General features: G+C 57.0%; 50 protein-coding genes and 2 tRNA genes (1 of these 52 running past the window's edge). 31 read left to right on the top strand and 21 right to left on the bottom strand.

All coding sequences use genetic code 11. From position 1 onward, the window contains the following. Nucleotides 1-2,028, top strand: partial view of a carbamoyl-phosphate synthase large subunit gene (carB, locus tag CKW31_RS18685; RefSeq protein WP_095098318.1) — the 3' portion only. Its footprint begins 1,194 nt before the window's first position; the window shows 2,028 of its 3,222 coding nt (coding positions 1,195-3,222); the start codon falls outside the window, past its left edge; the stop codon is at nt 2,026-2,028. Beyond that, nucleotides 2,025-2,501, top strand: coding sequence for a transcription elongation factor GreA (greA, locus tag CKW31_RS18680; protein WP_027900315.1), 477 nt, complete (start codon nt 2,025-2,027; stop codon nt 2,499-2,501). Before carB ends, greA begins: the two co-directional genes overlap by 4 nt. A 144-nt stretch (nt 2,502-2,645) precedes the next feature. On the opposite strand, the gene CKW31_RS18670 is transcribed toward greA, so the two are convergent. Then, the gene (locus tag CKW31_RS18670) at nt 2,646-2,954 is read right to left on the bottom strand and encodes a YhbY family RNA-binding protein (RefSeq protein ID WP_027900317.1); all 309 of its coding nucleotides are present in this window, start codon (nt 2,952-2,954) and stop codon (nt 2,646-2,648) included. A 104-nt stretch (nt 2,955-3,058) separates the two neighbouring features. Between CKW31_RS18670 and rlmE the strand changes: the two genes are divergently transcribed. From rlmE to CKW31_RS18590, 16 genes are all read left to right on the top strand, one after another. Further along, the gene (gene rlmE, locus CKW31_RS18665) at nt 3,059-3,709 is read left to right on the top strand and encodes a 23S rRNA (uridine(2552)-2'-O)-methyltransferase RlmE (RefSeq protein WP_027900318.1); all 651 of its coding nucleotides are present in this window, start codon (nt 3,059-3,061) and stop codon (nt 3,707-3,709) included. A gap of 191 nt (nt 3,710-3,900) precedes the next feature. Further along, nucleotides 3,901-5,811 carry an ATP-dependent zinc metalloprotease FtsH gene (gene ftsH / locus CKW31_RS18660; protein WP_027900319.1) on the top strand — a complete coding sequence of 637 codons (1,911 nt, stop codon included), beginning with the start codon at nt 3,901-3,903 and terminating at the stop codon, nt 5,809-5,811. A gap of 8 nt (nt 5,812-5,819) precedes the next feature. Continuing rightward, nucleotides 5,820-6,671 (top strand): dihydropteroate synthase, encoded by an 852-nt coding sequence (gene folP, locus CKW31_RS18655; protein ID WP_095098315.1) that lies wholly within the window; start codon nt 5,820-5,822, stop codon nt 6,669-6,671. Between the two features lie 18 nt (nt 6,672-6,689). Further along, nucleotides 6,690-8,027 carry a phosphoglucosamine mutase gene (gene glmM / locus CKW31_RS18650; protein WP_176469921.1) on the top strand — a complete coding sequence of 446 codons (1,338 nt, stop codon included), beginning with the start codon at nt 6,690-6,692 and terminating at the stop codon, nt 8,025-8,027. 66 nt (nt 8,028-8,093) lie between these two features. Continuing rightward, on the top strand, nt 8,094-8,849 hold the full coding sequence (gene tpiA, locus CKW31_RS18645) for a triose-phosphate isomerase (RefSeq protein WP_095098309.1): 756 nt from the start codon (nt 8,094-8,096) through the stop codon (nt 8,847-8,849). Between the two features lie 4 nt (nt 8,850-8,853). Continuing rightward, nucleotides 8,854-9,234: a preprotein translocase subunit SecG gene (gene secG, locus CKW31_RS18640; RefSeq protein WP_027900323.1), complete on the top strand. Its 381-nt coding sequence runs from the start codon at nt 8,854-8,856 to the stop codon at nt 9,232-9,234. A 43-nt stretch (nt 9,235-9,277) separates the two neighbouring features. Next, nucleotides 9,278-9,363, top strand: a tRNA-Leu gene (locus tag CKW31_RS18635). Between the two features lie 96 nt (nt 9,364-9,459). Continuing rightward, a tRNA-Met gene (locus CKW31_RS18630) sits at nt 9,460-9,536 on the top strand. Nucleotides 9,537-9,674: 138 nt separating this feature from the next. Then, nucleotides 9,675-10,133, top strand: a complete 459-nt coding sequence (rimP, locus tag CKW31_RS18625; protein WP_027900324.1) for a ribosome maturation factor RimP — start codon at nt 9,675-9,677, stop codon at nt 10,131-10,133. Between the two features lie 59 nt (nt 10,134-10,192). Further along, nucleotides 10,193-11,674 (top strand): transcription termination factor NusA, encoded by a 1,482-nt coding sequence (gene nusA, locus CKW31_RS18620; protein WP_027900325.1) that lies wholly within the window; start codon nt 10,193-10,195, stop codon nt 11,672-11,674. Nucleotides 11,675-11,701: 27 nt separating this feature from the next. Beyond that, entirely contained in the window at nt 11,702-14,218 is a 2,517-nt protein-coding gene (infB, locus tag CKW31_RS18615; protein WP_095098306.1) for a translation initiation factor IF-2, read from the top strand. Between the two features lie 160 nt (nt 14,219-14,378). Then, on the top strand, nt 14,379-14,792 hold the full coding sequence (gene rbfA, locus CKW31_RS18610) for a 30S ribosome-binding factor RbfA (RefSeq protein ID WP_095098303.1): 414 nt from the start codon (nt 14,379-14,381) through the stop codon (nt 14,790-14,792). Nucleotides 14,793-14,795: 3 nt separating this feature from the next. After that, the gene (gene truB, locus CKW31_RS18605; RefSeq protein ID WP_095098300.1) at nt 14,796-15,713 is read left to right on the top strand and encodes a tRNA pseudouridine(55) synthase TruB; all 918 of its coding nucleotides are present in this window, start codon (nt 14,796-14,798) and stop codon (nt 15,711-15,713) included. A gap of 142 nt (nt 15,714-15,855) precedes the next feature. Next, the gene (gene rpsO, locus CKW31_RS18600; protein WP_002555121.1) at nt 15,856-16,125 is read left to right on the top strand and encodes a 30S ribosomal protein S15; all 270 of its coding nucleotides are present in this window, start codon (nt 15,856-15,858) and stop codon (nt 16,123-16,125) included. 172 nt (nt 16,126-16,297) lie between these two features. Beyond that, nucleotides 16,298-18,403, top strand: coding sequence for a polyribonucleotide nucleotidyltransferase (gene pnp, locus CKW31_RS18595; RefSeq protein WP_027900330.1), 2,106 nt, complete (start codon nt 16,298-16,300; stop codon nt 18,401-18,403). 289 nt (nt 18,404-18,692) lie between these two features. Beyond that, nucleotides 18,693-19,043, top strand: a complete 351-nt coding sequence (locus tag CKW31_RS18590) for a BON domain-containing protein (protein ID WP_095098297.1) — start codon at nt 18,693-18,695, stop codon at nt 19,041-19,043. Nucleotides 19,044-19,310: 267 nt separating this feature from the next. On the opposite strand, the gene CKW31_RS18585 is transcribed toward CKW31_RS18590, so the two are convergent. The 5 genes from CKW31_RS18585 to CKW31_RS18565 form a co-directional block, all read right to left on the bottom strand. Continuing rightward, nucleotides 19,311-19,616 carry a DUF2845 domain-containing protein gene (locus tag CKW31_RS18585; RefSeq protein ID WP_095098294.1) on the bottom strand — a complete coding sequence of 102 codons (306 nt, stop codon included), beginning with the start codon at nt 19,614-19,616 and terminating at the stop codon, nt 19,311-19,313. 2 nt (nt 19,617-19,618) lie between these two features. After that, nucleotides 19,619-22,597, bottom strand: a complete 2,979-nt coding sequence (locus CKW31_RS18580; protein WP_095098657.1) for a DUF748 domain-containing protein — start codon at nt 22,595-22,597, stop codon at nt 19,619-19,621. A gap of 122 nt (nt 22,598-22,719) precedes the next feature. Continuing rightward, nucleotides 22,720-23,736, bottom strand: a complete 1,017-nt coding sequence (locus CKW31_RS18575) for a class I SAM-dependent rRNA methyltransferase (protein WP_095098291.1) — start codon at nt 23,734-23,736, stop codon at nt 22,720-22,722. 245 nt (nt 23,737-23,981) lie between these two features. After that, entirely contained in the window at nt 23,982-25,160 is a 1,179-nt protein-coding gene (locus CKW31_RS18570) for an acetyl-CoA C-acetyltransferase (RefSeq protein ID WP_095098288.1), read from the bottom strand. A 149-nt stretch (nt 25,161-25,309) separates the two neighbouring features. Further along, entirely contained in the window at nt 25,310-26,176 is an 867-nt protein-coding gene (locus tag CKW31_RS18565; protein WP_095098285.1) for an oxygenase MpaB family protein, read from the bottom strand. 532 nt (nt 26,177-26,708) lie between these two features. Here CKW31_RS18565 and CKW31_RS18560 point away from each other — a divergent pair. Further along, nucleotides 26,709-26,921 carry a DUF6124 family protein gene (locus CKW31_RS18560; RefSeq protein WP_095098282.1) on the top strand — a complete coding sequence of 71 codons (213 nt, stop codon included), beginning with the start codon at nt 26,709-26,711 and terminating at the stop codon, nt 26,919-26,921. 200 nt (nt 26,922-27,121) lie between these two features. On the opposite strand, the gene pgi is transcribed toward CKW31_RS18560, so the two are convergent. The 10 genes from pgi to dksA form a co-directional block, all read right to left on the bottom strand. Beyond that, complete coding sequence (gene pgi / locus CKW31_RS18555; RefSeq protein WP_095098279.1) at nt 27,122-28,786, bottom strand: glucose-6-phosphate isomerase; 1,665 nt, start codon at nt 28,784-28,786, stop codon at nt 27,122-27,124. Nucleotides 28,787-29,180: 394 nt separating this feature from the next. After that, a complete protein-coding gene (gene panC / locus CKW31_RS18550) occupies nt 29,181-30,038 on the bottom strand; it encodes a pantoate--beta-alanine ligase (RefSeq protein ID WP_095098277.1) in 858 nt (285 codons plus the stop codon). Continuing rightward, the gene (gene panB, locus CKW31_RS18545; protein ID WP_095098274.1) at nt 30,035-30,835 is read right to left on the bottom strand and encodes a 3-methyl-2-oxobutanoate hydroxymethyltransferase; all 801 of its coding nucleotides are present in this window, start codon (nt 30,833-30,835) and stop codon (nt 30,035-30,037) included. The genes panC and panB overlap by 4 nt, the downstream gene beginning before the upstream one ends. A 232-nt stretch (nt 30,836-31,067) precedes the next feature. Further along, nucleotides 31,068-31,532, bottom strand: coding sequence for a 2-amino-4-hydroxy-6-hydroxymethyldihydropteridine diphosphokinase (gene folK / locus CKW31_RS18540; RefSeq protein WP_080238132.1), 465 nt, complete (start codon nt 31,530-31,532; stop codon nt 31,068-31,070). A 24-nt stretch (nt 31,533-31,556) separates the two neighbouring features. Further along, complete coding sequence (locus CKW31_RS18535) at nt 31,557-32,957, bottom strand: polynucleotide adenylyltransferase PcnB (RefSeq protein WP_095098271.1); 1,401 nt, start codon at nt 32,955-32,957, stop codon at nt 31,557-31,559. A gap of 768 nt (nt 32,958-33,725) precedes the next feature. After that, nucleotides 33,726-35,150, bottom strand: a complete 1,425-nt coding sequence (locus tag CKW31_RS18530) for a sigma-54 dependent transcriptional regulator (RefSeq protein WP_095098267.1) — start codon at nt 35,148-35,150, stop codon at nt 33,726-33,728. A gap of 22 nt (nt 35,151-35,172) precedes the next feature. Beyond that, nucleotides 35,173-38,127 carry a sensor histidine kinase gene (locus CKW31_RS18525; protein ID WP_095098264.1) on the bottom strand — a complete coding sequence of 985 codons (2,955 nt, stop codon included), beginning with the start codon at nt 38,125-38,127 and terminating at the stop codon, nt 35,173-35,175. Further along, nucleotides 38,111-38,287: a hypothetical protein gene (locus tag CKW31_RS18520; RefSeq protein WP_003176118.1), complete on the bottom strand. Its 177-nt coding sequence runs from the start codon at nt 38,285-38,287 to the stop codon at nt 38,111-38,113. Before CKW31_RS18520 ends, CKW31_RS18525 begins: the two co-directional genes overlap by 17 nt. Before the next feature lie 282 nt (nt 38,288-38,569). After that, the gene (gene gluQRS, locus CKW31_RS18515) at nt 38,570-39,457 is read right to left on the bottom strand and encodes a tRNA glutamyl-Q(34) synthetase GluQRS (RefSeq protein ID WP_095098261.1); all 888 of its coding nucleotides are present in this window, start codon (nt 39,455-39,457) and stop codon (nt 38,570-38,572) included. 254 nt (nt 39,458-39,711) lie between these two features. Next, entirely contained in the window at nt 39,712-40,155 is a 444-nt protein-coding gene (gene dksA, locus CKW31_RS18510; protein ID WP_027900346.1) for an RNA polymerase-binding protein DksA, read from the bottom strand. Between the two features lie 357 nt (nt 40,156-40,512). On the opposite strand from dksA, the gene CKW31_RS18505 reads away from it, so the two are divergent. Both CKW31_RS18505 and sfsA read left to right on the top strand, forming a co-directional pair. Beyond that, nucleotides 40,513-41,685, top strand: a complete 1,173-nt coding sequence (locus CKW31_RS18505) for a pyridoxal phosphate-dependent aminotransferase (RefSeq protein ID WP_095098258.1) — start codon at nt 40,513-40,515, stop codon at nt 41,683-41,685. Beyond that, nucleotides 41,685-42,440, top strand: coding sequence for a DNA/RNA nuclease SfsA (gene sfsA / locus CKW31_RS18500; RefSeq protein WP_095098255.1), 756 nt, complete (start codon nt 41,685-41,687; stop codon nt 42,438-42,440). The genes CKW31_RS18505 and sfsA overlap by 1 nt, the downstream gene beginning before the upstream one ends. Here the strand turns inward: sfsA and CKW31_RS18495 are convergent. Further along, complete coding sequence (locus CKW31_RS18495) at nt 42,404-42,733, bottom strand: Rieske (2Fe-2S) protein (protein ID WP_095098252.1); 330 nt, start codon at nt 42,731-42,733, stop codon at nt 42,404-42,406. The two genes, sfsA and CKW31_RS18495, sit on opposite strands and share 37 nt — an antisense overlap. Nucleotides 42,734-43,374: 641 nt before the next feature. Between CKW31_RS18495 and deoC the strand changes: the two genes are divergently transcribed. Continuing rightward, nucleotides 43,375-44,163, top strand: a complete 789-nt coding sequence (gene deoC / locus CKW31_RS18490) for a deoxyribose-phosphate aldolase (protein WP_095098245.1) — start codon at nt 43,375-43,377, stop codon at nt 44,161-44,163. Nucleotides 44,164-44,333: 170 nt separating this feature from the next. On the opposite strand, the gene CKW31_RS18485 is transcribed toward deoC, so the two are convergent. The 3 genes from CKW31_RS18485 to CKW31_RS18475 all read right to left on the bottom strand — a co-directional run bounded on the left by CKW31_RS18485 (nt 44,334) and on the right by CKW31_RS18475 (nt 46,843). Further along, nucleotides 44,334-44,657: a TfoX/Sxy family protein gene (locus CKW31_RS18485; protein WP_095098242.1), complete on the bottom strand. Its 324-nt coding sequence runs from the start codon at nt 44,655-44,657 to the stop codon at nt 44,334-44,336. A gap of 201 nt (nt 44,658-44,858) precedes the next feature. Beyond that, a complete protein-coding gene (locus CKW31_RS18480) occupies nt 44,859-45,203 on the bottom strand; it encodes a pentapeptide repeat-containing protein (protein WP_095098239.1) in 345 nt (114 codons plus the stop codon). Nucleotides 45,204-45,304: 101 nt separating this feature from the next. Beyond that, a complete protein-coding gene (locus tag CKW31_RS18475) occupies nt 45,305-46,843 on the bottom strand; it encodes a bifunctional aminoglycoside phosphotransferase/ATP-binding protein (RefSeq protein WP_095098236.1) in 1,539 nt (512 codons plus the stop codon). 129 nt (nt 46,844-46,972) lie between these two features. Here CKW31_RS18475 and mrcB point away from each other — a divergent pair, with 129 nt between their 5' ends. From mrcB to CKW31_RS18460, 3 genes are read left to right on the top strand one after another with little or no spacing between them, the layout of a single operon-like run. Beyond that, nucleotides 46,973-49,294 carry a penicillin-binding protein 1B gene (gene mrcB / locus CKW31_RS18470; RefSeq protein WP_095098233.1) on the top strand — a complete coding sequence of 774 codons (2,322 nt, stop codon included), beginning with the start codon at nt 46,973-46,975 and terminating at the stop codon, nt 49,292-49,294. 30 nt (nt 49,295-49,324) lie between these two features. Then, a complete protein-coding gene (locus tag CKW31_RS18465; RefSeq protein WP_095098230.1) occupies nt 49,325-50,059 on the top strand; it encodes a M48 family metallopeptidase in 735 nt (244 codons plus the stop codon). Next, complete coding sequence (locus tag CKW31_RS18460) at nt 50,059-50,388, top strand: YqcC family protein (protein WP_095098228.1); 330 nt, start codon at nt 50,059-50,061, stop codon at nt 50,386-50,388. Before CKW31_RS18465 ends, CKW31_RS18460 begins: the two co-directional genes overlap by 1 nt. 126 nt (nt 50,389-50,514) lie before the next feature. Here CKW31_RS18460 and CKW31_RS18455 read toward each other — a convergent pair whose 3' ends face one another. Further along, a complete protein-coding gene (locus tag CKW31_RS18455; protein WP_095098225.1) occupies nt 50,515-50,943 on the bottom strand; it encodes a DUF4124 domain-containing protein in 429 nt (142 codons plus the stop codon). A 402-nt stretch (nt 50,944-51,345) separates the two neighbouring features. Here CKW31_RS18455 and CKW31_RS18450 point away from each other — a divergent pair, with 402 nt between their 5' ends. The 6 genes from CKW31_RS18450 (at nt 51,346) to msrQ (ending at nt 57,340) form a co-directional block, all read left to right on the top strand. Beyond that, complete coding sequence (locus CKW31_RS18450) at nt 51,346-53,070, top strand: acetolactate synthase 3 large subunit (RefSeq protein ID WP_095098655.1); 1,725 nt, start codon at nt 51,346-51,348, stop codon at nt 53,068-53,070. Nucleotides 53,071-53,072: 2 nt separating this feature from the next. Beyond that, nucleotides 53,073-53,564, top strand: coding sequence for an acetolactate synthase small subunit (ilvN, locus tag CKW31_RS18445; RefSeq protein ID WP_020293234.1), 492 nt, complete (start codon nt 53,073-53,075; stop codon nt 53,562-53,564). A gap of 47 nt (nt 53,565-53,611) precedes the next feature. Beyond that, nucleotides 53,612-54,628, top strand: coding sequence for a ketol-acid reductoisomerase (gene ilvC / locus CKW31_RS18440; RefSeq protein WP_027900358.1), 1,017 nt, complete (start codon nt 53,612-53,614; stop codon nt 54,626-54,628). Nucleotides 54,629-54,785: 157 nt separating this feature from the next. Next, nucleotides 54,786-55,643: a CDP-diacylglycerol--serine O-phosphatidyltransferase gene (pssA, locus tag CKW31_RS18435; RefSeq protein WP_095098222.1), complete on the top strand. Its 858-nt coding sequence runs from the start codon at nt 54,786-54,788 to the stop codon at nt 55,641-55,643. Between the two features lie 63 nt (nt 55,644-55,706). Then, entirely contained in the window at nt 55,707-56,720 is a 1,014-nt protein-coding gene (gene msrP / locus CKW31_RS18430) for a protein-methionine-sulfoxide reductase catalytic subunit MsrP (RefSeq protein ID WP_095098219.1), read from the top strand. Continuing rightward, nucleotides 56,720-57,340, top strand: a complete 621-nt coding sequence (msrQ, locus tag CKW31_RS18425; protein WP_095098216.1) for a protein-methionine-sulfoxide reductase heme-binding subunit MsrQ — start codon at nt 56,720-56,722, stop codon at nt 57,338-57,340. Before msrP ends, msrQ begins: the two co-directional genes overlap by 1 nt. Nucleotides 57,341-57,671 lie beyond the last annotated feature (331 nt).

Genomic DNA, 57,671 nt, shown 5'->3' with positions numbered 1-57,671 from the left:
TTGCGCGGTCTGGAAGTGGGTGTGTGCGGTCTTGATCCAAAGCTGGACCTGAGCAACCCGGAAAGCATGAGCACTCTGAAGCGTGAGCTGACCGTGCCAGGCGCCGAGCGTATCTGGTACGTGGCTGATGCATTCCGCGCGGGCATGACGGTCGAAGAAATCTTCGCCATGAACATGATCGATCCGTGGTTCCTGGTGCAGATCGAAGATCTGATCAAGGAAGAAGAGAAGGTCAAGACTCTGGGGCTGTCGGCTATCGACCGCAACCTGATGTTCCGCCTCAAGCGCAAGGGTTTCTCTGACGCACGTCTGGCCAAGCTGCTGGGTGTGACCGAGAAAAACCTGCGCACGCATCGTCAGAAACTGGAAGTGTTCCCGGTCTACAAGCGTGTGGACACCTGCGCTGCCGAGTTTGCCACTGATACTGCTTACCTGTACTCGACGTATGAAGAAGAGTGCGAAGCCAACCCCACCAATCGTGACAAGATCATGATCCTGGGTGGCGGCCCTAACCGTATCGGCCAGGGCATCGAGTTCGATTATTGCTGTGTGCATGCGGCCCTCGCACTGCGCGAAGACGGGTACGAGACCATCATGGTCAACTGCAACCCGGAAACCGTGTCCACCGACTACGACACCTCTGATCGCCTGTACTTCGAGCCAGTAACCCTGGAAGACGTGCTGGAAATCGTCCGTGTCGAGAAGCCTAAAGGCGTTATCGTTCAGTACGGCGGCCAAACCCCTCTGAAACTGGCTCGCGCCCTTGAAGCGGCTGGCGTGCCAATCATCGGCACCAGCCCTGACGCTATCGACCGTGCAGAAGACCGTGAGCGCTTCCAGCAAATGGTTGAGCGTCTGAACCTGCGTCAGCCGCCTAACGCCACTGTGCGTAGCGAAGACGAAGCGATTCGCGCTGCTGCCAAGATCGGTTATCCGCTGGTTGTTCGCCCGTCCTACGTGTTGGGCGGCCGCGCGATGGAAATCGTTTATCAGGAAGACGAACTCAAGCGCTACCTGCGTGAAGCGGTTCAAGTGTCCAACGACAGCCCGGTGCTGCTGGATCACTTCCTGAATTGCGCCATTGAAATGGACGTCGATGCAGTATGCGACGGTACCGACGTGGTGATCGGCGCGATCATGCAGCACATTGAACAGGCGGGTGTTCACTCCGGTGACTCGGCTTGCTCGCTGCCTCCGTACTCGCTCCCGGCGCATATCCAGGACGAAATGCGCGAGCAGGTGAAGAAGATGGCCCTGGAACTGGGTGTTGTCGGCCTGATGAACGTGCAGTTGGCGTTGCAGGGTGAAGACATCTACGTGATCGAAGTGAACCCGCGTGCTTCGCGTACCGTGCCGTTCGTTTCCAAGTGCATCGGTGTTTCCCTGGCAATGATCGCGGCTCGCGTCATGGCTGGCAAAACCCTGAAGGAACTGAACTTCACCAAAGAAATCATCCCGAACTTCTACAGCGTGAAAGAGGCGGTGTTCCCATTCGCCAAATTCCCTGGCGTTGACCCGATCCTCGGCCCGGAGATGAAGTCGACCGGTGAAGTGATGGGCGTAGGTGATACATTCGGTGAAGCATTCGCCAAAGCCCAGATGGGTGCCAGCGAAGTATTGCCGACTGGCGGTACTGCGTTCATCAGCGTGCGTGACGACGATAAGCCTTTGGTGGCTGGCGTTGCGCGTGATCTGATCAGCCTCGGTTTCGAAATCGTCGCTACTGCCGGTACTGCCAAGCTCATTGAAGCGGCGGGCCTGAAGGTTCGTCGCGTCAACAAAGTGACCGAAGGCCGTCCGCACGTTGTCGACATGATCAAGAATGATGAAGTGACGCTGATCATCAACACGACCGAAGGTCGTCAGTCGATCGCTGATTCCTACTCCATTCGTCGCAATGCCCTGCAGCACAAGATCTACTGCACCACTACGATTGCTGCGGGCGAAGCCATCTGCGAAGCGCTGAAATTCGGTCCGGAAAAGACCGTGCGTCGCTTGCAGGATCTACATGCAGGATTGAAGGCATGATCAAATACCCCATGACTGTCCAGGGCGCGAAAGCCCTGGAAGAAGAACACGCTCACCTGACCAAGGTGGTTCGCCCCAAGCTCAGCCAGGACATTGGTACTGCGCGTGAGCTGGGTGACTTGAAGGAAAACGCTGAGTACCACGCTGCTCGTGAGCAGCAGGGTATGGTCGAAGCGCGGATTCGCGACATTGAAGGCCGGATTCAGAATCAGGTCATTATTGATGTCACAACCATCCCGCACACCGGCAAAGTGATTTTCGGCACCACCGTGGAAATCGCCAACGTCGAGACCGATGAGCGCGTTACTTACCACATCGTGGGTGAGGATGAGGCTGACTTCAAACTCGGCAAGATTTCGGTAGGTTCACCATTGGCCCGCGCCTTGATTGCCAAGGAAGAGGGTGACGTGGTGGCCGTGAAAACACCGGGTGGCATTATTGAGTACGAGATTGTTGAAGTCCGCCACATTTGAGGCAAGTCGCCCGTTTTCAGCGGGCGCATTGATCTGGCAGTTGATGAGTTATCTGGCGTTGGGAGTGTCCGGTTTGTTGCTGGTTTTGCAACCGGCGCCGGGAAGCAGCACCAGGGCGCGCTGACGCGGCCCTGGTGGTTTGCATCAAACTGCGCGGTGGACGTTTGAGAGCTGCTTGTTTACCTTTGGGTTCTTGCGGTAGATCAGCGCCATCTTGCCGATGACCTGTACAAGATCCGCAGATCCGGCCTTGCACAGTTCGGCAATGGCTTGAAGGCGGCTTTCGCGGTCCAGGATGTTGAGTTTGATCTTGATCAGCTCGTGATCGCTCAGTGCGCGCTCCAGTTCGGCGAGCACACCTTCGGTCAAACCATTGTCAGCCACGATCAATACCGGTTTCAGGTGGTGGCCAATGGATTTGTACTGTTTCTTCTGCTCTTGAGTGAGCGGCATAATCTGACCTCTGCGTCTGATCTTGTAAAAAGCGGCGGCCAGTTTACCCGAGCGAGTCCGGGACCGCCCACTTAATCACGACTCGATTATTTTTGAGGTGCCCCGTGGCCCGTTCCAAGACAAGCCATAACTGGCTCAAAGAACACTTCGACGACAAATACGTCAAAATGGCGCAAAAGGACGGCTATCGTTCACGCGCCAGCTACAAGCTGCTCGAGATTCAGGAAAAGGACAAAATCATCCGTCCAGGCATGACCGTAATTGACCTGGGCGCAGCGCCAGGAGGCTGGTCGCAGGTGACCAGTCGTCTGATTGGTGGTCAAGGTCGGCTGATTGCGTCGGATATTCTGGAGATGGACAGCATCCCTGATGTCACCTTTATTCAAGGGGATTTCACTGAAGACGCAGTGCTGGCGCAAATTCTGGAAGCTGTCGGTAATACACAGGTAGACCTTGTGATTTCCGATATGGCCCCCAATATGAGTGGATTGAGCGCTGTCGATATGCCTCGCGCAATGTTTCTTTGTGAGCTGGCACTCGATCTTGCCGGGCGGGTTTTGCGGCCGGGTGGTGATTTCCTGATCAAGGTTTTCCAGGGAGAAGGCTTTGATATGTACCACAAGGACATCCGCAAGCTGTTCGACAAGGTTCAGATGCGTAAGCCTTCTTCGTCACGTGATCGTTCCCGCGAGCAGTATCTGCTGGGGCGTGGTTTCCGCGGAATTGAAGGTTCGGCGAGCGTTGAGCGCCTTTGAGGTGCAGCGATAGATTTTTTTAAATGGCCTTGTCGATGCAGCATCACCGAGCATCGTGTAGTCAAAGTTTCACAAAGGGTTACAGACGGTGCCTGCCACATCTGCGGGTTCTGTAGTAAGTTAGGCCGGTGAATATCATGCGAGGCACGCTCTGCGTGGAGCTTGCTTCAGAGGGTAGCTAATTGAACGATATGGCAAAGAATTTGATCCTGTGGTTGATCATCGCGGCTGTCCTTGTGACGGTGATGAACAACTTCTCCAGCCCTAACGAGCCGCAGACCCTCAACTATTCCGAGTTCATCCAGCAGGTCAAGGATGGCAAAGTCGAGAAAGTTGCGGTTGATGGCTACGTCATTACGGGCAAGCGTACCGATGGCGACTCCTTCAAGACCATTCGCCCGGCTATTCAGGACAACGGCCTGATCGGCGACCTGGTCAACAACAACGTTGTTGTTGAAGGCAAGCAGCCTGAGCAGCAGAGCATCTGGACCCAGTTGCTGGTAGCCAGCTTCCCGATTCTCGTCATCATCGCTGTCTTCATGTTCTTCATGCGCCAGATGCAAGGTGGTGCGGGAGGCAAGGGCGGCCCGATGAGCTTCGGCAAGAGCAAGGCACGCCTGCTCTCGGAAGATCAGGTCAAGACGACACTTGCTGATGTCGCAGGTTGCGATGAAGCCAAAGAAGAAGTGGGAGAGCTGGTCGAGTTCCTCCGCGATCCGGGCAAGTTCCAGCGTCTGGGTGGCCGCATTCCTCGTGGTGTGCTGATGGTGGGTCCACCGGGTACCGGTAAAACCCTGTTGGCTAAAGCCATTGCGGGCGAAGCGAAAGTGCCGTTCTTCACTATTTCCGGTTCCGACTTCGTTGAAATGTTTGTGGGTGTTGGTGCAAGCCGCGTTCGCGACATGTTTGAACAAGCCAAGAAACACGCGCCTTGCATCATCTTCATCGACGAGATCGACGCTGTAGGTCGCCATCGTGGTGCTGGCATGGGCGGTGGTCACGATGAGCGTGAGCAGACCCTCAACCAGTTGCTGGTAGAGATGGATGGTTTCGAGATGAATGACGGCATCATCGTCATCGCCGCGACCAACCGTCCTGACGTACTGGACCCGGCGTTGCTGCGTCCAGGTCGTTTCGACCGCCAGGTGGTGGTTGGTTTGCCTGACATCCGTGGCCGTGAGCAGATTCTCAAGGTTCACATGCGCAAAGTGCCAATGGGCGACGACGTTAACGCAGGTGTTATCGCACGTGGTACCCCAGGCTTCTCCGGTGCTGACCTTGCCAACCTCGTTAACGAAGCATCGCTGTTTGCTGCCCGTACCGGTAAGCGCATTGTCGAGATGAAAGAGTTCGAGCTTGCCAAAGACAAGATCATGATGGGCGCTGAGCGCAAATCCATGGTCATGTCCGAGAAAGAGAAGCGCAACACTGCTTATCACGAAGCAGGTCACGCAATTGTGGGCCGTGTTGTGCCAGAGCATGATCCGGTTTACAAAGTATCGATCATTCCTCGTGGTCGTGCGCTGGGTGTGACCATGTTCCTCCCCGAGGAAGATCGTTACAGCCTGTCCAAGCGTGCGTTGATCAGTCAGATCTGCTCGTTGTATGGCGGTCGGATTGCTGAGGAAATGACCCTTGGTTTTGACGGTGTCACCACCGGTGCTTCCAACGACATCATGCGGGCCAGTCAGATTGCCCGGAACATGGTGACCAAGTGGGGTCTGTCCGAGAAACTCGGTCCTCTGCTGTACGGTGAAGATGAAGATCAGGGCTACCTGGGTCGTGGCGGTGGTGGCTCCAGCAGTGGTTTGTCGGCTGATACCTCACGCTTGATCGACTCCGAAGTGCGCAGCATCATTGATCAGTGCTACGGCACCGCCAAACAGATCCTCACCGACAATCGTGAGAAGCTCGACGCGATGGCAGATGCGTTGATGAAGTACGAAACGATTGATGCTGAGCAGATCGACGATATTATGGCTGGCCGTACTCCGCGCGAACCGCGCGATTGGGAAGGTGGCTCGGGTACCCCAGGTACTCCGGTGACACCTCCGGATGTTCGTCCGGAAGCCCCGATCGGTGGTCCTGCCGCTGAACACTAAGGCCTGACATGAATTCTGTGCTGTACCCGACCCGGTTGCCTTGCGGCAACCGGGTTCTTGATTTGTCCCGTACGCATGTTATGGGCATCCTCAACGCAACGCCTGATTCCTTCTCCGATGGTGGTCGCTACACCCATCTCGACGCTGCGCTACGGCACGCCGAAGCGATGGTTGTTGCGGGGGCTACGTTGATTGATGTGGGGGGCGAGTCAACTCGTCCGGGGGCGCGTGCAGTCTCGCCTACTGAAGAGCTTGAGCGCGTGGCCCCTGTCGTCGAGGCGCTTGGTCGCGAGCTGGACGTCATCATCTCGGTGGATACCTCCACGCCCGCCGTCATTCGTGAAACCGCTCGACTGGGCGCAGGTTTGATCAATGATGTCAGGGCATTGCGCCGTGACGGTGCGCTGGATGCGGCGGCTGCGACCGGGCTCCCGGTGTGCTTGATGCACATGCGTGGCGAGCCGGGGGATATGCAGGATGATCCTCGATATGACGATCTGGTCGCCGAAGTGGGTGCGTTTCTACGCGAGCGGATGGATCAGTGCGTTGCTGCGGGCATTTCTGAAGAGCGCATCATTCTTGATCCGGGTTTTGGTTTTGCCAAAAGCCTCGATCACAATCTGAGCTTGTTCAAGCATATGCATGAATTGCATCTTCTGGGCCGCCCGCTATTGGTGGGTGTCTCGCGCAAGAGCATGATTGGCGGTGCGTTGGGGCGTCCGGTGGGCGAGCGTCTGTTTGGTGGTCTTGCTCTCGCCGCATTGGCGATGACCAAGGGCGCAAGAATTCTACGTGTGCATGATGTGGCCGAAACGGTCGACGTCGTGCGGATGATTGCCGCGGTTGAAGCGGCGCAATAAGAATACGGAGCATCCATGATTACCAAGAAATATTTCGGAACCGACGGCATTCGTGGTCGAGTGGGGCAATTCCCTATCACTCCCGAATTCATGCTGAAACTCGGTTGGGCTGCGGGCATGGCGTTTCGACGTCTTGGCGCCTGCCGCATTCTGGTAGGCAAGGACACGCGTATCTCCGGTTATATGTTCGAATCAGCGCTTGAGGCAGGTCTGTCTGCCGCTGGCGCTGATGTGATGCTGTTGGGGCCAATGCCTACGCCTGCGATCGCGTACCTGACCCGCACTTTTCATGCGGAAGCCGGGATCGTGATCAGCGCTTCGCATAACCCGCACTACGATAACGGCATCAAATTCTTCTCTGGTCAGGGCACCAAGCTGCCCGACGAGATCGAGTTGATGATCGAGGAGTTGCTCGATGCGCCGATGACGGTCGTTGAGTCGGAAAAGCTGGGCAAGGTTTCGCGTATCAACGACGCTGCGGGCCGCTATATCGAATTCTGTAAAAGCAGCGTGCCGACCAGCACCGACTTTGCCGGTCTCAAGCTGGTGGTCGATTGCGCTCACGGCGCGACGTACAAAGTGGCGCCAAACGTCTTCCGTGAGCTTGGGGCTCAGGTCACCGTTTTGTCTGCTCAGCCCAATGGCCTGAACATCAACGAAAACTGTGGCTCCACCCACATGGGGGCGTTGCAGGCAGCTGTCCTCGCCGAGCATGCAGACCTCGGCATCGGTTTTGATGGTGATGGCGACCGCGTGTTGATGGTGGATCACACTGGCGCTGTTGTTGATGGTGATGAGTTGTTGTTCATCATCGCCCGTGATCTCCATGCTCGTGGCCGTCTGCAAGGCGGCGTAGTCGGAACGTTGATGAGTAATCTGGGGTTGGAGCTGGCCCTGGCTGACCTGGATATTCCGTTTGTTCGCGCCAACGTGGGCGACCGTTATGTGATTGCGGAGCTTCTGGAGCGCAATTGGCAGATCGGTGGCGAGAACTCCGGCCACGTGGTCTGCTTCCAGCACACCACGACCGGGGACGCGATCATCGCTGCGCTGCAAGTGCTCCTTGCGCTGCGTCGCAATGGGGAGAGTCTTGCGCAGTCGCGTCAGGCCCTTCGCAAATGTCCGCAAGTCCTGGTAAACGTCCGGTTCTCGGGCGGTGTTGATCCGGTCACACACCCGGCTGTCAAAGAGGCTTGCGACCGTGTAACGGCAGCCATGGAGGGTCGCGGCCGTGTGTTGCTGCGCAAGTCCGGGACCGAGCCACTGGTCCGTGTGATGGTTGAAGGTGAGGACGAAGTACAGGTTCGCGGTTACGCCGATGAGCTCGCGAAACTGGTTGCTGAAGTTTGCGCCTGATTTCGGCTTGCCAGTGTTGAAAGTGTTGGGTAACATCTGCGCCCACTTTGACCGACGAGGTACAGCATGCGTCGCCCTATGGTAGCTGGTAACTGGAAGATGCACGGTACCCGCGCCAGCGTCGCTGAGCTGATCGAGGGCCTTGCAGAGCAGGTTCTCCCAAGCGGTGTTGATGTGGCGGTGTTTCCGTCGAGCCTGCACGTGATCCCGGTGGTTGAGGGCTTGCAGGGCAAATCAATCTCTGTGGGTGCGCAGAACTGCGCGCACGAAGCAGGGCAGGGTGCATTGACCGGCGAAATTTCGTCGAGTCAGTTGGCTGATGCAGGTTGCACGCTGGTACTTGTGGGTCACTCGGAGCGTCGCCAGGTCATGGGCGAGAGCGATGATGTTCTGATTCGCAAGTTCGCTGCAGCTCAGGCAAGCGGCCTTACGCCGGTGCTGTGTGTCGGCGAAACCCTCGAAGAGCGCGAAGCTGGCAAAACGCTTGAAGTGGTCGGGCAGCAGCTCGACAGCATCATCGTAGCGCTGGGCATCAATGCTCTCGTGAATGCAGTAATCGCTTACGAGCCAGTCTGGGCCATTGGCACCGGGCTGACCGCTTCGCCTCAACAGGCGCAGGACGTGCACGCAGCCATTCGTGCACAGTTGGCGAAAGAGAATGCTGAGGTCGCACAAGGCGTGCGGCTTCTTTATGGCGGCAGCGTGAAGGCGGCCAATGCGGTCGAACTGTTCGGCATGCCGGATATCGATGGGGGGCTCATTGGTGGTGCCTCCCTGAATGCAGCTGAGTTCGGTGCGATTATTCGCGCCGCGGGAAACTGAAAAAATGCTGGAAACAGTCGTAGTCGTTTTTCATCTGTTGGCCGCTCTGGGCGTTGTTGTCCTGGTATTGCTGCAGCAGGGTAAGGGTGCGGACGCTGGCGCGTCTTTCGGAGCAGGTGCATCAAATACTGTCTTCGGAAGCCAAGGTTCCTCTACCTTTCTTAGTAAGTTTACTGGTATACTCGCCGCAGCTTTTTTCATAACCAGCTTGGGGTTAGGTTACTTTGCTAAAGAGAAAGCTCATGAGCTGACTCAGGAAGGTTTGCCAGATCCAGCAGTAATGGAAGTGAAGCAAAAACCGGCAGCAGATGATGTTCCGGTGCTCGAAGGGCAAAAGCCAGCCGTTGTTCCAGCTGACGTACCTCAAGCTCCAGAGCAGAAGTAAGGTTTCAACAGGCAGTGATGTTTGAGGCTGCCAAAGATGTATTGCCGAGGTGGTGGAATTGGTAGACACGCAACCTTGAGGTGGTTGTGCCCATAGGGTGTAGGGGTTCGAGTCCCCTTCTCGGTACCAATTATCAGGAGAGCCCGCTGTTGCGGGCTTTCTTGTAGGTGGAAGGTTACATTGACCCTGAAACGGATCGGTCGTATACTTCCGCCCCAGCTTTGTCGCGGGGTGGAGCAGTCTGGTAGCTCGTCGGGCTCATAACCCGAAGGTCGTCGGTTCAAATCCGGCCCCCGCAACCAGTTTAAGGAGCCCCTTTTAAGGGGCTTTTTGTTAGCTGGACACTTTCAACGCCGCTGTTCGACGGCGTTTCAAGGATGGGCGTTTCGCCCATTTTTTTATTTTGCATAGCATGCACATACATGCACGAGGGGGTTCAGGTGTCGAGCAAGCTAGAAGAGTTGCAGGCCTTGCTGGCCCCGGTGGTCGTGGCCCTGGGCTATGAATGCTGGGGTATTGAGTTTTCGGCTCAAGGTCGCCACTCAATGTTGCGCGTTTATATCGATAAAGAAGGCGGTGTGCTGGTGGACGATTGCGCCATCGTGAGCCGTCAGATCAGCGGTGTTCTTGATGTTGAAGATCCGATCTCCGTTGAATACACCCTTGAAGTTTCCTCGCCTGGCATGGAACGCCCACTGTTCACTATTGAGCAGTTCGCAAAATTTGCCGGTGAACAAGTGAAGATCAAGCTGCGTTCTCCTTTCGAAGGACGACGCAACTTTCAGGGCCTTCTGCGTGGTGTAGAAGAGCAGGACGTTGTGGTGCAGGTAGAAGACCACGAGTTCCTGTTGCCGATCGATATGATCGACAAGGCCAACATTATTCCCACGTTTGACTGATACGTGCCAAATACTGCGGATCCCGCGGATCCAATGGCTTGCGAAAGGCGAGGCGTACGATGAGCAAAGAAGTACTGCTGGTTGTTGAGTCGGTGTCCAATGAAAAGGGCGTTCCGGCAGATGTGATTTTTGAAGCGCTGGAGTTGGCCCTGGCCACCGCGACAAAAAAACGTTTTGAAGATGAAGTTGAGCTGCGTGTAGAGATCAACCGTCAAACAGGTAATTACGAGACTTTCCGTCGCTGGACAGTAGTCGAAGATGAAGATCTTGACGATCCAGCGTACGAGTTGGCTGTCGATCAGGCTCAAGAGAAAAGGCCAGGTGCTGTAGCCGGCGACCTGATCGAAGAAAAAATCGAATCCATCGAGTTCGGCCGTATCGCCGCGCAGACTGCCAAGCAAGTTATTGTGCAGAAAGTTCGCGAAGCCGAGCGTGCGCAAGTGGTTGACGCCTATCGTGAACGATTGGGCGAAATCATTTCCGGCACGGTCAAGAAGGTTACACGTGACAACGTTATCGTTGACCTGGGTAACAACGCCGAAGCGCTGCTGGCTCGTGAAGACATTATTTCCCGCGAAACCTTCCGCGTAGGTGTCCGTCTAAGGGCCCTGTTGAAGGAAATTCGCACAGAAAACCGTGGTCCGCAGCTGATTCTGTCGCGTACAGCGCCAGAGATGCTGATTGAGCTTTTCCGCATTGAAGTGCCGGAAATTGCTGAAGGTCTGATCGAGGTGATGGCTGCCTCTCGTGACCCGGGTTCACGTGCAAAAATCGCTGTTCGCTCCAAGGACAAACGAATCGACCCGCAAGGTGCCTGTATCGGCATGCGTGGTTCGCGAGTTCAGGCTGTTTCGGGCGAACTGGGTGGCGAACGAGTGGATATCGTCCTTTGGGATGACAATCCGGCTCAATTCGTCATCAACGCGATGTCCCCGGCTGAAGTGGCGGCAATCATCGTAGATGAAGACGCCCATGCAATGGACATCGCGGTCGGTGCCGACAACCTGGCTCAGGCCATTGGTCGTGGCGGTCAGAACGTGCGTCTGGCCAGTCAACTGACTGGTTGGACCCTGAACGTAATGACCGAATCGGACATCCAGGCCAAGCAGCAAGCAGAAACCGGCGACATCCTGCGCAACTTCATCGACGAGCTGGAAGTCGACGAAGATCTGGCGCAAGTGCTGGTAGATGAAGGCTTCACCAGCCTGGAAGAGATTGCCTATGTACCGGTGGAGGAGATGCTCAACATCGACGGCTTTGACGAGGAAACCGTCAACGAGCTTCGTGCTCGGGCCAAGGATCGTTTGTTGACCAAAGCCATCGCTACAGAGGAAAAGCTGGCAGACGCCCATCCGGCCGAAGACCTGCTCTCGCTTGAGGGTATGGACAAGGATTTGGCGATGGAACTGGCGGTGCGCGGCGTAATTACCCGCGAAGACCTGGCCGAGCAGTCTATTGACGATCTGCTCGACATCGACGGCATTGATGATATTCGTGCCGGCAAGTTGATCATGGCCGCCCGAGCCCACTGGTTCGAGTAATTAGGCGCGGCCTGAGGAGAGAAGTGCATGACGCAAGTCACGGTGAAACAACTGGCCGATGAGGTCAAAACACCGGTAGAGCGCCTGTTGCAGCAGATGCGTGAGGCAGGTCTGCCGCACACCGCCGCCGAAGAAAAAGTGACTGACAGTGAGAAGCAATCGTTGCTGACTCACTTGAAAAGCAGTCACAAGGCGAAAGTGGAAGAACCACGCAAGATCACGCTGCAGCGTAAAACCACCAGCACCCTGCGTGTTGCTGGCAGCAAAAGCATCAGCGTTGAAGTACGCAAGAAGAAAGTATTCGTGCAGCGCAGCCCGGAAGAAATCGAGGCCGAGCGCAAGCGCGAGCTTGATGAACGTCGCGCCGTAGAAAATGCTGCACGTCAGAAGGCTGAAGAAGAAGCCAAGCGTCGCGCCGAAGAAGAAGCGCGTAATCAGCCTTCAGCGCCAGCACCTGCTGCCTCTGAAGCCGTAGCTGCGCCAGCTCCGGTTGCCCAGCCTGTTCAGGAAGCACCTGCTGCACCTGCTCCGGCACCGGTTGCCGAAGTGCGCAAGCGTGATGAACAGCGTCGCCCGGACAAACCGCGCAGCGATGATCGCAACGCTCGTGGTGGTGACGGCGATCGCAAGAACGCCCCGCATCGCGCCTCTGTTAAAGAGAAAGCGCCAGCGCCACGCGTTGCACCGCGTACTACCGACGAAGAAAGCGATGGCTTCCGTCGTGGTGGTCGTGGCAAGGCCAAGCTGAAGAAGCGTAACGCTCACGGCTTCCAGAGCCCAACCGGTCCTCTGGTTCGTGACGTGAAAATCGGTGAGACCATCTCTGTCGGCGACCTGGCACAACAAATGTCGGTCAAGGCAGCTGAGATCATCAAGTTCATGTTCAAGCTGGGCACTCCGGCCACCATCAACCAGGTTCTGGATCAGGAAACTGCCCAACTGGTTGCTGAAGAGCTGGGCCACAAAGTGACCCTGGTCAGCGACACCGCCCTGGAAGATTCCCTGGCTGAATCGCTGAAGTTCGAAGGCGAGACGTTCTCCCGTGCTCCGGTTGTGACCGTAATGGGTCACGTTGACCACGGTAAGACTTCCCTGCTCGACTATATCCGTCGTGCCAAGGTTGCTGCTGGCGAGGCCGGTGGTATCACCCAGCACATCGGTGCTTACCACGTTGAAACCGAACGCGGCATGGTCACGTTCCTCGATACCCCGGGTCACGCTGCGTTTACCGCAATGCGTGCTCGTGGTGCCAAGGCGACTGACATCGTGATTCTGGTCGTTGCTGCTGACGACGGCGTGATGCCACAGACCATCGAAGCCGTGCAACACGCCAAGGCTGCCGGTGTTCCGCTGGTGGTTGCAGTGAACAAGATCGACAAGCCGGGCGCTGACCTGGATCGCATCCGCAGTGAGCTGTCGGTTCACGGCGTGACGTCCGAAGAGTGGGGCGGTGAAACACCGTTCGTTTCGGTCTCCGCGAAGATGGGTACCGGTGTTGACGAACTGCTCGAAGCGGTACTGTTGCAGGCTGAAGTTCTTGAGCTGACTGCAACGCCTTCGGCTCCTGGCCGTGGTGTGGTTGTTGAATCGCGTCTCGACAAGGGCCGCGGTCCGGTCGCTACTGTTCTGGTTCAGGACGGTACGCTGCGTCAGGGCGACATGGTACTGGTCGGTTCGAACTATGGCCGCGTCCGCGCCATGCTCGACGAGAACGGCAAGCCAATCAAGGAAGCGGGTCCATCCATTCCGGTCGAGATTCTCGGCCTGGACGGTACTCCGGACGCTGGCGACGAGATGAGCGTAGTGGCTGACGAGAAGAAAGCCCGTGAAGTGGCTCTGTTCCGTCAAGGCAAGTTCCGCGAAGTCAAACTGGCCCGTGCTCACGCTGGCAAGCTGGAGAACATCTTCGAGAACATGGGTCAGGAAGAGAAGAAGACGCTTAACATCGTCCTCAAATCTGATGTCCGTGGTTCCCTGGAAGCTCTGCAGGGCGCATTGAACGGCCTGGGTAACGACGAAGTGCAAGTACGCGTAGTCGGCGGCGGTGTCGGTGGTATCACCGAGAGCGACGCCAACCTGGCGCTGGCTTCCAACGCTGTACTGTTCGGCTTCAACGTGCGTGCCGATGCTGGCGCTCGCAAGATCGTCGAGCAGGAAGGTCTGGATATGCGTTACTACAACGTGATCTACGACATCATCGAAGACGTCAAGAAAGCCCTCACCGGTATGCTTGGCAGCGATGTTCGGGAAAATATCCTGGGTATTGCCGAAGTGCGTGACGTGTTCCGTTCGCCGAAGTTTGGCGCGATCGCTGGTTGCATGGTTGTCGAAGGCGTTGTCTTCCGTAACCGTCCGATTCGCGTACTGCGTGAAGACATCGTTATCTTCGAAGGCGAGCTGGAATCCCTGCGTCGCTTCAAGGATGACGCTTCCGAAGTTCGTGCCGGCATGGAATGCGGTATTGGCGTCAAGAGCTACAACGACGTCAAAGTCGGTGACAAGATCGAAGTCTTCGAGAAGGTCCAAGTGGCTCGCAGCCTCTAAGTCGCGAGCTATAGGAGCCATGGCAGGTCTTCGCATGCAAATGCCGCAGACCCTGTCATGGGCTCAACACGCAACGCCCGGTCCGACATCTGTCAGGCCGGGCGTTTGCCGCTTTCAGACCGCGAGGGTTTCGCCCCCGGTCAGCATCAGGTAGCAAAACATGGCAAAAGAATATAGCCGTACCCAACGCATTGGCGATCAGATGCAGCGCGAGCTGGCTCAACTGATCCGTCGCGAAATCAAGGACCCGCGTGTCGGTCTGGTCACCATCACCGCTGTTGATGTCAGCCGCGACGTTGGTCACGCAAAAATCTTCATGACCGTCATGGGTCAGGACAGCGCAGAAGAAATTTCGCAGACCATCAAGGTGCTGAATTCCGCTGCAGGTTTCCTGCGCATGCAACTGGCCCGTGAAATGAAACTGCGCAGCGTGCCTCAGTTGCACTTCCACTACGACGAAAGCGTCGTGCGTGGTGCGCACCTGTCGGCCCTGATCGAACGTGCTGTTGCCGAAGACGGCCAGCATGCCGGTGACGAGCCGCAAAGCACCAAGCCAGCAAGCAACGAGGAATAAGGCGTGGCTCAGGTCAAGCGCATTCGTCGTAACGTCAGCGGGATCATCCTGCTCGACAAACCGCTGGGCTTCACTTCCAACGCAGCCCTGCAAAAGGTGCGTTGGTTGCTCAATGCCGAAAAAGCCGGTCACACTGGCAGCCTCGACCCCTTGGCCAGTGGCGTCCTGCCGCTGTGCTTTGGTGAGGCCACCAAGTTCTCGCAATACCTGCTCGATTCAGACAAGTCCTACGAAACCCTGGCGCAATTAGGTAAAACCACGACCACCGGCGATGCCGAAGGTGAGGTTTTGCAAACGCGCCCGGTGACCGTTGGTCGTGCCGATATCGAAGCGGTTTTGCCTGAATTTCGCGGTGAAATCAGTCAGATACCTCCGATGTACTCCGCGCTCAAGCGTGACGGGCAGCCGCTCTACAAGCTCGCTCGTGCTGGGGAAGTAGTGGAGCGTGAAGCGCGTTCTGTTACTATTGCGCGCCTGGAATTGCTCGAAAGTGATGCAGACACTGCACGCTTCTCGGTGGATTGCAGCAAAGGTACATATATACGTACCCTGGTTGAAGACATTGGTGAGAAACTGGGTTGCGGTGCTTATGTCGCGCAACTGCGTCGTACACAAGCCGGACCTTTCAGCTTGACCCAGACGGTCACCCTGGATGAGTTGGAGCAAGTGCACGCCGACGGCGGTAACGAAGCGGTTGATCGCTTCCTGATGCCATCGGACAGCGGTTTGCAGGACTGGCCGTTATTGCAGTTTTCGGAACACAGTTCGTTTTACTGGTTGCATGGTCAGCCGGTAAGAGCACCGGACGCGCCGCAGTTCGGCATGGTTCGCGTGCAGGATCACAATGGTCGCTTCATCGGTATCGGTGAAGTGAGCGAAGACGGGCGGATCGCGCCACGTCGCTTGATTCGGTCAGAATGACCGAACCCCGGGTCATGTGAATGATCCGGGAGAGGATGGCTGTTAACAGGCACGGTCATTCCTCATCTTTTAATACAAGGGTTTGCCCTTGGCCTGTTGAAACCGCTCTTCGGAATGGTTTCCTGATAAAAGGATTGCCCACATGGCACTCAGCGTTGAAGAAAAAGCTCAGATCGTAACCGACTACCAGCAAGCTGTTGGTGACACTGGTTCGCCAGAAGTGCAAGTTGCACTGCTGACCGCCAACATCAACAAACTGCAAGGCCACTTCAAGGCCAACGGTAAAGATCACCACTCGCGTCGTGGTCTGATCCGTATGGTAAACCAGCGTCGTAAGCTGCTGGATTACCTGAAAGGTAAGGACGTTAGCCGTTACAGCGCCCTGATCGGTCGTCTGGGTCTGCGTCGCTAATAACGACTCGGATAGAGGTTGGTTGTCTGTCGTTGTCCTGCTGGTTTTCCGGCTGGGCTGGCAGGCTCCCAGCCTCTAGTTGTATCTGGACAGTCGTGGGGCCGATTCCCCGCACCGCCCAAGAATTCGTAAGAAACCAGTTCCCCAAGAGCCACAAAGAAGGTAGGAAACCGTGAACCCGGTAATCAAGAAATTTCAATTCGGTCAATCGACCGTAACCCTCGAGACTGGCCGTATTGCCCGTCAAGCTTCGGGTGCTGTATTGGTCACCGTTGACGACGACGTCACCGTACTTGTGACTGTGGTCGGCGCCAAGACAGCAGACCCAAGCAAAGGCTTCTTCCCACTTTCCGTGCACTACCAGGAAAAAACCTACGCTGCAGGTAAAATCCCTGGTGGCTTCTTCAAGCGTGAAGGCCGTCCTTCCGAAAAAGAAACCCTGACTTCCCGTCTGATCGACCGTCCGATCCGTCCGCTCTTCCCGGAAGGCTTCATGAACGAAGTGCAGGTTGTCTGCACCGTCGTTTCCACCAGCAAGAAAACCGATCCGGACGTCGCTGCGATGATCGGTACTTCGGCTGCTCTGGCAATCTCCGGCATTCCTTTTGATGGTCCGATCGGCGCAGCGCGCGTTGCTTTCCACGAAAGCACCGGCTACCTGCTGAACCCGACTTACGAGCAACTCAAGGCTTCGAGCCTGGACATGGTCGTAGCCGGTACCGAAGAAGCCGTTCTGATGGTTGAATCGGAAGCCAAAGAGCTGACCGAAGACCAGATGCTGGGCGCAGTACTGTTCGCCCACGACGAATTCCAGTCGGTGATCAAGGCTGTTAAGGAACTGGCCGCCGAAGCTGCCAAGCCTACCTGGGCCTGGACGCCGAAGCCTGAAGCCACTTCGCTTCTGAGCGCGATCCGCGCCGAGTTCGGCGACGCGATTTCCCAGGCTTACACCATCACTGTCAAAGCTGACCGCTACGCGCGTCTGGGCGAGCTGAAAGATCAGATCGTTGCCAAACTGGCCGTTGAAGAAGGCAGCCCGTCCGCCAGCGAAGTCAAAGCGGCTTTCGGTGAAATCGAATACCGCACCGTTCGCGAAAACATCGTTAACGGCAAGCCACGTATCGACGGTCGCGACACTCGCACTGTACGTCCGCTGAACATCGAAGTAGGCGTTCTGCCGAAGACTCACGGTTCGGCTCTGTTCACGCGTGGCGAAACTCAGGCACTGGTTGTTGCCACTCTGGGTACCGCACGTGACGCGCAGTTGCTCGACACCCTCGAGGGCGAGAAAAAAGACCCGTTCATGCTGCACTACAACTTCCCTCCGTTCTCGGTGGGCGAGTGTGGTCGTATGGGTGGTGCTGGTCGTCGTGAAATCGGTCACGGCCGTCTGGCGCGTCGCTCGGTTCAGGCCATGCTGCCTGCCGCTGACGTGTTCCCGTACACCATCCGTATCGTTTCGGAAATCACCGAGTCCAACGGTTCCAGCTCCATGGCCTCCGTGTGCGGTGCTTCCCTGGCACTGATGGACGCCGGTGTACCGATGAAGGCACCTGTTGCCGGTATCGCCATGGGTCTGGTTAAAGAAGGCGAGAAGTTCGCCATCCTGACCGACATCCTGGGTGACGAAGACCACCTGGGCGACATGGACTTCAAAGTAGCCGGTACCGCTAAAGGTGTTACAGCGCTGCAGATGGACATCAAGATCAAAGGCATCACCGAAGAAATCATGGAAATCGCTCTGGGCCAAGCCCTGGAAGCGCGCCTGAACATCCTCGGTCAGATGAACCAGATCATTGGTCAGTCGCGTACCGAGCTGTCGGAAAATGCTCCGACCATGATCGCGATGAAAATCGACACCGACAAAATCCGTGATGTCATCGGTAAAGGTGGCGCGACCATCCGTGCAATCTGTGAAGAGACCAAAGCTTCGATCGATATCGAAGACGACGGCTCGATCAAGATCTTCGGCGAAACCAAGGAAGCGGCTGAGGCAGCACGTCAGCGCGTTCTGGGTATCACCGCTGAGGCCGAGATCGGCAAGATCTACGTTGGTAAGGTTGAGCGCATCGTCGACTTCGGCGCATTCGTAAACATCCTGCCTGGCAAGGACGGTCTGGTTCACATCTCCATGCTGAGCGATGCTCGCGTTGAGAAAGTGACTGACATCCTGAAAGAAGGCGAGGAAGTCGAAGTGCTGGTACTGGACGTCGACAACCGTGGCCGTATCAAGCTGTCGATCAAAGACGTTGCCGCTGCGAAAGCATCGGGCGTCTGATCTGTAGATTAGCCAGCTACTAAAAAGGGATCCCTCGGGATCCCTTTTTTATGTGTCTAATTAAGTAGTTACTGAACTTTGTTGCAAACTGGGTAAAGCATGCATCTTGCACGCGAAAGTATCGACGAGCGGGCAATCTGCACGATTCTGGAAATCGGCTAATATTGTAAGCTATTGATTTATATAAATATTACCCATCGCTATAAACTGGCACACCGCTTGCGATATATACCAGTAACCCTGCTGCCACTTGCTGGCGCAGTTTCTGAGAAAAACAGGAGTTACTCGTATGAAGAAGTTCGCTATTGCTGCTGCCACCGCTACTGCACTGACTCTGACTATGGCCAACGCTGCCTTCGCTCAGACCGCCGCTACCCCAATGGTCGTAGCTGCTAACACCACTACTCAAGAAGTTAAACAAGACACTTCTGATACCTGGATCACCACCAAGGTTAAAGCTGATCTGCTGACCGAAAAAGGCATCCCAGGTTCGGACATCAAGGTAGAAACCAAGAACGGCGTGGTTTCCCTGTCCTCCGAGGTTAAAGTAACCGAAACTCAAAAAACTACAGCTGTTGCCATCGCCAAGAAAATCAAAGGCGTTAAAGGCGTCACAGCTGAAGCCCTGAAAGCTGAGTAATCAGACATTCATCGCTGAACGAGTAAAGGGATTGGCGGGTAACCTGGATGGGTAACCGCTGATTCTGGAAAGGTTCATGCGAAGGACCACAAGGATGTGGTCATTAAAGGCCCCGGCGGAAACGTCGGGGCTTTTTCTATTGGTGTGGCCCTACTCGACGTGGGACCGGCTTTAGCCGGGAAGGCAGCATTCAGAACGATACAAATGCGACGGCTGTGCGGGCCTCTTCCCGGCTAAAGCCGGCCCCACGTCTGAACGCGGTATTCCCTAATTCCCCCGCTTGCTGTCGATCCTTACCAGTCGACCGCCCTCAAAGCGCAGGTACTGATACATGCCGTGGTCCGGTCCATAGATCCACTCTTCGATCTTCACCTCTTCAGACTGGCGATAATTGCCGCTGAAGGTCTCCTTGGAGCCGATGACTTCCTGGCTCACGGGAGCGCCGCACTTTTGCTGTACTTCAAACGCACGATCACCGGCGCTGATGAGCTGACTGCCGCAGCGCAAGGTGGAAGCCTGAGCAGAAGCGCAAACCGCGAACAAGACGAAGCATGCAATCAAAGGGGTACGCATAGTTACTCACTGTCCAGATGCAGTGGGCTGATCACGCTGCCATCTTTCTCTGCCTGACCAAGCCTGGCATCGACAAAATAGACGCGCTCGTCTTCGAGCTTACCCTTGTCCACAAGATAATCCTTGATGCTGCTGGCACGGTTCTGCCCGAGTTCGCGCAACAGTACCTCGTTGCCGCTCCAGAACTGAATAATCTCGGAACGCATCTTGTTGGAGCGCTCCTCCTTGCCCAGGTCCGCCCATTGCGCTGGCGGCTGCTTTTTCAGGCGTGCGCGGTAAATGCCTTCCAGCATTGGCGCTTTTTCGCTGTCAGGCACATCAACCATGGCCGCTCTGGCCGGAACCTTGTCGCCGCGGCGCTGAAGGATCTTGTAGTACGTGTATTGGTATTCGCGTTCGAGACGCTGCTGGGCGAGGAACGGGCCATCGCTGCTCGCCGCACTGGTGCCTTCAATCTCAAGACGCAGGGTAGGGCGTTCCTTGAGGGCTGCTGCGAGCTTATCCAGTGCTTTCTGGGTGTCCGGGCTCAGTTCGGTGGCTCCGGGCGCGAACCTTATGCTGCTCAAGTCCTCAGAGCCTCCGCCGCCGACCAATCCGCCAATGAACTTGAACGGCGATGCCGCGGCACGGACAACAAGATTACGCAGGGTCTGCCAGACAATCGGCATGACGCTGAACTGGGGGTTATTCAAATCCCCGGAGACCGGCAGCTCAATGGAAATCTTGCCGTCCACGTCTTTGAGCAGCGCCACTGCCAGTCGCAATGGAAGATTGACGGCGTCTGGGCTATCAACCTTCTCGCCCAGTTCCAGCTGCTCGACCACAACCTTGTTTTGAGCCAGCAACTGGCCTTTGGTGATCTTGTAATGCAGGTCCAGATTGAGTCGACCCTTGCGGATGCGATACCCGGCGAACTTGCCCGAGTACGGCGTCAGTGTGGTCAGTTCCACGCGTTTGAAGCTGGTGGCGATGTCCAGCGCAGACATCGGGTCAAACGGGTTCAGGCTGCCTTTGATCGTGACCGGCGCATACCTGTCCACTTTGCCGTTGACGTCGACCGTGGCAGGGCTGGATTGGCGATTATCCAGCGTGCCGATACGCCCATTGAGTTGCTGAACCGCAGTGGCGAAGTTCGGTGTAAGGCTGAAGTCAGCAAAGTTGGCTGAACCGTCATTGATATTCACTTCGCCGATACGAATGCCCAGCGGCTTTTCCTTGGGAGCTGAAGCACTGGTCTTGGCGACCGGCTTTTTGTCTGCCGGTTGCGGGATCAGCAGGTCATCGATATTGGTCGTCCGGTCATTATTGATCATGAAGCGCGCATAAGGCTGCTCCAGATTGACCCTGGCAATGTTCAGACTGTCGCCGTGCTCGTAATTGAGGCCTTCCAGCGTGAGCTTTTGCCACTTGAGGAAGTCACGTTTTTTCTGCGTATCCAACGTGTGCAACTGTTCGACTTGCGCCTTGCCATTGATATTGAACGCCAGTGGTTCGGTGCTTTTAAGGTTGACCGCCAGATCGCTCCCCAGCATGCCGCTGCGCAGTTCCAGCTGAATGAACGGGCTGATGTAAGCCTGAGCCACACGTAGATCGATGTCTTTGGTGGTGACCTGCAGCTTTGCGCTGACCGGGTTCAGATTGACATCGCCCGCAGCGGTAAGCTTGCCCTGCTTGCCCACGCCGGTATCGAGCTTCAGGGTAAACGGTGATTTGTTCAGGCTGTCGAAGTTCTGCATGTCCAGATTCAACGGGCCCACGTCCAGCGCGACCGGCTCTTTCTGGCTGCGGTCTGCAAGGTGAACCTGATAGTCACGCAGTTGCACGTCTTTGAGCAGCACTTGCCATGGCTTGGAAGCGGCCGCTGGTTTGGCAGCAGTTGGTTGAGCATCGGCCGTTGCGGGTGCCGGTGCTGCCTTGTCGTCCACCGCAGGTTTCGCGTCAGGTGTGGCGGCTGATTTGGCAGCAGGTCTGGCGGGCTGACTCGCGAACAGCTTTTGCCAGTCAAGCTGACCATCTGCTTCCAGCGCTGCCCAGGTTTCCAGCCGGTTACTGCGGACCTTGCCGACCGTGACTAATTGTTTAGCCAGATCGACGGAGCTCTCGGTGACGTCAAGGCGCTGCAAGCGTGCCAGTGGGCGTCCATCCGGAGCGTCGATGGCGAACGGCGCAATGCTTAGCGCGGTGTCAGTCAGCTTGAATTCGGTTTCTTTCGAAAGATTGAGCGAATAGGCGGTGCTGAAATTGAGTACGCCGTCTTTCAACACCAGTGGCAGCGCGTCACGCACGTAAGGCCACCAGAGCTTCATCTTGCTGTCAGTGACTTTCAAAGTGCCTTGTGAGGTGATTGGAATCAGGCTTATACGTCCGACCCAATCAATCTGGCCGCCATCAGGACCGGCGGCGACCAGTGTCATGTCCGCATTGTCTTCAGGCAATGTGCTGAGGTTTTTCAGCTCAAAGTTCAGTTTGTCGTAAAGGAACTCAATAGGTTCGCCAGGGCGCATGTCTTTAAAATGCACGTAACCGTCGGCCAGCTTGATCTCGTCGATACGCAGCGGGAAAGGCTTGCTGGCCGGTTCATCGGCGGCAGCGGGTTCGTTCGGCGGCAGCTTGAATAGTTGAGTCAGGTTCAGCGCGCCGTTTTTATCGAACAACAGCTCTGTCTTGGGCTTGACCAGCTCAATGGCCTGCAAATGCAGGGCGCGGGTCCATAGGCTATCGATCTGCAGATCGGCGTAAAGCTTTTCAAAAGCAATCTGTTCTTTGCCCGGCGCGCCGATATTCAGGCCCCATAGGGTCAGCTTCAGGCTGTAGGGATTGAACTCAATACGCTCCAGTCGTGCCGGAACGGTGGAATACTTCTCCAGTTGCTGGTTGGCAATGCGCAAACCAACACCGGGCAAAATCAGAAAGCCCAGAACGCTATAGAGTCCGAAAACGACCAGCAGGGTACCAATCGTGCGTATCAATCCTTTGGACATGTGAGGCATCGTCTCTCTTTATCGGACTTTATGGGAGCTCCTTGGAGTATGGCATGCCAATCTGGTTCCGAAGGCACCGCCTCTCCATGTCGTAGGATATTTCCCTAAACTCTGTACGGTGATCAGAGGTGCAAGATCAGGGTCTTCAGCGGTGGCTGATTGTCCATTGAGGGAAAGTCCACAGCGGGCGGCATGACCTGCCAATCGCGGACCGGCCGCCCGCTCTTGGTGGCGCAACGCAGTACCTGCTCGCGCCAATCATCCATGCTGACTTTTGCCAGGTTATTGCAGCAGATCAATACGCCATCTTCGGCGGTGGTCAGCAGCGCAGGCTTGAGCAGGCTTTGATAATCACGCAGCAAGTCCACTGTGCCGAAAGCGCTTTTCGCCCATGCGGGTGGGTCGAGCAGGACCAGATCGTACTGGCGCTGCTCAAGCTTCACGTAGTCGGGCAGTTTGTGACCGCGTCGCTGGGTGACGGGCAGACCTGCCAACTGACGGATTGCTGGGAAGTAGTCGGACTGGATGAACGACATACCCGGCAGGTGCGGATTAAGTGCGCCGTTTTCACGACCGACTGCCAGGTTGCCTTCCGCGAAGTCCAGGTTGCACACCTCGCTGGCACCGCCCGCCGCCGCACTCAGGCCAACACCGCAGGTATACGCAAACAGGTTGAGCACGCTTTTGCCCTTACTGTGCTGCTTGACCCAACCCCGAGTGTTGCGCAGGTCAAGAAACAACAACGGATCTTGCCCGGCATGTCGCCCACGCACGCGATAATTGAGGCCCCATTCGTGGCCGATCAGGTCTTCCAGTGCTGCGGGTTCGGCTTTGTAGACGGCGTCTTCGCGATCAATCCGTGAGTTACCTTGGGAGCGATCGTTGTAAACCAGCAGGAAATCCAGGCCCAGCCGGGCGTTTACGGCAGCGTGCAGCTCAAGCAATACGTCGCGCTCAAGGCGCGTATGGAAACTCTGCACCAGCAATTGCGGGCCGTAGCGGTCGATGGTCAGGCCGCTGGCGCCTTCCTGGCTGCCGTGGAACAGCCGATAACAGTCCGTACCTTGCTGATGCAGCTCGGCGAGCAGAGGTTGACGGTTATCGAGGGCGACACTAAGCGCCTGAATCAAGGAAGACATGCGAAGCGCCTTGGCTGGATGTAGGCGCGGCAGTTTATCAGGTCAGGCCTGATGTCAGGTTGTGAATGCAATACCAGCGGGATCTGCGCAAGACGTGGGACCGGCTTTAGCCGGGAAGGCGGCATTTGTTTCGATACACATTTGGCGGATGTACCGGCCTCTTCCCGGCCAAAGCCGGTCCCACGTCAGCTAGCAAGGTCTTCCACAGGGATCGCATTCCAATGCAGCACCTGTGGAGGTTTTGATTACCGCGCCAATGCCAGCGCCACGCCTTGGCCACCACCAATACACAAGGTCGCGAGGCCCTTTTTGGCGTCGCGCTTGATCATCTCGTGCAGCAGGGTGACCAGCACGCGGCAGCCTGATGCGCCAATCGGGTGGCCCAACGCAATGGCTCCGCCGTTGACGTTGACCTTCGCCATGTCCCAACCCAGCTCTTTACCGACGGACAATGCCTGTGCGGCAAAGGCTTCGTTAGCTTCGATAAGCTCCAGTTGCTCAATCGACCAACCGGCTTTATCCAGGCAGCGACGGGTCGCACTGACCGGGCCGATGCCCATGATTGCCGGGTCAACACCGGCATTGGCATAGGCGGCAATGCGCGCCAGCACGGGCAAGCCCAGCTCTGCAGCCTTGGCCGCACTCATCAGGATTACCGCAGCCGCGCCGTCGTTCAGCGATGAGGCGTTACCCGCCGTCACCGAACCGTCCTTCTTGAAAGCGGGTTTGAGTTTGCCCAGTGTTTCAGCGGTGGTGCCTGCGCGCGGTTGCTCGTCGGTTGCGAAGGCCACAGGGTCGCCTTTGCGCTGAGGGATCAGAATCGGCGTGATCTCATCAACGAAGCGTCCGCCCTCAATCGCAGCAACGGCTTTCTGCTGAGAGGATGCGGCGAACGCATCCTGAGCTTCGCGGCTGATTTCGTACTTGTCAGCCAGATTTTCCGCCGTGATGCCCATGTGATAGTCGTTGAAGGCATCCCACAAACCATCGCTGATCATCGTATCCACCAGCGTGCTGTGCCCCATGCGCAGACCGGTTCGTGCGCCCGGCATAACGTAGTTGGACAGGCTCATGTTTTCCTGGCCGCCTGCAATGATCACCTCGGCGTCGCCACAGCGAATCGCCTGGGTTGCCAGGTGCAGTGCTTTAAGGCCCGAGCCGCAGACTTTATTGAGGGTCATCGCCGGAACCGCAAAGGGCAGGCCTGCCTTGATCGCTGCCTGGCGCGCCGGGTTCTGACCGGCGCCGGCCGTGAGCACCTGCCCCATGATCACTTCATCGACCTGCGCACCATCGAGTCCAGTCTGCGTCAGAAGCTGGCGAATAACCGCTGCGCCCAGATCGACTGCGGAAACATTCGCCAGTGAACCCTGGAAGCTTCCGACAGCGGTACGAGTAGCGGCAACGATAACGACGTCTTGCATGGCGCAGATCCTCACTTTTATTGGTTTACCTCAGGCACGGAGCAGATGGCCTGATGGCTGTGATAGAAGGCTTTCGATAGAAGAGAATACATGTTGGCACAGAAGGCGGTTCAGCTTCCAACCGAGAACTGCCCGGTCCGATTCTGCGATTACAGCCCCATCCGCCGCCGCGCCCGATGAATCGACCCGTTGCGAACCGCCCAGCGCAACACCGGCGCGCTGCGCTTTACGCTTGCGCGGATCATGCGTCGCTGGAGCGGGGTTTGCTGCACGCCCAGCATCTCACTCGCCCAGTTCGGTAACAGATCAATGCCTGCCTGCATCATCAGTGCGCCCATGGGCTTGGCCAGCAGGCTTGGTGCGGGTGCGTTCAGCAGGATGCGCAGCACTTCCTGGCTGCGCTCGTCGCACAGTAATTGAGGGCGTATCTGTTGCAGATAATCGGCAATGGCCTGGGCTGAGCGAGGCACGTTCCTGGCGCCGAGACGTTCTGCAATCACGGCGGTTTCGTCGTAGTACTTATCCTGATCGGCCAGGGAAAGCTCGGGATTGAGGTAGCGAAGATGCGCCGCGAGGAAGTTGCTGACTTCAGCTACGTGTACCCATGTCAGCAAATCCGGGTCGCTTGCGGCGTAAGGTCGGCCGTCCGGCGCGGTGCCGGTGACCTGCAAGTGGATTGTCCGGACTTTATCGATCAACCAGTTGGCATCATGGGTAGAGCCAAACGTTGTGCCCGAAATAAATTGCCCGGTACGCCGCAGCCGACCGAGCATGTCCTGGCGAAAGTTGGAGTGATCCCAAACCCCCGCCAACGCCAGGGGATGCAATGCTTGAAGCATCAGAGCGCTGATACCGCCAATCAACATGGAAGGAAAATCGCCATGGACTTGCCAGCAGATGGCGTCCGGCCCGAACAAACCCGGATCGCCCTTGGGATTTTCCAGATCGAGTTGGCCGAGGGATAAGCCTGTCAGGCTCATGACCTGGGTTTCGATACGACTGCGGATGAATTCCATGGGGGCTCGGCAAATTAAAAGCGTATTAACGTAGGACCGGCTTTAGCCGGGAGAGGGCCGGTACATCTGCTGAATTCCTTCGATCTGGAATGACGCCCTCCCGGCTAAAGCCGGTCCTACGGATTGAGGCGGTACACCACTTAGCGACCATGCCCCGCTTCGCCCTCTGATTCAAGTCTTGTCAGCGATGCAGTAGATATCTGTTACCTAAGCTCACTAAATACCTCGGATATAGGCCTGTTCCGACAGACTTCTCCCTTTCCTCTGAGTGAAGTTTCCTAGAAAATCCTGACCCCTTGCGTGGGTGAATTTTGCTCTCTAGGCTGCGCCGGTCACTGCTCATCAGTGATCGGGTTTAGCAGCCTGTTCCGCAATTTCTACGACGCGCTTTACCGCTTATGGCGGCTTTGCGTGGGGCACTTTCGAGTGCGCCGGTTTTGTAGGTTGCGCCGGTCTGCTAACCCGCGACAAAGCTGCCACCTCTTGTTTGTTTAGCAGCGAACATCCGGTGGCCCTAACGGGAGCAACCTGCATGAAAAAAGTAACACCGGATCCACCAGACATTTCCCTCGAACAATCCTTGCTGCACATCAGCGAACTCCTGCGTTGCGCTGCCGCGACGGCGTACGAATCAGGCGACAGCCTCAACGGCCCGAAACGTGACCTGGCGTTTTCGGTGGTGCACTTGATTGGCATGGCCAGGGCTGAACTGGATCGCTCGTTGGCGCGGGTTGAGGTGCACTGAACCCGGCGCAGGAAGCAAACTTACGACGTGGGACCGGCTTTAGCCGGGAAGAGGCCAGTACAGTTGACACATTTGTATTGTTAGAAAGACCGCTTTCCCGGCTAAAGCCGGTCCCACGTCGTACATCTGCTTGCAGGCGTAAAAAACAAAACCCGCCGTCTCTTGCGAGAACAGCGGGTCTGGGTATTGCTTGAGGCCAATCAGCCGCGGTGACGGCCGCGGAAGTAGTTGATCAGACCTTGAGTCGAAGCATCATCGGCTGGCTGTTCGGTGCCGCCGGTCAGGCGTTGGTAAACGGCCTTACCCATTTCCTTGCCCAGCTCCACGCCCCACTGGTCGAAGGCATTGATGCCCCAGACCACGCTCTGCACGAATACCTTGTGTTCATACATCGCCACCAGCGCACCCAGGCGACGAGGGCTGATGCGCTCGACCACCAAGGTGTTGCTCGGACGGTTGCCCGGAATGACCTTGTGCGGTGCAAGCTTCTGCACGTCTTCTTCGCTCAGGCCTTTGTCGCGCAGTTCGGCTTCGGCTTCGGCGCGGGTCTTGCCGATCATCAGGGCCTGGCTCTGGGACAGGCAGTTGGCGTACAGCCACTGATGGTGATCGGACACCGGGTTGAAGCTGACGATCGGCACGATGAAATCTGCCGGAATCAGCTGGGTGCCTTGATGCAGCAATTGGTGATAAGCATGCTGGCCATTGCAACCTACGCCACCCCAGATCACTGGGCCAGTGTCAGTCAGCGCAGGCGTACCGTCCTGACGGACGCTCTTGCCGTTGGATTCCATGTCCAGCTGTTGCAGGTGCTTGGTGATGTTACGCAGGTAGTGGTCGTAAGGCAGGATCGCGTGGCTCTGCGCGCCCCAGAAATTCCCGTACCAGACGCCCAGCAAACCCAGCAGCACAGGCATGTTCTGCTCGAAATCTGCGTTCAGGAAGTGTTGATCCATGGAGTACGCGCCGGACAACAGTTCCTTGAAGTTGGACATGCCGATGGCCAGCGCAATCGGCAGACCAATGGCCGACCACAGCGAGTAACGACCGCCGACCCAGTCCCACATCGGGAAGATGTTTTCTTCGCGGATGCCAAATGCCACGGCCGCTGCGTTGTTGCTCGACACTGCGATGAAGTGACGATACAGCTCGGCCTCGGAACCGCCTTGTGCCAGATACCAGGCACGCGCCGCAGTGGCGTTCTTGAGGGTTTCCAAGGTGGTGAAGGTCTTCGACGAAACGATAAACAGCGTCGTTTCAGCACGCAGCTTCATGGTCAGCTCGTGGAACTCACTGCCATCGATGTTCGCCAGATAGTGACAGCGCACGCCTTTCTGCGCGTAGGAAAGCAGCGCTTCAGACACCAGCTCGGGGCCGAGGAACGAGCCACCGATGCCGATGTTCACTACGTCGGTGATCGGCTTTTCGCTGTAACCGCGCCACAGGCCATCGTGAATACGGCCGACCAGATCAGTCATCTGGTTCAGCACTTTGTGTACTTCAGGCATCACGTTGACGCCGTTGACCTGCAGTTTGTCGCCAACCGGGCGGCGCAGCGCGGTGTGCAACGCCGGGCGACCTTCGGAGGAGTTGACCAGTTCGCCGTCGTATTGCGCCTTGATGGCGTCTTTGAGGCCCACTTCGTTGGCCAACTGGACCAGCAAGTCACGGGTCTCTGCGTTGATCAGGTTTTTCGAGTAATCGAGAAACAGTCCGCAGCTACTGAGGGTGAATTGGTCGAAACGCTGCGGGTCAGCATTGAAGGCTTCGCGCATGCTGAAATCCTGCATGGCTTGGCGGTGTTGGTTGAGCGCCTGCCATGCGGGCAGGGCGGTCACATCAGAAGGGGTGCGGTAGTACGCCATCGCTGCGGGTTTCCTTGTACTTGGAACTGGCTAAACACTGAAAGCGAAGATAAGCAGACTTTTTAATCGTGGCACCAAGACTAAACATAATGTGCGGCTGTGTCTGCGCCTGAACTGCTCGGTGCCCGGTACTATTTCACATGTTGCTGTCTGTTGGATGAACAGACGCAATGAAACCGGTACGAATAGGGCATTGCGGGGGTGGCTAAGTTCATTGCCCCGGCACGTAGCTGTTCAGGGTTGGAATGCAATCTCTTGTGGGAGCGGTGCTTGCCCGCGATAAGGGCACCGCGATTCTAACGTGAATCACGTCCAGCCTTATCGCGGGCAAGCACCGCTCCCACAGGACCTTTGTTTCCTGCACGGCGTAGCGGTGTCAGGAAAGCCGACAAGCTCAGTGCTGCTCCCGATTCAAATGCAGGTTATCAATCAATCGGGTCTTGCCCAGAAACGCTGCCGCCAGAATCACCAGATCGCTGTCTTGCTCAGTCGCAGGTCGCAGGCTGGTGGCTTCGCGGATTTCCAGATAATCGGGGCGCAACCCCGCTGCTTCAAGCTGGCGCTTACCGGCGTCCAGCAAGGTAACGAAGTTTTTGTCGCCATTATCAACTGCTGCGCCGATTTGCTGGATGACCTTGTAAAGCACAGGCGCGGTCGCGCGCTGTTCTTCATTGAGATAACCGTTACGCGAGGACAGCGCCAGGCCGTCTTCGGCGCGCACGGTCGGCTCGCCAATGATCTGGATCGGCATGTTCAGGTCGCGAACCAGCGCACGGATGACCGCCAGTTGCTGAAAGTCTTTTTCGCCGAACACGGCCAGATCAGGCTGAACCATGTTGAACAGCTTGCTGACAACCGTCGATACGCCATCGAAATGGCCGGGGCGACTGGCGCCGCACAGACCTTCGGAAATAACCGGCACGCTGACCACGGTCTGATCCGCCATGCCATGGGGATACATCTCTTCGACATTGGGCGTGAACAGCAAATGACAGCCTGCTTCGAGCAGTCTTTCCTGATCGGCAGCCAGGGTACGAGGGTAGGTCGCCAGGTCTTCGTTGGGCCCGAACTGCATCGGATTGACGAAAATGGTCGCCACTACAAAGTCAGCGCGTTGTGCGGCTTTGGTGACCAGTGCCGCATGGCCGCTGTGCAGGTTGCCCATGGTCGGCACCAGGCCGATCCGTTTGCCTTCACTGCGCGCACGAGCGACAGCAGCGCGCAGTTCGCGTACGGTTTTTACTGTGTTCATGCGGAGAATCCGTGTTCAGTGCCGGGGAAACTGACGTCTTTTACGGCGCTGACATAGGCGCGGAATGCGGCCTGGATGTCAGGTTGGCCGACCATGAAGTTCTTTACGAACTTGGGCACGCGTCCGGTAATGGAAAGGCCAAGCATGTCATGCATGACAAGCACCTGGCCGTCAGTGGCGCTGCCCGCGCCGATGCCGATGACCGGGATCTTCACGGCATGGCTGATTTCCTGAGCCAGTTCGCTCGGCACGCATTCCAGCAGAAGCATCGCCGCACCGGCCTGTTCAAGGGTAATGGCGTCTGCTCGCATCTGGCGCGCCTGGGTTTCCAGACGCCCCTGAACCTTGTAACCACCGAGCACATTGACCGATTGCGGTGTCAGGCCCATGTGCGCACAGACCGGGATACCACGATCTGCCAGCAGCCGAATCGACTCGGCCAGCCATGCCGCGCCTTCAATCTTGACTAGGTGCGCACCGGCTTGCATCAGCGCAGCGCTGTTGGTGTAGGTTTGCTCAAGGGTGGCGTAGGACATGAAGGGCAGGTCAGCCATAATCAACGCGCCCTGGTTGCCACGTTTGACGCAGGCAACGTGATAAGCCATGTCGGCCGTGGTCACTGGCAGTGTGCTGTCATGTCCCTGCAGGACCATGCCCAACGAGTCGCCGACCAGCAGCACTTCGACGCCTGCTTCGCTGGCGGCATGGGCAAAGGTCGCGTCATAGCATGTCAGCATGGTGATCTTTTCACCTTTCTGCTTGAGAGCCTGCAACGACGTTACGGTGATATCTGGCATGGAAAAGTCCTCTGTCAGGCGCGGTGAATACGACGGCGAGCAGCGCGTGAGATTCATCCGGTTCAAGCAGGTACACCGTCGTGTGCGGTGTTTGAAAGCAGCCTGCTTGCGCCCATAAGCCAGCGATCAGGCTGGCGGGACGCCTATCTTCGTGACGAGGGGGGATTAAGTCAATTGCCGGTTTTAACGATTCAACTGCCGTTTGAGCGGTGTGTTACCGGGCGCTTGGCGATTACGCCTGAGGCACCAAACGTTCAATGCCTTCAAAGGGGCAGCGGGTCAGCAATTTGCTCAGGGAGCGGCCGTCGGCCAGTTGCAAATCGGGCGCAAGTTCCGCCAATGGGTAGAGCACGAAAGCCCGGGCCTGCATGTGGTAATGCGGCACTTTGAGACGGGGTTCGTCGATCAATCGCTCACCGAATACCAGAATGTCCAGGTCCAGTGTCCGCGGCCCCCAGCGCTCGGTGCGTTCACGGCCTTGATCCAGTTCGATAGCCTGTAGCGCGTCAAGCAGGGCAAGCGGTTCGAGGGTGGTGTCCAGCGCTGCAACTGCGTTGGTGTAACGCGGCTGATTGGGCAGCAGCGAGTCGCTTACGTAGAAGGAAGAGACGCCGACCCACTGGCTCTGCGGCAACCTGGCCAATGCCCTGATGGCATGGCGCAGTTGCTCGGCGGGGGCAGCCAGGTTACTGCCCATGCCTATATAGACGCGTTCCACGTGTTACTCGCCCGATGCGGCCGGTTCGCCACCGGCACGTTTGCGTTTGGTGCCACTGCTGCGGCGACGTTTGCGCGGGGCACCCGCTTCGGGCTTGCTGCCAAGCTCGCTGATCATGGTGCGACGTTCGCTGTCGTTGGCGTCCTGATAGTCAGTCCACCATTCGCCCAGACCATCGGTTTCTTCGCCTGCACTTTCACGCAACAGCAAGAAATCGTAACCGGCCCGGAAGCGTGGATTGTCGAGCAGCAGGTCGGCGCGCTTGCCGGAGCGGCGCGGCAGACGTTCCTGCATGTCCCAGATTTCCCGGATCGGCATGGTGAAGCGCTTCGGAATCGCAATACGCTGGCACTGCTCGATGATCAGTTCGTTGGCCGCTTCCTGCATGGCAGGGATTGGCGGCATGCCGCGTTCCTGCAAGCGCAGCACTTTGGCTGGCAGCGCAGGCCACAGCAGAGCAGCGAACAGGAAGGCCGGTGTCACCGGTTTGTTCTGCTTGATACGCAGGTCAGTGTTGGCCAGTGCCTGGCTGATCAGCGTATGGGTGTAGGTCGGACGGTATTCCAGAGCCTTGGCGCTGGCCGGGAACAGCGGGTCAAACAACTCCAGGTCCACCAGCATTTCGAAGGTGGGTTCCGCGTAACCGGAGAGGAACAGCTTGAGCACTTCTTCGAACAGGCGTGCCGACGGAATATCGCGCAGCATCGGTGCCAGGGGACGAATCGGCGTGGCGCTGTGCTTCTCGATGCCGAAGTCCAGCTTGGCGGCGAAACGCACCGCACGCAGCATGCGCACCGGGTCTTCCTTATAACGCTGCTCCGGATCGCCAATCAGGCGGATCAGGCGGTTGCGAATGTCGTGTACGCCGTTGGCGTAGTCTAGGATGCGCTCGCTAACCGGGTCGTAATACAGGGCGTTGATCGTAAAGTCGCGGCGCTGGGCATCGTCTTCAAGGGTGCCGTAAACATTGTCGCGCAGAATCCGACCGCTCTCGTTACGTGAAGACTGGTTGCTGTCCTCTTCCTCATCATCTTGCGGATGATTGGCGCGGAACGTCGCCACTTCGATGATTTCACGACCGAAGTGGATGTGAACCAGCTTGAACCGGCGGCCAATGATGCGGGCATTGCGGAATTCGGCACGCACCTGCTCCGGCGTGGCGCTGGTGGCGACGTCGAAATCCTTGGGCGTGATATTCAGCATCAGGTCACGAACGCAGCCGCCGACCAGATAAGCCTGATAGCCCGCATTTTGCAGGCGCTCGACGATATTCACCGCATAACGGCTGAATTGGCCGCGTTGCAGCGAGTGTTGGCTGCTGTTGAGCACTTCAGGCGTGCTGCGGATATGTTGCTGCGGTTTACGCAGTGGAGTACGAAATGACTGGAACAGCTTCTTCAGCATGGGATGCACTGTTTGAAGGAATATTCGGCCAAAAACAAAGAATGACCGCATGATGGGCGGGGATTCTAGCATTTAGTCAGGGGATGGTGTAGGAAGCTGCGCGATGGCGTTTCGGCTGGCGCATTACGGGTGGCGGGCCCGGCCTTTGTGGATAGTGTTCCAGGTTCAGTTCTTGCGTGCAGGATGTGTCAGGAGGGAGTTTTCTGCAGAAGCTACTGGGGGAGCCGAAGCTCCCCCAAAGTGTGTGCTCTTATTTTTATTTTATCTGTGGGCTTCTTGTTTTTGTTGAGTGCCCATTCACGAGACTTTCGTCTGTGAAACCTCCCAATCGGGAGTCAAGAGCAAACGGATTGCTTTGGTCGCTGTGTTGCAATGATCATTCGATCCAACCAGTTCAGGCGCTACATAAGGGTAGTTTTTGTTGTTCTCGGCCTGGTTGCGGGGCAAGCCCCAAATACAACGCCTCTCCAAAAGAATCAGTTAGCTGCGCCTCCGCCGTGTTGTTCTTGTTATGCGTGAGTCGATTCGTATTGTTTTTATTATGGTGTGTTGCACTGCGAGTTTTTATTGTTCTTGTACTAGAGATATAGCAGGACCTGTGCCAACTTTTGAAAACCCTTTAAAACCGGGGGCTGTAGCGGATTGGCGGTTTTTCAGGCACAAAAAAGCCGGGATTTTCGTTACCGTAAACCCCGGCTTTTGTTACGTGCATCCTGTGAAGGTAACAGTTTCTGGCCTGACCGGAAGGCGCAGGCCAGAGCCTCCTGATCAGGTTTCGCTGGCGACGCCTTTGCGGCGAGGAATGCCCAGTCGCTGACGACGTTCCCACAGGCACTTACGACTGACGCCCAGCTTGCGGGCCAGCTCGGTCTCGGTCATGTGGTCCTGATGTTCAAGAACGAAGTGCTGGAAGTAATCCTCCAGGGACAGGTCTTCTGTGGGCTCATGGCTGGTGGAACTGGACGAGCCTTGCTGTGGGGCCAGGCCGATGAAGTCGTCCAGATCGCTCAATTCGATGTCGATGCCCAGCAATTCGGCAGAGATTTCCGGGCTTTCGCACAGAATGACCGCTCGCTCCACGGCGTTTTCAAGCTCACGCACGTTACCAGGCCAGGTGTACTGGCGAATGGCGAGCTCGGCGTCCGGGGCAAATCTCAGATCGTTACGACCGGCTTTCAGGCTTTGACGGGTCAGGAAGGCGCGGGCGATATCCAGCACATCGTTACCGCGCTCGCGCAATGCCGGAAGCTTCAAGGCAATAACGTGCAGACGGTAATAAAGGTCTTCGCGGAACTGGCCGACTTTCGCCAGGCTTTTCAGGTCCCGGTGGGTAGCCGCGATCAGGCGAACATCGACTTTCTGCGATTGCACGGAGCCCACGCGACGAATTTCGCCTTCCTGCAGAACGCGCAACAGACGTGCCTGAGCTTCCAGTGGCAGTTCGCCGATTTCGTCGAGGAACAACGTGCCGCCATCGGCCGCTTCCACAAGGCCCGCACGACCGGCACTCGCGCCAGTGAACGCGCCTTTCTCGTGGCCGAACAGCTCGGACTCGATCAGGGTTTCTGGAATCGCCGCACAGTTGACCGAGATCATCGGTGCTTTGGCGCGACGCGACAGGTTGTGCAGGGCACGTGCCACCAACTCTTTACCGGTGCCTGATTCGCCCTGAATCAGCACGTTGGAGTCGGTGGGGGCGACCTTGCGAATTTTGCTGTAGAGGTCCTGCATGGGCGCGCAGGAACCAATGATGCCGATTTCGCCGTTGCTGTTATCAACGCCTGCTTTATCCGGACTGGCCGCTTTGGCTGCGTTGCGATCAGCCTGAATGCTTTGCACGGTCTGGCGATCACGCAGGATGCGCGCGACCGCTTGCAGCATTTCGTCGTGGTCGAATGGCTTGGCAATGTAATCGACAGCGCCCATTTTCATGGAATCGACAGCCGAGCGCAGGCTCGCGTAGCTGGTCATGATCAGCACCGGTTTGCCCTCGCCAAGCTTGATCAGCTCAGTACCGGGAGCCCCGGGCAAGCGCAAATCGCTGACGATCAGATCAAACGAGGGGATGCTGAAACGTTCCTGGGCTTCCTGCACCGAACCTGCTTCGCTGACCTGATACTGGTTACGTTCCAGCAGGCGACGCAGGGCGGAGCGGATGATGGTTTCGTCTTCGACGATCAGAATATGGGGCATTTATTCAATTCTCTCGACGGGCTCAGTTCACGGCGGACGTCGCTTCGACGTGGCGCGGAAGTGTTACCCGAATACGGGTACCGCGCTCGTGCTCGGTATCAACCGGGCTGTCGATGGTGATCTGTCCATAATGCTCTTCAACGATGGAATAGACCAGCGCGAGGCCCAGTCCGGTCCCTTCACCCGGGTCCTTGGTGGTGAAGAACGGTTCGAACAATCGATCCATGATTGCTTTTGGAATTCCACTGCCTTCGTCTTCTACGATCAGATCGACAGTGTGTTCGGATGCTTCGCTCCTGACCCGGACTGCGCTGCCGGCTGGCGAGGCGTCGCGGGCGTTGGAGAGCAGATTGATAAGCACCTGCGCAAGCCGTTGCGGGTCGCCATCGACCCAATGCTCGGGGTTGCACAGATTATAGAACTGGACTTCGAAATTACGTCGGTTCAGGGCCAGCAAGCCAATGGCGTCCTGCGCCACTTCGGCCAGACAAACGGCTTCGTCCGAATGTTGATGGCTGCCCGCGTGAGCGAAGCTCATCAGCGATTGCACGATGCGGGAAACCCGTTTGGTCTGTTCGAGAATCTGGCTGCTGATTTCCTTTAGCTCGCCATCTTCTTCGCGCTCCTCGCGCAGGTTTTGCGCAAGGCAGGCGATGCCGGTGATCGGGTTGCCGATTTCGTGAGCCACACCGGCGGCCAGGCGACCGATGCTCGCCAGACGTTCGGAATGCACCAGCTTGTCTTCAAGCATCTGCGTTTCAGTCAGGTCCTCAACCAGCAACACCAGCCCGCTGTTACCCGGTGCCAATGGCTCGTCGATCGCAGCTTTGTGCAGGTTCAGCCAGCGGATTTGGCCATCCAGTGGCAGGCGCTGTTTGTGCAAGTGTTCGTCGGGCACATCGATGAAGCCGCCGAGCAGTGCTTTCCAGGGTTCGGCGATGGTCTCAAGCCGTGAGCCCACAACACGTTTGGCAGCAATCCCGGTGAGTTCTTCCATGGCCTTGTTCCACATCAGGATCTCCTGATCCTTGGCCAGCGAGCACACGCCCATCGGCAATTCCTGAAGCGTTTGCCGATGATAGCGGCGCAGGGCATCAAGTTCGGCCGCCAGACCGGTCAGGCGCGAGTGGTAGTCCTCAAGCCGGCTTTCAATGAAGTGAATGTCTTCGGTGACATAGTTTTCGCCGCTGGACTTATAGGGCAGGAACGTTTCGACCATGTCCTGCGCCACGCTGGGGCCCATCAAGCCTGAAAGATTGGCCTCGATTCTGTCCCTTAAACGACGCAAGGCGTAAGGCCGACGTTCGTCGAATGGCAGGTAGAGATCGCGCAGGGCCTGTTCGACTTCCTTCTGTGCGGCCTTCGCGCCCAAGGGTTTGGCCAGTTGCGTGGCGAACTCCTGGGGGGATACGGCGTGCAGTTCACGGCGCTGCGGGCGACGAACGTTATCCACCGCACAGGCCTCGGCGGCACTGGCTTCCTCGGGGCTCGGGTTGCTGAACAGTGAAATCAGGGTGAACACCAATACGTTGGCGGCCAGCGAAGCAATCGCTGCCATGTGCCAACTGGTGTCGTCCAGTACGTAAATCATGTTCAACAGCGGGATGTAGAAGCCCCGGAAGTCGCCAATCAACGGCAACAACATGCTGACGATCCAGACCGTGATCCCTGCCAGCAATCCGGCGATAAAACCCCGGCGATTGGCGGCGGGCCAATACAGCACTGACAGCACGCCCGGCAGGAATTGCAGAGTCGCGACAAAAGCAACGATGCCCAGATTGGCCAGATCCTGTTGCGCGCCCAGCAGCAGGTAGAAGCCGTAACCGGCCATGATGATCGCCACGATCAGCGCGCGGCGGGTCCACTTCAGCCAGCGATAGATATTGCCTTCGGCGGGTGGTTGATAAAGCGGCAGCACCAAATGGTTCAGCGCCATGCCGGACAGCGCCAGTGTGGTCACGATGATCAAGCCGCTGGCGGCAGACAAGCCACCGACATAGGCCAGCAACGCCAGAGACTTGCTATTGACCGCGATGCCAATGCCCAGGGTGAAGAATTCGGGGCTGGTGGTTGCGCCGAGTTTGAGCCCCGCCCACAGAATCAACGGCACCGCCAGGCTCATCAACAACAGAAACAGCGGCAGGCCCCAACTGGCGCTGACCAGCGCGCGCGGGTTGAGATTCTCGGTGAACGTCATGTGGTACATGTGCGGCATGACGATGGCTGACGCGAAGAACACCAGTAACAGCGTACGCCACGGGCCTTCCTGCAAAGGCGTGTGCAAAGCGGCGAGGGCGGTCTGGTTTTGCAGCAGCCACAGCTCAAGTTGTTGCGGGCCGTCGAACACGCCGTACAAGGCATAAAGGCCGATACCGCCAATCGCCACGAGTTTGATCACGGACTCAAAGGCAATGGCAAATACCAGCCCTTCGTGTTTCTCGCGGGTGGCGATATGGCGCGAGCCGAAGAAAATCGTGAACAGGGTAATCAGCGCGCAGAACGCGATGGCGACGCGATCCTGCACCGGCTCGCGGGTCAGAATACCTATCGAGTCGGCCACCGCCTGGATCTGCAGCGCTAAAAGCGGCAGTACGCCAATCAACATGAAAATCGTGGTCAGCGCCCCTGCCCAGGTGCTGCGGAAGCGGAACGCGAACAAGTCCGCCAGAGACGACAGTTGATAGGTGCGGGTGATGCGCAAGATCGGGTAGAGCAGCACGGGGGCCAGCAGAAATGCGCCGGATACCCCGAGATAACTGGACAGGAAGCCGTAACCGTACTGGTACGCGAGACCGACCGTGCCGTAGAAGGCCCACGCGCTGGCGTAAACACCGAGGGACAGCGTGTAGGTCAGTGGATGACGGATGATCCAGCGCGGGATGACTCCCCGTTCGCTGATCCACGCCACGCCAAACAGCACGAGCAGATAAGCGGCGCTGACCAGAATCATCTGGGTCAGGCTAAAGCTCATCGGCATCTTTTTGACTCTGCAGAATGAAGGTCACCACGATCAGGATCAGCCATAACAGATAAGGCCGATACCACGCGCCGGTGGCGTCGATCCACCAATCCATGATGGCCGGCGAAAACAGATAAATGCCGACTACCAGCAACAGGACCAAGCGGTAAATATACATTTGGCCTCCTTCACGATTCATTCGTGTTGCGGCAGTTGAGGAGCGGCATGGTAACGGATGGCGGGCAACCTGCAAGTGTCGTTTAGTCGGAGATAGAACTGCGTCATGGGTGCCGCGCGATTAAGTAGCAAACGCGGCCCCTGTAGGCGCTCACGAGCAACGCGAGGCAGCGATAGCGATTTGTCTGACACACCGCCATTGCGGGGGGCGTAACCTCCCTGCGCTCCTGCAGACACATCATTCCGGTCCGACCATTACGCCCGGTTCGATGAGCGCTCTATCTCAGTCTATCCGGGCTTCTTCAAGGTTCCGTACGCGCGGAATAGCGGAAACGTTCCAGCGCTCGATTGCCCATTTCAGAACTTCCTGAGGCGTGCCGTAAGCAAGGGCCGATTCGGGCGCCTGCCCGAGTGCGCGCAAGGCACGCAACAGCAGTGGAATCGCCTGATCGGCCTCCAGTGGTGGCGAGCGGTAGCTTTTCCCCAGTTTGTTGCCGTCTGGCTGAGTAATGAGCGGCACATGCAGGTAACGCGGCTGTGGCGCGCCGAGCAATTCCTGGAGGTACAGCTGGCGCGGCGTGGAATCAAGCAGATCGGCCCCCCGGACAATGTCAGTGACGCCCTGCATGGCGTCGTCGATAACGACCGCCAGTTGATAGGCGTACAGCCCATCGCGGCGACGGATCACAAAGTCACCGACCTCACGGCCAAGGTGTTGCTGAAACTGGCCCTGCACACGATCTTCAAACCGGTACAGCAGTTCAGGGACACGAATACGGATGGCAGCGTTATCAGGCGAGTGCCCGGCATTTCTGCAGGTACCCGGGTAAACCCCCTGAAAGGGTTCGAGCTGTTTGCGCGAGCAGGTACACGCGTAGGCAAGACCGTGGCTGAACCAGCGATTGATCACTTCCTGATAAGCGTCGTGGCGATGACTTTGGGTAACCAGTTGCCCGTCCCATTCAAAACCATAGCGCTCGAGCGTTTCAAGAATCGCACGTTGAGCGCCCGGGACTTCCCGTGGCGGATCAAGGTCTTCCATGCGCATCAACCATTGCCCACCGACTGCGCGCGCGTCGAGATAAGACGCCAACGCCGCGACCAGTGAGCCGAAGTGCAGATAACCGCTGGGCGTTGGCGCAAAGCGCCCGATGTAGGAGGGGGATTTCATGGGGCGGATATTACTGGAGATTGGGTTTTGCTTCGAGACAACAAGTGGAGACTTGAACGCGTTCGTACTTTGGGTCCCTGGCATTCTGCTGTCGCGCAGCAAACAGGTGATCTGTAGGAGCTGCCGAAGGCTGCGATGACGGTGTGTCAGGCAAAATGCTTCGCAGCCTTCGGCAGCTCCTACAGGGAATGTCCCAATACATAAACAAAAAGGACGCCGAAGCGTCCTTTGTGTTTGCAAGGTTGCGGGTCGTGTTACTTGCCGACCTGCTTTTCCTTGATCTCTGCCAATGTCTTGCAGTCGACGCACTGGTCGGCTGTCGGACGGGCTTCGAGGCGGCGGATGCCGATCTCTACGCCGCAGGATTCGCACCAGCCGTATTCTTCGTCTTCGATCAGTTGCAGCGTTTTGTCGATCTTTTTGATCAGTTTACGTTCGCGATCACGAGCACGCAGTTCAAGGCTGAACTCTTCTTCCTGGCTGGCACGGTCGGCCGGGTCAGGAAAGTTCGCAGCTTCGTCCTTCATGTGAGTCATGGTGCGATCAACTTCCTTCATCAACTGCTGTTTCCAGTTGGTGAGGATTTTTGTGAAGTGTTCGCGCATGGGCTTGCCCATGTACTCCTCACCCTTACTGCTTTCGTAAGGCTTGAAGTCACCGTCCAGCTGGTTGGTCTGCTGCTTTTCTTGGGTGGGCATGAATGGACCGCCTCTCACTCTTTAATCCATTGCGCAGGAAAATATCCATCACCGGCACCTGCCGGCCCTGCGGCTGCAAGCGGGCGAACTTACCAGATCGAATCGGAGCGCGCTACTCCCGGTTGTCGAGCATGCATTCGAGCTGGGCGGTGAATGGCCGTTGCTACAGACGCGGGGCTGATTAAAACGTTCAACGCCTTGAGCGGATCACACTCTTTTCAATGGCTTATTGCTTGCTACCCGCCGTTTCGGGGCTTTATTAACTTTCCTGCGGGGGCGGGTGCTTGGGTAGAATCGCTCATCACTTTTCGCATGCCTGACCGGCATCCGACCCCGATAAGATTTAAAGGAAGGTCAATGGCTCAGCCCTACAGTGCGCGCAGTCGCGCCATCGAACCCTTTCATGTCATGGCGCTGCTGGCGCGGGCCAACGAGCTGCAGGCAGCCGGGCATGACGTGATTCATCTGGAGATTGGCGAGCCCGATTTCACCACTGCCGAGCCCATTATTGCGGCCGGACAGGCTGCATTGGCGGCGGGCAAAACCCGTTATACCGCGGCCCGTGGTCTGCCTGAATTGCGTGAAGCCATTGCCGGTTTTTATGCCCAGCGTTATGGCGTGACCGTTGATCCCGGCCGGATTCTGGTCACACCGGGCGGTTCCGGCGCGCTGTTACTGGCGAGCAGTTTGCTGGTCGACCCCGGTAAACACTGGCTGCTGGCGGACCCTGGTTACCCATGTAACCGACATTTTCTGCGTCTTGTGGAAGGTGCAGCACAACTGGTGCCGGTCGGCCCGCAAGAGCGGTATCAGCTCACTCCGGATCTGGTCGCACGGCATTGGGATAAAGACAGCGTCGGTGCGCTCGTTGCCTCACCTGCAAACCCGACGGGCACGCTGTTGAGTCGCGACGAATTGGCAGGGCTTTCCTCGGCGCTCAAGGCGCGTAACGGTCATCTGGTGGTAGACGAGATTTACCACGGCCTGACTTATGGCACCGATGCAGCCAGCGTGCTGGAAGTGGACGACGATGCCTTCGTGTTGAATAGTTTTTCGAAATATTTCGGCATGACGGGCTGGCGTCTTGGCTGGCTGGTCGCACCCCAGGATGCGGTCGCCGATCTGGAAAAGCTGGCTCAGAATCTTTACATCAGTGCGCCAAGCATGGCCCAGTACGCCGCGCTTGCCTGCTTCGAGCCGCAGACGCTGGAAATCCTCGAGCAGCGCCGTGCCGAGTTCGGATTGCGCCGTGATTACCTGTTACCGGCTTTGCGCGAGTTGGGCTTCGGTATCGCGGTTGAGCCAGAAGGCGCTTTCTATCTGTATGCCGATATGAGCGTTTTCGGGGGCGATGCTTACTCGTTCTGTCAGCATTTCCTTGAAACCGAACACGTTGCGATCACGCCGGGGCTGGACTTCGGTCGATTCCAGGCGGGGCATCATGTGCGTTTCGCTTACACCCAGAGCCTGCCACGTTTGCAGGAGGCGGTGGAGCGAATTGCTCGCGGGCTAAGGAGCTGGCAAGGCTGATGCGTTTTTCTCCTGAGCTTGAACAAGGTGTTCTGTTGGTGCGCTACAAGCGCTTCCTCGCGGACATTCAAACGGACAGCGGTGAGTTGCTGACCATTCATTGCCCTAATACCGGCTCGATGTTCAATTGCATGATGCCGGGCGGGCGTGTGTGGTTCAGCCGTTCCAATGGTCCAAAGCGCAAGCTGCCGGGCACCTGGGAGATCAGCGAAACCCCTCAGGGACGACTGGCGTGTGTCAACACCGGACGTGCCAACACTCTGGTTGAAGAAGCGTTGCGCGCCGGGGTGATCACCGAGTTGAACGGCTTCACCGCTCTCAAGCGCGAAGTGGCCTACGGTCAGGAAAAAAGCCGGGTGGATTTCCGCCTGGATTATCCGCAGGGGCCCGCTTACGTTGAGGTCAAAAGCGTCACGCTGGGTTTTGATGGCTCTGCAGTCGCGGCTTTTCCGGATGCGGTCACTCAACGTGGCGCACGACATTTGCGGGAGTTGGCGAGCCTGGCTCGCGAAGGTGTACGTGCAGTGTTGCTGTATTGCGTGAACCTGACTGGCATCGAAGCCGTGCGGCCTGCCGAAGAAGTTGACCCAGGCTACGCCGCTGCATTGCGCGAGGCGGTCGCGGCAGGTGTTGAGGTCCTGGCGTATGGCGTGCAGTTGACGCCTGAGCAGATATTCATCGATCGGCCATTGCAGCTTCGCTGGGCCAAAGAGCCTGATCAGTCGCTGGCGGGTGTTTCTATCCAGACACCTTGATGATCTTCGTGGCTGGCAATCCCGGTCAGAGATTTTCCTTCACAGGGACCAGCAACGCATTCGCCGCTTTCAATCAGGAACAAGGCGCCATGAGTGGCGCATTGAATCAGACTCGCGCTGGGGTCCAGAAACTGGTCTGGCTGCCATTCCAGCGGCACGCCGCGATGCGGGCAGCGGTTGTCATAGACGAACACCTGCCCGTTGCGCCTTGTGGCGAACAGCTTGCGACCATTGATTTCAAACCCGCGGCTTTGGGCTTCCAGCAGTTGATCGCTGGTGCAGAGCAATTTCACCAGGGCCTCCGTGGGGCTCGTGACGGTAGTTCTGAAGCGGCGAATTGTGGCAGTTCTTTTCGAGGTCGGGGGGATATCTTTGGAGGCTGCGGAACCTGTGGACAGGCTGATAACGACGTGGGACCGGCTTCAGCCGGGAAGAGGCCGTGTCAGACGCTGGATTTTCATCTGCAGGGATACCGCCTTCCCGGCTAAAGCCGGTCCTACGACTTCACACTACAATCCAGGATTGCGCATATTCTTCTGTGGGAGCAGAGCTTGCTCGCGATAAGGCTGGACGCAGTTCACTTCCGATCGCATCCAGCCTTATTGTCAGAATACCGCCCAAACCAAGCCCTGCTCCCACAGGAATCACTGATGACGTGGGACCGGCCTCAGCCGGGAGGAGGCCGTAACAGACGCTGGATTTTTATCTGCAGGGATACCGCCTTCCCGGCTGAAGCCGGTCCCATGTCTTTAATCAGCTTGCAGGCAACCATCGAATCTCCTACTTAAGGCCGCATTCCAATTCAGGCACGACTTCTACTTCAGAAATTTCCTGTTATCGCGTAGTCCCCCTCTCTCTTCGCCTTCCTGGGCACCCGCAGGCCTTTGGCTCCTATATGTTCTCGCTTTCATTTTGAAGCGTTTGAGGACGGCACATGAGCATGGACATCTCCACCGAAGATGAGCAATTGGCACGCCAGGCGATCAGCCTGTTCGAATTGATGGCGCTGGATGTTGACGACACTGAGTCGCGTATCGTTGGCTTGTGTCAGCGGGCGATGACCCCGTTGGGGCCGATCGCGGCAATCTGTGTGTATCCGCGATTCGTACTGCTGGCCCGCACGACCCTGGATCGACTTCAGCATCGGGACATTCGCGTCGTCGCCGTCGTCAATTTCCCCTACGGTTCCGCGAATGAAGAGGCTGTGATGTCTGAAACGCGAGCCGCTGTCATGTCTGGGGCCGACGAGATCGACCTGGTGTACCCGTTCCGCACACTGCTGTCAGGCGATCAGCAGACCGGGGCAAATATGGTTGCTTCATGTCGTGCGGCGTGCGGGCCGGACATGGTGCTCACGGTGACTCTGGAGGTTGGCGATCTGCGCGATCCGCAAATCATTCGTGACGCCTGTCTGGCAGCAATCATTGCTGGCGCCAACTTTATCAAGACCAGCACCGGCAAACTGGTGACGCCTCCGACTACGCAGGCGGTGCGAGTCATGCTTGAAAGTCTTGTTGACGTGGGTGGGCAGGTAGGGCTCAAGTTCTGTGGCGGCTTGCGGACCCTCAACGATGCCAGGCTATTTATCGAAATGGCCCGCGCGCGCTTCGGTCCGCAGTGGGTCAGCGATCAACGAGTGAGGTTGGTGGGGTCGAGCCTGCTGGACGACATCCTTTCACAGCTCGGAGTCGTCGAGCCGGGTTCCCGTGGGAACGGTTACTGATGAAGGGGGCTTTTCGCCAGTCGAGAATAAATCACGGGCAAAAAAAGACCCGGCAATAAGCCGGGTCAAAAACCGTGATTAGCCTGATGAGGAGATAATCTGAAAGTCCGAACCAAGGTCTTTCAGGTATCGGCCAGTCTCGCGACCGGTTGTGATAATCATATCGATTCTCATTTGCAAGTCAATGACTTCTTTTCATCTATTTCCCGAGGGGGCTCAATCAGCCCCTTTCCAAGGCTCCTGCGGTGGTTGATCTGTCTGTTCAAAGCGTCCTTGCGATCAACGGGCAGGTCATTCCAATGGATATCCATCAAGGCTGCCTCTATCGCATACAACAACACTTTGGTCGCGCGAAATCCTCGCGTTCGTACCGCCTGATAAGCATTTACAGCGCCCATACGACGTAAATCAGAAGCGCTGTGTATGCCTACGGCGTGCAACCATTGGGCTGAAGTCTTGCCGACGTTTTTCAGGTGTTGCAGTTCATCGTTCATCATGCCTCCGTGCGATGCTGAGCTCTGACTGTGGGTGAAAACCTGGCAAGTCTTGAGAAATTGTAGCTTTTGGAGGGAAAGTGACAGAGGCAGGTGATCGGATAGATAGCGTCAGGTGATCAGTGGGCCGGAGGGGTGCGTAGAGTCAGCCCGGCATGCATTGCGCATGCGGGCGTGAGCTATGCGGAACGTGCGTTGAAATCAATGGGTACGGTAGCGCAGCCGAGTACCGAAGTTGACCGACATCAGAATTTCGTCAGCACTCAGTTCGCGGGGGAAGAACGTTCCCGAGATCTGTGCGTGGGCAATGCTTGCCCCTTCCAGTGGCGTACTACTCAGATCAAGGCCGCGCAAGTCAGCGGAGCGAAAGTAGGCATTGGTGAAGTCGATGCCGTCTGTGTCGAGATTGCGCAAATCCAGCCCGCGGAAGTCGCCACCCTTGAAATCAATGGGGCCTGACTTGGGTTTCTCTTGGTTGAACCCCGCAACGTCATCATTTCGCAGCATCGCGTACAGCGGGGAATCCAGTACTTTGGGCTGACTCATAAGCGCCTCGCTTTTCCGTTCCGTTAGAATTGTGACGCCAGTATATCGCCACTATTTTCAAGCCGTGAAGCACTAACTGCCAAACGGCTCAAAACATTGTTTTAGAGCGCGGGAAGGCGCTGACGAAGATTTTCGATCAGGTTGTCGAGGTCGCTGCTTTTGTTGGTCTCGACGCGCTTGCTGTGCAGGGTTTCTTCCTCAGTCAGCGGTTCGCGGGTCGCTTGCTGTGAGCGGATAACTTCCAGCGTCGCGTCGGAAGGGTCTGTGTTCTCTGCCTGACGCTGGGCGAGCCAACCGGCGATAACGGCTTCAGGTGCATCGCAGTCGAGGATCAGGAACGGCACGCCAGTGGTTTCGGCAACTTTTGCCGCCGACACACGCTGAGCCTGTTTCAGGTACGTTGCATCTATAACGACCGGGAACCCGGCGCGCAGGACCACAGCAGCCAGTTCATGCAGGCGTGCATAAGTTGCGTTGCTGGCATCAGCGTCATAAAGGTTGGCGTCCTGCCCGGCGAACAGGCGTTTACGTTCTACGTCCGAACGCAGGCGCACGGCCCCCAGGGAATCAACAAGGCGTTTGGCCACATGGCTCTTGCCCACCGCAGATACGCCGTGAGTGATAACCAGAAAGCGCGAAGGAATAGCGCTGTAGCTTTCTGCCAGGTTGGCGTAATTGCGATATTGACGCAGAGTTGCGCCGCGCTGAACCGCATCGGCACCTGCAGGCAGACTGAACAGCGCAATCTTGGCGCGAACCATCGCACGGTAGGCTTTATAGAAGTTCAGCAGCTCCAGCCCCTGGTAGTCTCCGGTCAGTTCCAGATACTGGCTGATGAGGCGACGAGCAAGGGATTTCAGGCCGCGATCTTCCAGGTCCATAGCCAGGAAGCCGATATCGGCATAGACGTCGGTCATGCGGAACGGTTCGTTGAACTCGATGCAGTCGAAGATCACGACCTTGTCACCAATCAGGGTCATGTTGCCCAGATGGATATCGCCGTGGCATTCACGGATAAAGCCCTCGGCTTTACGCTGGGCGAGCAGGGGTTTCAGCCTTTCGAAACTCGATTCAGCCCATGCCTGTAGGGCATCGAGTTGCTGGAGGTCTGATTTTTCGCTGATTAGCGGGCGAATCTGCTCAAAGTTCTGCAGGACCGGCGCCATGACTGTGTCAGGCGACCCTAGCTCATTTTCGGCACCCACTTTTGGCGCATCAATATGGAACTGGCCGATCTGTATGGCGATGTTATCGATGTGCGTCGACGTCAGTTCACCGTTGGCCTGCAACGTGCTCAACAGCCCGTCTTGCGAGAACTGGCGCATTTTCAGCGCATATTCGATGACTTCACCTTCGCCACCCAGTTGCGGTGCTTCGGCAGTGCCGGTCACCGGGATGACTTCCAGATACAGGTCCTCGGTCAGACGCTGGTTGAGACGCAGCTCTTCCTTGCAGAAGTGTTCGCGCGCTGAAAGCGTCGTGAAGTCCAGAAAACCGAAGTTGACCGGTTTCTTGAATTTGTAAACGAATGGACCGGTGAGCAGTACCCACGAAATGTGAGTTTCGATGAGCTGAAAGCCCTCGACCGGGTGCGGAAACAGCGCGGGGTTCTGCAGGGCTGCAATCAGTGACTGGCTCACGGACGATCCTTCAATAGTGATGTTTCATTAAGTGCTTCAAGGTGGGCATTATGGCCGCTTGGCGCGAGGCTGCAAACCTCCGGAAAGGGTGTCTTTCGAACACCTGCAAAGTGCGTATAATCCGCCGCCATGACTCGTACTCGATCCTCTCGCAAAGCAAAAAAACCTGCCTCTGGCGGACTTCGTACCTGGTTAGGCTGGGGATTGAAGCTCGGCATTGTCGGGCTCGTCGTGCTGGCTGGCTTCGCCATTTACCTTGATGCCATCGTTCAAGAGAAGTTTTCCGGCAAACGCTGGATGATTCCGGCCAAGGTGTATGCGCGGCCGCTGGAGCTGTTTGTCGGGCAGAAACTCAGCAAGGATGATTTCCTGATTGAGCTTGATGCGCTGGGTTATCGGCGCGAAAGCGTTGCCAATGGTCCGGGCGCAGCTGCTGTGAGCGGCAATACCGTCGACCTTAATACCCGCGGTTTTCAGTTCTATGAAGGCACCGATTCGGCCCAGCAGATCCGTGTACGTTTCTCCGGCGACTATGTCGCGGACCTCTCTTCGGCCAATGGCGCCAAACTGGCAGTTGCCCGTCTGGAACCGCTGATGATCGGTGGGCTGTACCCGAAAAATCTCGAAGACCGGATCCTGATCAAGCTCGATCAGGCTCCGCCGTACCTGCTAGATACACTTGTAGCTGTTGAAGATCGCGATTTCTACCATCACTTTGGGGTGTCGCCCAAGTCGATTGCCCGTGCATTCTGGATCAACGCCTCTGCCGGGCAGATGCGTCAGGGCGGGAGTACGCTGACGCAACAGTTGGTCAAGAACTTCTATCTGACCAATGAGCGCAGCCTGACTCGCAAACTGACCGAAGCCATGATGGCCGTGTTGCTGGAGATTCATTACAGCAAGCAGGAAATCCTTGAGGCTTACCTCAACGAGGTATTTGTCGGTCAGGACGGCCAGCGTGCGGTACACGGCTTTGGCCTTGCCAGTCAGTATTTCTTCAGTCAGCCACTGTCCGAGCTCAAGTTGCATCAGGTCGCGTTGTTGGTCGGTCTGGTCAAAGGCCCTTCCTATTACAACCCGCGTCGTAACCCGGAGCGTGCGCTTGAACGGCGTAATCTGGTGCTCGACCTGCTTGAGCAGCAAGGCGTGGCCACGGCTGAAGCAGTCGCCGCCGCCAAGAAGATGCCGCTGGGCGTGACCAAGACCGGTAGTTTGGCCGACAGCTCGTTCCCGGGCTTCCTTGATCTGGTCAAGCGCCAACTGCGCGAAGACTATCGCGACGAAGACCTGACCGAAGAAGGCCTGCGCATCTTCACCAGCTTTGACCCAATCCTGCAGATGAAGTCCGAGTCGGCCATGAGCGAGACTTTCAAGCGTCTGGCGGGTCGTAAGGGTGTGGATGACGTCGAAGCGGCCATGGTCGTGACCAACCCGGAAACAGGTGAGGTCCAGGCGCTGATCGGTAGCCGCAAGGCAGGTTATGCCGGGTTCAACCGTGCCATTGATGCAGTGCGTCCGATAGGCTCATTGGTGAAACCATCCATTTACCTGACTGCCCTTGAGCGTCCGAGCAAGTACACCTTGACCAGTTGGGTGGCCGATGAACCATTCCAGGTCAAAGGTGCTGACGGTCAGATCTGGAAGCCGCAAAACTTCGATCACAAGGCTCACGGTAATATTTTCCTGTACCAGGGGCTGGCGCATTCCTACAACCTGTCCAGCGCCAAAATCGGCCTGGAAGTCGGTGTGCCAAACGTATTCAAAACCATCGGCAAGCTGGGTGTTGACGTTGATTGGCCTGCTTATCCGTCGATGCTGCTGGGTGCCGGTGCATTGAGCCCGATCCAGGTCGCGACGATGTTCCAGACCATCGCCAACGGTGGTTTCAACACGCCAATGCGCGGCATCCGCAGTGTGCTGACTGCCGAAGGTGAGCCGCTCAAGCGTTATCCGTTCCAGATTCAGCAACGCTTCGATCCGGGCTCGATCTATCTTCTGCAGAATGCGATGCAGCGGGTGATGCGCGAAGGTACCGGTCGCTCTGTTTACAACGTATTGCCAAGCTCGCTGAATCTTGCCGGCAAGTCCGGGACGACCAACGACTCCCGAGACAGCTGGTTCGCCGGTTTCAGTCAGGATCTGCTGGCGGTCGTGTGGCTCGGTCGCGATGACAACGGCAAAACGCCGTTTACCGGTGCAACCGGTGCGTTGCAGGTCTGGACCAGTTTCATGAGCAAGGCTGATCCGTTGCCGCTGGACATGGCGCAGCCTGATAACGTCGTACAAGTCTGGGTCAATGCCGCGACAGGTGAGGGATCCGATGCCGGTTGCCCGAATGCCGTGCAGATGCCGTATATTCGCGGCAGTGAACCTGCCCCCGGCGCTGCTTGTGGTGGGCCTGCGGCTCCGGCCCAGGAAGTGATGGATTGGGTCAAGGGTTGGCTGAACTAGATTAATTGAGCGCCCCAAAGAGGATCTAAAGTGAACAAGTGGTTAATACCAGCGTTGACAGCTGTTGCTCTGCTCAATGGTTGTGCCAGCGTAGAACGTGGCTCGATTCCTGTGGTGGATTCGGGTTCGAAGGTTTCCAACGGCGAGCGCGTGTCGCGTAACGGTGCTTCCGTGGCAAGCGTTGCTCAGGCGCCCGCGCAAGCTCAGTCCGTGCCGCAGGACTCTGGCGTCGTGGTCATGATTCCGGGTGGCGGGGGTGGTAGTTCCGCACCCATCGATACCTATGCTGCCCCGGCCGGGCAGGCCCCGATCAGTGTCAGTCCGCCGATTGATACTTCCTCGGTGAGCGCTCCCGTGACCAGCAACACTTACAACATGCCCGCGCCCAGTGCGCCAAGTGGCATTCCGTCTTCCGGTAGCGGGTTGTCTGCCGATGAGCAGCTCGACGGCCCGGTTCTGGCATTGCTGACCACCGCTCAGCAGCAACAGAACGGCGGTGACTTGAACGGCGCGTCTTCGAGCCTTGAACGTGCACAGCGTGTTGCACCTCGGGAGCCGCAGGTTATCTATCGACTGGCACAAGTACGACTGGCTCAGGGCGACTCCGCTCAGGCCGAGCAACTGGCGCGTCGTGGTCTGACCTATGCCAATGGGCGTCCAAGTCTGCAGGCCAGCCTGTGGGAAATCATTGCTCAGGCACGTGAGAAGCAGGGTGATGCTTCCGGTGCAGCCCTGGCTCGTCAGAAAGCCAAGGTCGGCGCCTGATGGATCAGCGCTTTCCTGAGGTGGCCGAGCATTTGCTGCTGATCGAACGCGAGTTGCGGGCACTGGGTTGGTGGAGTGATCGATCACCCAGTGAAGAAGCACTCTCCAGTGGCGAACCGTTTTGTGTCGATACGCTGGAGTTCGAGGAATGGCTGCAATGGATCTTCCTGCCAAGAATGAAGCACATTCTTGAGAATGACCTGCCTTTGCCGAATGCCTCAGGCATCCTCGAAATGGCCGAGATGGTCTACGCCACACGCCAGCGCGAAACCCGCCCCTTGCAGCAATTGCTTGCGCAGTTTGATCGGTTGATCAGCCAGGCCCAGTGATTCAGCGAACTGACGTGGGACCGGCTTTAGCCGGGAAGAGGCCCAAACAGCCATTGCATTCTTATTGCCAGAAATGCCGCCTTCCCGGCTGAAGCCGGTCCCACGTCATCAGCAGGACCGGCAGGTTTAAAGGCAATAATCGCTAATTGCCTTCTGAGTTTCGGCAATACGCCCCTGACGCTCATCTTCCGAAAGCCTTTTCAGTCCACCCTCGACCTGCTCCCGCACACGAGGGTTGTTCTGTAGCTGGGAAAGGTTGGTCCGCAGAAGCTTGCAGTCCTCGGCGCGTCGGCTTTCTTCCTCCGCGACTTTCTTTTTGACCACGCTGTCGACTGCGCGCTGCTCTGCCTCACCGTCTATTGCCGACTTCGAGTTGGCAGGCGCTGGCGGGGTGGGCGGTTTCTGAATATCAATCTGTTGGGTTTGTCGCCCGGCGGGGGGCTGGGCATCAAAATGGGTAACGCCCTGATCGTCGACCCATTTATAAATCTGAGCCGCTTGGGCAGTGGTGCCGAGCGTCAGTGCCACCATGATGGCGATAATCATGCGACGCATGCTGCTTCCTTCCAGGTACGTTTGTCCTGAAAACTACCACAAGGCTGTGTTCATCACCTTATTCGGCGCACTTTGGTGCGGTTAATTGGAAGAAAGCTCACGGATGACTTGACTTGGGGCAGTCGAATCACAACAATCCAAAGTTCGCTGTGAAGGGACTGCCAGAAGCAGACCATCTCGGTAGATCATGAGGCGCACACCCGCGCCGACCTGTTACACCCGCAACGCGTTACCTCGCGCTGGGTGGGAACGCCCCGAAACACTCAGGGGTTACCCAATACTTGCTCAGTCAGTGCTGACGTAGTCGGCGACCACCGTCGCTCATGCTCTGCTTGGCAGTAAAACCTATTAAGACCCGTCCTCGTTTGTGGACGGTATTCTGGCGTTTTAGAGGTGAACAACGTGGAGCTCTTATCCGGCGCTGAAATGGTCGTCCGCTTTTTGCGTGACGAAGGCGTTAAGCATATCTACGGGTACCCAGGCGGTGCCCTCCTGCACATTTACGACGCCCTGTTCAAAGAGCCTGCCGTGAACCACATTCTTGTTCGTCACGAACAAGCGGCGACGCACATGGCTGACGGCTATGCGCGCGCTACCGGCAAGGCCGGTGTGGTACTGGTCACTTCAGGTCCAGGTGCTACCAACGCAATCACCGGTATCGCCACGGCTTACATGGATTCGATTCCAATGGTCGTGCTGTCGGGTCAGGTCGCGAGCACACTGGTCGGCACCGATGCATTCCAGGAAACCGACATGATCGGTATTTCCAGGCCGATCGTGAAACACAGCTTCATGATCAAGCATCCATCGGAAATCCCTGAAGTTCTGAAAAAGGCGTTCTATCTGGCGCAGTCCGGTCGTCCCGGCCCCGTGGTTGTCGATATTCCAAAGGATATGACCAACCCGGCCGAGAAGTTCGAGTACGTATTCCCCAAGAAAGCCAAGCTGCGCTCCTACAGCCCGGCCGTCCGTGGTCACTCGGGTCAGATCCGCAAGGCAGTCGAAATGCTGCTGGCAGCCAAGCGTCCGATCATTTATGCCGGTGGCGGCGTGATCATGGGCAATGGCTCCGAGCCGCTGACTGAGTTGGCGCAAAAGCTCAACGCTCCCGTGACCAATACCCTGATGGGCCTGGGCTGCTATCCAGGCATGGACCGTCAGTTTGTCGGCATGCTGGGGATGCACGGCAGCTACACTGCCAACCTGGCGATGCACCACGCTGACGTGATCCTGGCTGTTGGCGCGCGTTTTGACGACCGTGTCATCAACGGTGCGGCCAAGTTCTGCCCGAATGCCAAGATTATTCACATCGACATCGACCCGGCGTCCATCTCCAAGACCATCAAGGCTGATGTGCCTATCGTGGGTCCGGTCGAGAGCGTTCTGACTGAAATGGTCGCGACCCTCAAGGAAATCGGCGAGCTGCCCGACAAGGCGCTGGTCGCCAGCTGGTGGAAGCAGATTGACGAGTGGCGTGGCGATCGTGACCTGTTCCCGTACAACCCGGGCGATGGCAGCGTTATCAAGCCGCAGAAAGTCATCGAGACCTTGTGCGAAGTCACCAACGGCGATGCCTTTGTTACGTCCGACGTTGGTCAGCACCAGATGTTTGCTGCCCAGTATTATCGCTTCAATAAACCGAATCGCTGGATCAACTCCGGCGGTCTGGGCACGATGGGCTTTGGCTTTCCGGCTGCGATGGGCGTCAAGCTGAGCTTCCCTGAAGCGCACGTTGCGTGTGTAACAGGCGAAGGCAGCATCCAGATGAACATTCAGGAGCTGTCGACCTGCCTTCAGTACGGTCTGCCTGTAAAAATCATCCTGCTCAACAACGGCGTGCTCGGCATGGTCCGTCAGTGGCAGGACATGAGCTACAGCGGTCGTCATTCCCACTCCTATATGGAGTCGCTGCCTGACTTCGTGAAACTCGTCGAAGCTTATGGCCACGTCGGGATGAAGATCACGGATCTGAAAGATTTGAAGCCGAAGATGGAAGAAGCGTTCGCCATGACGGACCGTCTGGTATTCATCGACATTCAGGTTGACGTCACCGAGCACGTTTACCCGATGCAGATCAAAGACGGCTCCATGCGCGATATGTGGCTCAGCAAGACGGAGCGGACTTAATCATGCGGCACATCATTTCCCTTTTGCTGGAAAACGAACCGGGTGCACTGTCTCGCGTCGTCGGCCTGTTTTCGCAGCGCAACTACAACATCGAAAGCCTGACCGTGGCACCGACCGAAGACCCGACCCTGTCGCGTCTGACGCTGACCACTGTCGGCCAGGATGAGGTGATCGAGCAGATCACCAAAAACCTCAACAAGCTGGTCGAGGTAGTCAAACTGGTTGATCTGTCGGAGAGCGCTCACATCGAGCGTGAGCTGATGCTCATCAAGGTCAAGGCTACGGGCGCCCAGCGCGCCGAGATCAAGCGCACCACGGATATCTTCCGCGGGCAAATCGTTGACGTCTCAGCCAGCGTTTATACCGTGCAGCTGACCGGTACGAGCGACAAGCTGGACAGCTTCATTCAGGCCATCGGCACTGCCGCTATCCTGGAAACAGTACGCAGCGGCGTAACGGGCATTGCCCGTGGCGACAAAGTGCTGAGCATCTAATCTCATTTTGCAAAATGGCCTGAAGGCCACGATAACAGGGGAATTCCATGAAAGTTTATTACGACAAAGACTGCGACCTTTCGATCATCCAGGGCAAAAAAGTTGCCATCATTGGTTACGGTTCCCAGGGCCACGCTCAAGCGTGCAACCTGAAAGACTCCGGCGTTGATGTCACTGTTGGTCTGCGTAAAGGTTCGGCTACTGTCGCCAAGGCTGAAGCCCATGGCCTGAAAGTGACTGACGTCGCTTCGGCTGTTGCTGCCGCTGACCTGGTCATGATCCTGACCCCGGACGAGTTCCAGTCCGCGCTGTACAAAAACGAAGTTGAGCCGAACATCAAGAAGGGCGCTACTCTGGCCTTCTCCCATGGCTTCGCGATTCACTACAACCAGGTTGTGCCACGCGCTGATCTGGACGTGATCATGATCGCGCCAAAAGCGCCGGGTCACACTGTTCGCACTGAATTCGTCAAAGGCGGCGGCATCCCTGACCTGATCGCTGTTTACCAGGACGCTTCGGGCAACGCCAAAAACGTCGCACTGTCTTACGCTTCGGGCGTGGGCGGCGGCCGTACCGGTATCATCGAAACCACATTCAAAGACGAGACTGAAACCGACCTGTTCGGCGAGCAGGCTGTTCTGTGTGGCGGTACTGTTGAGCTGGTTAAAGCTGGTTTCGAGACGCTGGTTGAAGCTGGCTACGCTCCGGAAATGGCTTACTTCGAATGCCTGCACGAACTGAAGCTGATCGTTGATCTCATGTACGAAGGCGGCATCGCCAACATGAACTACTCGATCTCCAACAACGCCGAATACGGCGAGTACGTGACCGGTCCTGAAGTGATCAACGCCGAATCCCGTCAGGCCATGCGCAACGCTCTGAAGCGTATTCAGGACGGCGAATACGCGAAGATGTTCATCAGCGAAGGCGCTACCGGCTACCCTTCGATGACCGCCAAGCGTCGTAACAACGCTGCTCACGGTATCGAAATCATCGGTGAGCAACTGCGCTCGATGATGCCGTGGATCGGTGCCAACAAAATCGTCGACAAAGCCAAGAACTAAGTCCTCGCGACGCTGTTTTGCGCTAGAAAAACGCGGCCAATCGGCCGCGTTTTTTCGTTATGCGCAGACGCTTCTGGTATAAAGCTGCATCGTTTGCGGACGAACACTCGTCGCAAGCATCTGTCGAAACTTTCCACACCGTTGCAAGGTAAAGTCTATGAGCGAACGTCCTGAAGAGCCAAACAAGGCCTCTGACGCCGAAAGCCTGCTACCGATCGATGAGCACATTGAAGAAGGGCATGACGCCGAAGGCCGCAAGGTCCGGCATCGCGGTATCTATCTGTTGCCCAATCTGTTTACCACTGCGAACCTGTTCGCCGGCTTTTATTCCATTATCAGCTCCATGAGCGCACAGAGTGCCTTGGCTGCGGGAGATACCGCTGGGGCGAGCAAGTATTTTGCTTTTGCCGCCATCGCCATCTTCGTCGCCATGGTGCTTGACGGTCTGGACGGGCGGGTGGCGCGGATGACCAATACTCAGAGCGCATTTGGCGCGGAGTACGACTCTCTGTCTGACATGGTCGCTTTCGGTGTTGCCCCGGCGCTCCTGGCCTTTGGCTGGGCATTGGGAGACATGGGCAAGGTCGGCTGGATGGTCGCCTTCATCTATGTCGCCGGTGCAGCGCTACGTCTTGCGCGTTTCAACACCATGGTTGGCAAGGCTGACAAGCGCTACTTTATCGGTCTGGCCAGCCCTGCGGCGGCGGGCGTTGTTGCGGGTACCGTGTGGGCATTCAGCGACTACGGAATTCAGGGTTCCAAGCTGTCTTTCCTGGTTGCGCTGTTGGTTGCTGCTGCGGGCATGCTGATGGTCAGCAATATCAAGTACAACAGCTTTAAGGAGCTGGATCTGAAAGGGCGTGTGCCGTTTGTCGCGATTCTGGCAGTCGTGCTGGTCTTCGCTGTCGTGTTCAGCGACCCGCCGCGCATTCTGCTGCTGATTTTCCTCGCTTATGCAGCATCTGGCCCGATTCAGTATTTGTTACGTCTTCGTCGCCACAAGTCGGCCGAATGATGTAATTTCCCCCATACTCCACAGTCTATTGGTGCATCAGTTCCTCTGGATTGTGGAGTCATCATGCTAATCAAAATTCCGTCAGCGTCCGCTTGCAAAGAGTCGGACGTCACCCCCGAATCTATCTATCTCTCTCGCCGTGGCCTCTTGGGGGCTTCGCTCGCCGGGTTGGCCGTCAGTGCCATGCCACGTTGGGCGAGCGCTGCTGATCCTTCTCTTTATCCGGATGTTGAGCCTGGCAAGGCTCCCGGCTGGTTTGCCGAGAAGCTTCCCGACACCAAGTGGCAGGCGGTCAACGTCAAGGGGGAGGCGATCACCCCCTACAAGGATGCGACGCACTACAACAACTTCTATGAGTTCGGCACCGACAAGGGGGATCCGGCGCAGAATGCCGGATCGCTGAAAACCGAGCCATGGACTGTGGTCATCGATGGCGAGGTCGGTAAGCCGGGTCGCTATGCACTCGAAGACTTCATGAAGCCTTATCAGTTGGAAGAGCGCATTTATCGACTGCGCTGTGTGGAGGCCTGGTCCATGGTCATTCCCTGGATTGGTTTTCCTATCTCCGCATTGCTCAAGCAGGTCGAACCTACAGCCAAGGCGAAATACATCCGTTTTGAAACCTTGCAGGACCCAAAAACGATGCCGGGGCAGCGTTCGGGTTTTGCGCTGATCGACTGGCCTTATGTCGAAGGACTGAGGCTGGACGAAGCGATGAATCCTTTGGCGATTCTTGCTGTTGGTATGTATGGGCGTGAGCTGCCTAACCAGAACGGCGCGCCGCTGCGTTTGGTGGTGCCATGGAAGTACGGCTTTAAAAGCGTGAAGTCCATTGTGAGAATCAGCCTGGTCAGCGAGCAGCCCAAGACGACCTGGCAAAGTATCGCCGCTAACGAATATGGCTTTTATGCCAACGTGAACCCGACGGTCGATCACCCCCGTTGGACGCAGGCACATGAGCGCAGGTTGCCGAGCGGGTTGTTTAGTCCCAATGTGCGGCAAACCGAAATGTTCAACGGGTACGGGGAGGAGGTTGCCTCCTTATACACAGGCCTGGATTTGCGGAAGAATTATTGATGCGTTACCCGTTCTGGCGCTTCGGCGTTTTTTTGGCTGCCTGTGTTGCCCCGGTGCTCTGGTTGTATCAGGCATGGATCTTTGCACTGGGGCCTGATCCCGGGAAGGTGCTTGTCGACAGGCTCGGTCTGGGGACTCTGATACTGCTACTGATTACGCTGGCAATGACGCCACTGCAGAAACTGACGGGGTGGGCGGGCTGGATCGTCGTCAGGCGTCAGTTGGGTCTGTGGTGCTTCGCTTATGTCTTCATGCACATGAGTGCATACGCGGTCTTCATACTGGGGCTGGATTGGTCGCAGTTAGGCGTTGAGCTGGTGAAGCGGCCTTACATCATTGTCGGCAGCCTGGCTTTTATAGGGCTGCTGGTGCTGGCGGTGACATCCAACCGCTACAGTCAGCGGCGGCTGGGCAGTCGCTGGAAGAAGCTACACCGGCTTATATACGTGATTTTGGGATTAGGCCTGCTGCATATGTTCTGGATTGTGCGGGCGGATTTGAAGGAGTGGTCCTTATATGCGGTGATAGGGCTGGGGTTGCTTGCTCTTCGTATCCCAATGATTGCGGGGCGAATCCCGCGTCTCATAGGTAGAAAGCCAAAAGTTCCCACAAAAGCGTAAATAAGGGGTTGACGGCCTCTCAGATCTCTCTATAATTCGCACCTCTTCTGGCGCAGGCAGAACGAAAAACTCCTTGATAATCAATGAGTTGGACGATTCAGTTGGCGCAGAAGAGGCTTCGATGAAGTTGATCGAAAGCGGTGAAAAAAGGCAGTTGACAGCAGGTTGTAACGCTGTAGAATTCGCCTCCCGCTAACGAGCAACGTGATGTTGATCGAAGCGCAAGTGGTTGAAGTTGCAAAGGAAACTTTGAAAACTTCTTAAAATAACCGCTTGACAGATACAGAGGCTGCTGTAGAATGCGCGCCTCGGTTGAGACGAAAGCTCTTAA

It is taken from the genome of Pseudomonas sp. Irchel 3A5, assembly GCF_900187575.1.
In the GTDB taxonomy this organism is placed as follows: domain Bacteria; phylum Pseudomonadota; class Gammaproteobacteria; order Pseudomonadales; family Pseudomonadaceae; genus Aquipseudomonas; species Aquipseudomonas folii.
The sequence above is the reverse complement of the archived record's forward strand: the minus strand, read 5'-3'. Positions and strand labels throughout refer to the sequence as shown.

Bases quoted from the DNA above. Each gene is read 5' to 3' on its own strand.
- greA (WP_027900315.1), top strand. From the start codon at position 2,025: ATGATCAAATACCCCATGACTGTCCAGGGCGCGAAAGCCCTGGAAGAA.
- CKW31_RS18670 (WP_027900317.1), bottom strand. From the start codon at position 2,954: ATGCCGCTCACTCAAGAGCAGAAGAAACAGTACAAATCCATTGGCCAC.
- ftsH (WP_027900319.1), top strand. From the start codon at position 3,901: ATGGCAAAGAATTTGATCCTGTGGTTGATCATCGCGGCTGTCCTTGTG.
- folP (WP_095098315.1), top strand. From the start codon at position 5,820: ATGAATTCTGTGCTGTACCCGACCCGGTTGCCTTGCGGCAACCGGGTT.
- tpiA (WP_095098309.1), top strand. From the start codon at position 8,094: ATGCGTCGCCCTATGGTAGCTGGTAACTGGAAGATGCACGGTACCCGC.
- secG (WP_027900323.1), top strand. From the start codon at position 8,854: ATGCTGGAAACAGTCGTAGTCGTTTTTCATCTGTTGGCCGCTCTGGGC.
- nusA (WP_027900325.1), top strand. From the start codon at position 10,193: ATGAGCAAAGAAGTACTGCTGGTTGTTGAGTCGGTGTCCAATGAAAAG.
- infB (WP_095098306.1), top strand. From the start codon at position 11,702: ATGACGCAAGTCACGGTGAAACAACTGGCCGATGAGGTCAAAACACCG.
- rbfA (WP_095098303.1), top strand. From the start codon at position 14,379: ATGGCAAAAGAATATAGCCGTACCCAACGCATTGGCGATCAGATGCAG.
- rpsO (WP_002555121.1), top strand. From the start codon at position 15,856: ATGGCACTCAGCGTTGAAGAAAAAGCTCAGATCGTAACCGACTACCAG.
- CKW31_RS18590 (WP_095098297.1), top strand. From the start codon at position 18,693: ATGAAGAAGTTCGCTATTGCTGCTGCCACCGCTACTGCACTGACTCTG.
- CKW31_RS18585 (WP_095098294.1), bottom strand. From the start codon at position 19,616: ATGCGTACCCCTTTGATTGCATGCTTCGTCTTGTTCGCGGTTTGCGCT.
- CKW31_RS18580 (WP_095098657.1), bottom strand. From the start codon at position 22,597: ATGTCCAAAGGATTGATACGCACGATTGGTACCCTGCTGGTCGTTTTC.
- CKW31_RS18575 (WP_095098291.1), bottom strand. From the start codon at position 23,736: ATGTCTTCCTTGATTCAGGCGCTTAGTGTCGCCCTCGATAACCGTCAA.
- CKW31_RS18570 (WP_095098288.1), bottom strand. From the start codon at position 25,160: ATGCAAGACGTCGTTATCGTTGCCGCTACTCGTACCGCTGTCGGAAGC.
- CKW31_RS18565 (WP_095098285.1), bottom strand. From the start codon at position 26,176: ATGGAATTCATCCGCAGTCGTATCGAAACCCAGGTCATGAGCCTGACA.
- CKW31_RS18560 (WP_095098282.1), top strand. From the start codon at position 26,709: ATGAAAAAAGTAACACCGGATCCACCAGACATTTCCCTCGAACAATCC.
- pgi (WP_095098279.1), bottom strand. From the start codon at position 28,786: ATGGCGTACTACCGCACCCCTTCTGATGTGACCGCCCTGCCCGCATGG.
- panC (WP_095098277.1), bottom strand. From the start codon at position 30,038: ATGAACACAGTAAAAACCGTACGCGAACTGCGCGCTGCTGTCGCTCGT.
- panB (WP_095098274.1), bottom strand. From the start codon at position 30,835: ATGCCAGATATCACCGTAACGTCGTTGCAGGCTCTCAAGCAGAAAGGT.
- folK (WP_080238132.1), bottom strand. From the start codon at position 31,532: ATGGGCAGTAACCTGGCTGCCCCCGCCGAGCAACTGCGCCATGCCATC.
- CKW31_RS18535 (WP_095098271.1), bottom strand. From the start codon at position 32,957: ATGCTGAAGAAGCTGTTCCAGTCATTTCGTACTCCACTGCGTAAACCG.
- CKW31_RS18530 (WP_095098267.1), bottom strand. From the start codon at position 35,150: ATGCCCCATATTCTGATCGTCGAAGACGAAACCATCATCCGCTCCGCC.
- CKW31_RS18525 (WP_095098264.1), bottom strand. From the start codon at position 38,127: ATGCCGATGAGCTTTAGCCTGACCCAGATGATTCTGGTCAGCGCCGCT.
- CKW31_RS18520 (WP_003176118.1), bottom strand. From the start codon at position 38,287: ATGTATATTTACCGCTTGGTCCTGTTGCTGGTAGTCGGCATTTATCTG.
- gluQRS (WP_095098261.1), bottom strand. From the start codon at position 39,457: ATGAAATCCCCCTCCTACATCGGGCGCTTTGCGCCAACGCCCAGCGGT.
- dksA (WP_027900346.1), bottom strand. From the start codon at position 40,155: ATGCCCACCCAAGAAAAGCAGCAGACCAACCAGCTGGACGGTGACTTC.
- CKW31_RS18505 (WP_095098258.1), top strand. From the start codon at position 40,513: ATGGCTCAGCCCTACAGTGCGCGCAGTCGCGCCATCGAACCCTTTCAT.
- sfsA (WP_095098255.1), top strand. From the start codon at position 41,685: ATGCGTTTTTCTCCTGAGCTTGAACAAGGTGTTCTGTTGGTGCGCTAC.
- deoC (WP_095098245.1), top strand. From the start codon at position 43,375: ATGAGCATGGACATCTCCACCGAAGATGAGCAATTGGCACGCCAGGCG.
- CKW31_RS18485 (WP_095098242.1), bottom strand. From the start codon at position 44,657: ATGAACGATGAACTGCAACACCTGAAAAACGTCGGCAAGACTTCAGCC.
- CKW31_RS18480 (WP_095098239.1), bottom strand. From the start codon at position 45,203: ATGAGTCAGCCCAAAGTACTGGATTCCCCGCTGTACGCGATGCTGCGA.
- mrcB (WP_095098233.1), top strand. From the start codon at position 46,973: ATGACTCGTACTCGATCCTCTCGCAAAGCAAAAAAACCTGCCTCTGGC.
- CKW31_RS18460 (WP_095098228.1), top strand. From the start codon at position 50,059: ATGGATCAGCGCTTTCCTGAGGTGGCCGAGCATTTGCTGCTGATCGAA.
- CKW31_RS18455 (WP_095098225.1), bottom strand. From the start codon at position 50,943: ATGCGTCGCATGATTATCGCCATCATGGTGGCACTGACGCTCGGCACC.
- ilvN (WP_020293234.1), top strand. From the start codon at position 53,073: ATGCGGCACATCATTTCCCTTTTGCTGGAAAACGAACCGGGTGCACTG.
- ilvC (WP_027900358.1), top strand. From the start codon at position 53,612: ATGAAAGTTTATTACGACAAAGACTGCGACCTTTCGATCATCCAGGGC.
- pssA (WP_095098222.1), top strand. From the start codon at position 54,786: ATGAGCGAACGTCCTGAAGAGCCAAACAAGGCCTCTGACGCCGAAAGC.
- msrP (WP_095098219.1), top strand. From the start codon at position 55,707: ATGCTAATCAAAATTCCGTCAGCGTCCGCTTGCAAAGAGTCGGACGTC.
- msrQ (WP_095098216.1), top strand. From the start codon at position 56,720: ATGCGTTACCCGTTCTGGCGCTTCGGCGTTTTTTTGGCTGCCTGTGTT.